Annotated in this window: 51 protein-coding genes (1 of these 51 running past the window's edge); 24 read left to right on the top strand and 27 right to left on the bottom strand. The window is 54.5% G+C overall.

The features are described 5' to 3' along the window. Window positions 1–52, bottom strand: the beginning of a protein-coding gene (locus GOX21_RS20330; protein ID WP_170379654.1) for a LysR substrate-binding domain-containing protein. It extends 857 nt beyond the left edge of the window; only the first 52 of its 909 coding nucleotides appear in the window; its start codon is at window positions 50–52; its stop codon lies off the left edge, out of view. Between the two features lie 95 nt (window positions 53–147). Between GOX21_RS20330 and GOX21_RS20325 the strand changes: the two genes are divergently transcribed. Together GOX21_RS20325 and GOX21_RS20320 are read left to right on the top strand one after the other, a co-directional pair. Beyond that, window positions 148–1,668 carry a trimethylamine methyltransferase family protein gene (locus GOX21_RS20325; RefSeq protein ID WP_170379656.1) on the top strand — a complete coding sequence of 507 codons (1,521 nt, stop codon included), beginning with the start codon at window positions 148–150 and terminating at the stop codon, window positions 1,666–1,668. 45 nt (window positions 1,669–1,713) lie between these two features. Further along, window positions 1,714–4,182, top strand: a complete 2,469-nt coding sequence (locus tag GOX21_RS20320) for a GcvT family protein (RefSeq protein WP_170379658.1) — start codon at window positions 1,714–1,716, stop codon at window positions 4,180–4,182. Between the two features lie 127 nt (window positions 4,183–4,309). Here the strand turns inward: GOX21_RS20320 and GOX21_RS20315 are convergent, their stop codons facing one another. Beyond that, a complete protein-coding gene (locus GOX21_RS20315; RefSeq protein ID WP_170379660.1) occupies window positions 4,310–4,507 on the bottom strand; it encodes a hypothetical protein in 198 nt (65 codons plus the stop codon). A gap of 291 nt (window positions 4,508–4,798) precedes the next feature. On the opposite strand from GOX21_RS20315, the gene GOX21_RS20310 reads away from it, so the two are divergent. Further along, entirely contained in the window at window positions 4,799–6,856 is a 2,058-nt protein-coding gene (locus GOX21_RS20310; protein WP_368040049.1) for an adenylate/guanylate cyclase domain-containing protein, read from the top strand. Window positions 6,857–7,027: 171 nt separating this feature from the next. Then, window positions 7,028–8,911 carry an SLC13 family permease gene (locus GOX21_RS20305; RefSeq protein WP_437436691.1) on the top strand — a complete coding sequence of 628 codons (1,884 nt, stop codon included), beginning with the start codon at window positions 7,028–7,030 and terminating at the stop codon, window positions 8,909–8,911. A gap of 198 nt (window positions 8,912–9,109) precedes the next feature. Here the strand turns inward: GOX21_RS20305 and GOX21_RS20300 are convergent, their stop codons facing one another. Both GOX21_RS20300 and GOX21_RS20295 read right to left on the bottom strand, forming a co-directional pair. Next, window positions 9,110–9,658, bottom strand: a complete 549-nt coding sequence (locus GOX21_RS20300; RefSeq protein ID WP_170351230.1) for an isochorismatase family protein — start codon at window positions 9,656–9,658, stop codon at window positions 9,110–9,112. Between the two features lie 12 nt (window positions 9,659–9,670). Beyond that, window positions 9,671–10,531, bottom strand: a complete 861-nt coding sequence (locus GOX21_RS20295) for a HalD/BesD family halogenase (protein WP_170379662.1) — start codon at window positions 10,529–10,531, stop codon at window positions 9,671–9,673. A 129-nt stretch (window positions 10,532–10,660) separates the two neighbouring features. Between GOX21_RS20295 and GOX21_RS20290 the strand changes: the two genes are divergently transcribed. The 7 genes from GOX21_RS20290 (at window position 10,661) to GOX21_RS20260 (ending at window position 19,370) form a co-directional block, all read left to right on the top strand. Continuing rightward, window positions 10,661–11,530: a LysR family transcriptional regulator gene (locus GOX21_RS20290; protein WP_170379665.1), complete on the top strand. Its 870-nt coding sequence runs from the start codon at window positions 10,661–10,663 to the stop codon at window positions 11,528–11,530. A gap of 497 nt (window positions 11,531–12,027) precedes the next feature. After that, entirely contained in the window at window positions 12,028–13,605 is a 1,578-nt protein-coding gene (locus GOX21_RS20285) for a PLP-dependent aminotransferase family protein (RefSeq protein WP_170379667.1), read from the top strand. A gap of 179 nt (window positions 13,606–13,784) precedes the next feature. Further along, window positions 13,785–15,287, top strand: coding sequence for a CoA-acylating methylmalonate-semialdehyde dehydrogenase (locus GOX21_RS20280; RefSeq protein ID WP_170379669.1), 1,503 nt, complete (start codon window positions 13,785–13,787; stop codon window positions 15,285–15,287). A gap of 651 nt (window positions 15,288–15,938) precedes the next feature. Continuing rightward, window positions 15,939–16,367, top strand: a complete 429-nt coding sequence (locus tag GOX21_RS20275; RefSeq protein ID WP_170379671.1) for a TRAP transporter small permease subunit — start codon at window positions 15,939–15,941, stop codon at window positions 16,365–16,367. Window positions 16,368–16,443: 76 nt separating this feature from the next. Next, a complete protein-coding gene (locus GOX21_RS20270; protein WP_170351236.1) occupies window positions 16,444–17,493 on the top strand; it encodes a TRAP transporter substrate-binding protein in 1,050 nt (349 codons plus the stop codon). A gap of 154 nt (window positions 17,494–17,647) precedes the next feature. Further along, window positions 17,648–18,955 (top strand): TRAP transporter large permease, encoded by a 1,308-nt coding sequence (locus GOX21_RS20265; protein WP_170379673.1) that lies wholly within the window; start codon window positions 17,648–17,650, stop codon window positions 18,953–18,955. A gap of 10 nt (window positions 18,956–18,965) precedes the next feature. Beyond that, the gene (locus tag GOX21_RS20260) at window positions 18,966–19,370 is read left to right on the top strand and encodes a universal stress protein (protein ID WP_170379675.1); all 405 of its coding nucleotides are present in this window, start codon (window positions 18,966–18,968) and stop codon (window positions 19,368–19,370) included. Window positions 19,371–19,617: 247 nt separating this feature from the next. Here the strand turns inward: GOX21_RS20260 and GOX21_RS20255 are convergent, their stop codons facing one another. After that, window positions 19,618–20,169 (bottom strand): hypothetical protein, encoded by a 552-nt coding sequence (locus GOX21_RS20255; RefSeq protein ID WP_170379677.1) that lies wholly within the window; start codon window positions 20,167–20,169, stop codon window positions 19,618–19,620. A 666-nt stretch (window positions 20,170–20,835) separates the two neighbouring features. After that, the gene (locus GOX21_RS20250) at window positions 20,836–21,864 is read right to left on the bottom strand and encodes a LacI family DNA-binding transcriptional regulator (protein ID WP_170379679.1); all 1,029 of its coding nucleotides are present in this window, start codon (window positions 21,862–21,864) and stop codon (window positions 20,836–20,838) included. A 113-nt stretch (window positions 21,865–21,977) separates the two neighbouring features. Here GOX21_RS20250 and GOX21_RS20245 point away from each other — a divergent pair, with 113 nt between their 5' ends. From GOX21_RS20245 to GOX21_RS20215, 7 genes are all read left to right on the top strand, one after another. Beyond that, window positions 21,978–23,489 (top strand): tripartite tricarboxylate transporter permease, encoded by a 1,512-nt coding sequence (locus GOX21_RS20245; RefSeq protein ID WP_170379681.1) that lies wholly within the window; start codon window positions 21,978–21,980, stop codon window positions 23,487–23,489. Beyond that, window positions 23,486–23,941, top strand: a complete 456-nt coding sequence (locus GOX21_RS20240) for a tripartite tricarboxylate transporter TctB family protein (protein WP_170379684.1) — start codon at window positions 23,486–23,488, stop codon at window positions 23,939–23,941. The genes GOX21_RS20245 and GOX21_RS20240 overlap by 4 nt, the downstream gene beginning before the upstream one ends. Before the next feature lie 44 nt (window positions 23,942–23,985). Then, window positions 23,986–24,945 carry a Bug family tripartite tricarboxylate transporter substrate binding protein gene (locus tag GOX21_RS20235; RefSeq protein ID WP_170379686.1) on the top strand — a complete coding sequence of 320 codons (960 nt, stop codon included), beginning with the start codon at window positions 23,986–23,988 and terminating at the stop codon, window positions 24,943–24,945. A 58-nt stretch (window positions 24,946–25,003) separates the two neighbouring features. Continuing rightward, a complete protein-coding gene (gene sauS / locus GOX21_RS20230; protein WP_170362686.1) occupies window positions 25,004–26,425 on the top strand; it encodes an acylating sulfoacetaldehyde dehydrogenase in 1,422 nt (473 codons plus the stop codon). Beyond that, window positions 26,422–27,933, top strand: a complete 1,512-nt coding sequence (locus GOX21_RS20225) for an AMP-binding protein (protein ID WP_170379688.1) — start codon at window positions 26,422–26,424, stop codon at window positions 27,931–27,933. The genes sauS and GOX21_RS20225 overlap by 4 nt, the downstream gene beginning before the upstream one ends. Before the next feature lie 587 nt (window positions 27,934–28,520). Then, window positions 28,521–29,231 (top strand): M48 family metalloprotease, encoded by a 711-nt coding sequence (locus GOX21_RS20220; RefSeq protein ID WP_170351246.1) that lies wholly within the window; start codon window positions 28,521–28,523, stop codon window positions 29,229–29,231. A 264-nt stretch (window positions 29,232–29,495) separates the two neighbouring features. Further along, window positions 29,496–30,218, top strand: a complete 723-nt coding sequence (locus GOX21_RS20215) for a glutathione S-transferase N-terminal domain-containing protein (protein ID WP_368040048.1) — start codon at window positions 29,496–29,498, stop codon at window positions 30,216–30,218. On the opposite strand, the gene GOX21_RS20210 is transcribed toward GOX21_RS20215, so the two are convergent. The 3 genes from GOX21_RS20210 to GOX21_RS21805 all read right to left on the bottom strand — a co-directional run bounded on the left by GOX21_RS20210 (window position 30,215) and on the right by GOX21_RS21805 (window position 32,982). Then, the gene (locus GOX21_RS20210; protein ID WP_170379692.1) at window positions 30,215–31,792 is read right to left on the bottom strand and encodes a GMC oxidoreductase; all 1,578 of its coding nucleotides are present in this window, start codon (window positions 31,790–31,792) and stop codon (window positions 30,215–30,217) included. The genes GOX21_RS20215 and GOX21_RS20210 overlap by 4 nt on opposite strands. Before the next feature lie 42 nt (window positions 31,793–31,834). Beyond that, window positions 31,835–32,386: a gluconate 2-dehydrogenase subunit 3 family protein gene (locus GOX21_RS20205; protein ID WP_170379694.1), complete on the bottom strand. Its 552-nt coding sequence runs from the start codon at window positions 32,384–32,386 to the stop codon at window positions 31,835–31,837. Between the two features lie 92 nt (window positions 32,387–32,478). Next, window positions 32,479–32,982 (bottom strand): antibiotic biosynthesis monooxygenase, encoded by a 504-nt coding sequence (locus tag GOX21_RS21805; protein WP_367647973.1) that lies wholly within the window; start codon window positions 32,980–32,982, stop codon window positions 32,479–32,481. Here GOX21_RS21805 and GOX21_RS20195 point away from each other — a divergent pair. After that, on the top strand, window positions 32,977–33,381 hold the full coding sequence (locus GOX21_RS20195) for a PaaI family thioesterase (protein WP_170379696.1): 405 nt from the start codon (window positions 32,977–32,979) through the stop codon (window positions 33,379–33,381). The genes GOX21_RS21805 and GOX21_RS20195 overlap by 6 nt on opposite strands. Window positions 33,382–33,709: 328 nt before the next feature. Here the strand turns inward: GOX21_RS20195 and GOX21_RS20190 are convergent, their stop codons facing one another. Beyond that, entirely contained in the window at window positions 33,710–34,498 is a 789-nt protein-coding gene (locus GOX21_RS20190; protein WP_170379697.1) for a class I SAM-dependent methyltransferase, read from the bottom strand. 141 nt (window positions 34,499–34,639) lie between these two features. Here GOX21_RS20190 and GOX21_RS20185 point away from each other — a divergent pair, with 141 nt between their 5' ends. After that, complete coding sequence (locus tag GOX21_RS20185) at window positions 34,640–35,530, top strand: DMT family transporter (protein ID WP_170379699.1); 891 nt, start codon at window positions 34,640–34,642, stop codon at window positions 35,528–35,530. 29 nt (window positions 35,531–35,559) lie between these two features. Here the strand turns inward: GOX21_RS20185 and GOX21_RS20180 are convergent, their stop codons facing one another. The 6 genes from GOX21_RS20180 to GOX21_RS20155 all read right to left on the bottom strand — a co-directional run bounded on the left by GOX21_RS20180 (window position 35,560) and on the right by GOX21_RS20155 (window position 41,498). Then, the gene (locus tag GOX21_RS20180; protein ID WP_170379701.1) at window positions 35,560–36,729 is read right to left on the bottom strand and encodes a cupin domain-containing protein; all 1,170 of its coding nucleotides are present in this window, start codon (window positions 36,727–36,729) and stop codon (window positions 35,560–35,562) included. A 404-nt stretch (window positions 36,730–37,133) separates the two neighbouring features. Further along, on the bottom strand, window positions 37,134–37,787 hold the full coding sequence (gene fsa, locus GOX21_RS20175) for a fructose-6-phosphate aldolase (RefSeq protein ID WP_170379703.1): 654 nt from the start codon (window positions 37,785–37,787) through the stop codon (window positions 37,134–37,136). A 97-nt stretch (window positions 37,788–37,884) separates the two neighbouring features. Continuing rightward, on the bottom strand, window positions 37,885–38,373 hold the full coding sequence (locus GOX21_RS20170) for a hypothetical protein (RefSeq protein ID WP_170379705.1): 489 nt from the start codon (window positions 38,371–38,373) through the stop codon (window positions 37,885–37,887). A gap of 179 nt (window positions 38,374–38,552) precedes the next feature. Further along, window positions 38,553–39,335, bottom strand: coding sequence for an ATP-binding cassette domain-containing protein (locus tag GOX21_RS20165; RefSeq protein WP_170351257.1), 783 nt, complete (start codon window positions 39,333–39,335; stop codon window positions 38,553–38,555). Further along, complete coding sequence (locus GOX21_RS20160) at window positions 39,335–40,405, bottom strand: ABC transporter permease (protein WP_170351258.1); 1,071 nt, start codon at window positions 40,403–40,405, stop codon at window positions 39,335–39,337. The genes GOX21_RS20165 and GOX21_RS20160 overlap by 1 nt, the downstream gene beginning before the upstream one ends. Window positions 40,406–40,523: 118 nt before the next feature. Further along, window positions 40,524–41,498, bottom strand: a complete 975-nt coding sequence (locus GOX21_RS20155; protein WP_254428641.1) for a sugar ABC transporter substrate-binding protein — start codon at window positions 41,496–41,498, stop codon at window positions 40,524–40,526. A gap of 231 nt (window positions 41,499–41,729) precedes the next feature. Between GOX21_RS20155 and GOX21_RS20150 the strand changes: the two genes are divergently transcribed. Continuing rightward, on the top strand, window positions 41,730–42,929 hold the full coding sequence (locus GOX21_RS20150) for an ROK family transcriptional regulator (protein WP_170351260.1): 1,200 nt from the start codon (window positions 41,730–41,732) through the stop codon (window positions 42,927–42,929). Window positions 42,930–43,244: 315 nt separating this feature from the next. Here the strand turns inward: GOX21_RS20150 and GOX21_RS20145 are convergent, their stop codons facing one another. The 8 genes from GOX21_RS20145 to GOX21_RS20105 form a co-directional block, all read right to left on the bottom strand. After that, the gene (locus GOX21_RS20145; protein WP_170379707.1) at window positions 43,245–44,390 is read right to left on the bottom strand and encodes an ABC transporter permease; all 1,146 of its coding nucleotides are present in this window, start codon (window positions 44,388–44,390) and stop codon (window positions 43,245–43,247) included. Continuing rightward, window positions 44,387–45,313: an ABC transporter ATP-binding protein gene (locus GOX21_RS20140; RefSeq protein WP_170379709.1), complete on the bottom strand. Its 927-nt coding sequence runs from the start codon at window positions 45,311–45,313 to the stop codon at window positions 44,387–44,389. Before GOX21_RS20140 ends, GOX21_RS20145 begins: the two co-directional genes overlap by 4 nt. Further along, window positions 45,310–46,272, bottom strand: a complete 963-nt coding sequence (locus tag GOX21_RS21685; protein WP_302476831.1) for an HlyD family secretion protein — start codon at window positions 46,270–46,272, stop codon at window positions 45,310–45,312. The genes GOX21_RS20140 and GOX21_RS21685 overlap by 4 nt, the downstream gene beginning before the upstream one ends. Before the next feature lie 353 nt (window positions 46,273–46,625). Beyond that, complete coding sequence (locus tag GOX21_RS20130; protein WP_170379712.1) at window positions 46,626–47,501, bottom strand: aminotransferase class IV; 876 nt, start codon at window positions 47,499–47,501, stop codon at window positions 46,626–46,628. An 11-nt stretch (window positions 47,502–47,512) separates the two neighbouring features. Further along, window positions 47,513–48,988: an N-acyl-D-amino-acid deacylase family protein gene (locus GOX21_RS20125; protein WP_170379714.1), complete on the bottom strand. Its 1,476-nt coding sequence runs from the start codon at window positions 48,986–48,988 to the stop codon at window positions 47,513–47,515. 888 nt (window positions 48,989–49,876) lie between these two features. Beyond that, window positions 49,877–50,785: a sigma-70 family RNA polymerase sigma factor gene (locus GOX21_RS20115; RefSeq protein ID WP_170379719.1), complete on the bottom strand. Its 909-nt coding sequence runs from the start codon at window positions 50,783–50,785 to the stop codon at window positions 49,877–49,879. Continuing rightward, window positions 50,782–51,243: a carboxymuconolactone decarboxylase family protein gene (locus GOX21_RS20110; protein WP_170379721.1), complete on the bottom strand. Its 462-nt coding sequence runs from the start codon at window positions 51,241–51,243 to the stop codon at window positions 50,782–50,784. Before GOX21_RS20110 ends, GOX21_RS20115 begins: the two co-directional genes overlap by 4 nt. Window positions 51,244–51,540: 297 nt before the next feature. After that, the gene (locus GOX21_RS20105; RefSeq protein WP_302476832.1) at window positions 51,541–52,326 is read right to left on the bottom strand and encodes a helix-turn-helix domain-containing protein; all 786 of its coding nucleotides are present in this window, start codon (window positions 52,324–52,326) and stop codon (window positions 51,541–51,543) included. 105 nt (window positions 52,327–52,431) lie between these two features. Between GOX21_RS20105 and GOX21_RS20100 the strand changes: the two genes are divergently transcribed. Then, entirely contained in the window at window positions 52,432–52,839 is a 408-nt protein-coding gene (locus tag GOX21_RS20100; RefSeq protein ID WP_170351269.1) for a hypothetical protein, read from the top strand. Between the two features lie 78 nt (window positions 52,840–52,917). Here the strand turns inward: GOX21_RS20100 and GOX21_RS20095 are convergent, their stop codons facing one another. From GOX21_RS20095 to GOX21_RS20085, 3 genes are read right to left on the bottom strand one after another with little or no spacing between them, the layout of a single operon-like run. Then, entirely contained in the window at window positions 52,918–53,295 is a 378-nt protein-coding gene (locus GOX21_RS20095; protein WP_170379725.1) for a nuclear transport factor 2 family protein, read from the bottom strand. Continuing rightward, entirely contained in the window at window positions 53,279–54,271 is a 993-nt protein-coding gene (locus GOX21_RS20090) for a DMT family transporter (protein ID WP_170379726.1), read from the bottom strand. Before GOX21_RS20090 ends, GOX21_RS20095 begins: the two co-directional genes overlap by 17 nt. Then, on the bottom strand, window positions 54,271–55,221 hold the full coding sequence (locus GOX21_RS20085) for a glutathione S-transferase family protein (RefSeq protein ID WP_170379728.1): 951 nt from the start codon (window positions 55,219–55,221) through the stop codon (window positions 54,271–54,273). The genes GOX21_RS20090 and GOX21_RS20085 overlap by 1 nt, the downstream gene beginning before the upstream one ends. A 112-nt stretch (window positions 55,222–55,333) precedes the next feature. Between GOX21_RS20085 and GOX21_RS20080 the strand changes: the two genes are divergently transcribed. Further along, window positions 55,334–56,257, top strand: coding sequence for a LysR family transcriptional regulator (locus GOX21_RS20080; protein WP_170379730.1), 924 nt, complete (start codon window positions 55,334–55,336; stop codon window positions 56,255–56,257). Window positions 56,258–56,623: 366 nt separating this feature from the next. Further along, window positions 56,624–57,379 (top strand): SDR family oxidoreductase, encoded by a 756-nt coding sequence (locus tag GOX21_RS20075; RefSeq protein ID WP_170351281.1) that lies wholly within the window; start codon window positions 56,624–56,626, stop codon window positions 57,377–57,379. Window positions 57,380–57,671 lie beyond the last annotated feature (292 nt).

The raw sequence follows: 57,671 nt of genomic DNA, 5'->3' as shown, positions 1-57,671 counted from the left end.
CGAAGACGACCAGATGGCGAGGAGAGGAGAGAAGGGACCAGCGTTTTTGCATAACTTCAGATTATGCTAAACATCAATATTTTCAACCGTCACAGAGATGTGGTTGAGCGCTATGGTTCTTGAAGAAACATGGCGATGAGGGTTTCAATGGCACGGCGCGCTCGGACATCCAGAAAACGGCAGGACACACATATCGCTGTGCCCGCCTCACCCTTTATTCAGCGCCAGGCCCCGTTTTACGATCTGCTTGACGAGGAGCAGGTCGTTCGTCTGGAACGTCAGGTGGATTGGTTTTTGCAGGACGTCGGCATCGCCTTTCGTGACGACCCCGAGGCGCTTGCGCTATGGAAGTGCGAAGGGGCACAGGTCGACGGTGATATCGTGCGCGCCCCTGCAGATTGGATTCGCGCCCTTTGTGCCAAGGCACCGCGTGAGTTTACTCAGTTGGCCCGCAATCGGGATCGATCGGTTGTCATCGGCGGCCGAAATCAGGTTTTCGCTCCGGTCTATGGCGCCCCTTTTGTGCGTGATCTGAAAGGTGGGCGGCGTTATGGCGATCTGAACTCCTTTGAAGACCTGGTGCGCCTTACCTACCTGCACCCAAACTTGCATCACGGGGGTTTTGTGACCTGCGAGCCGTGTGATGTTCCAGTCAGCAAGCGGCATCTGGATATGTTGCTGGCCCACATGACGCTAAGCGACAAACCGCATCTGGGCGCAATTACCGAGATGAGCCGCGCTCAGGACAGTGTCGACATGGCCGAGATCGTATTTGGCGCGGATGTGATGGCGGAAAACTGTGTCATCATGGGCAACGTGAACACCAATTCACCGCTGCTGGTGGATCGGGTGGTGACGGAATCCGCGCGGGTCTACAGCAGCCGGGGGCAAGGTATGATGGTGGTGCCGTTCATCCTGTCCGGGGCGATGGGGCCGGTGTCGACCGCCGCCTCGGTGGCCCAGGCATTGGCCGAGGCGATGATGGTCTGTGCATATATTCAGCTTATCCGTCCCGGTGCGCCTTTTGTACTGGGGAACTTCCTGTCTTCGATGTCGCTGAAATCCGGCGCGCCGACTTTTGGCATGCCCGAGCCGGTGATCTCGAATTATGCGATCGGGCAACTCGCGCGACGCGTGGGCCTGCCTCTGCGCTGTGGCGGATCGCTGACAGCGTCCAAGATCGAGGATGCGCAAGCCGCGTATGAAAGCGCGGATTCGATGCATTCGACCATGTTGGCCGGGGCGAATTTCGTGCTGCAATCGGCGGGTTGGCTGGAAGGTGGACTGTGCGCCGGATTCGAAAAACTGATCATGGATGCGGACCGGCTTGGGTCTTATCAAAAGGTTCTGGACCTGGGGCTGGACACATCAGACGAAGCGCTGGCCAGTGACGCCTATGAGGAGGTTGGTCCCGGCGGCCATTTCCTGGGCTGCGGTCACACCATTCGTAATTATCAGGATGCGTTCTATGAACCCGCGCTCAGCCACAGTGAAAACGTCGAAAGCTGGGAGGATGAAGGGGCCAAGGACATGCGCACGCGGGCTTATGAACGTTGGAACCAGATGCTGAAAGATTATGAGGCGCCTCCCATCGACGTGGCGTTGAAAGAAGAGTTGGAGGCTTTCGTTGCCAAACGCAAAGAAAGCTTGCCCGACGCCTGGTACTAAGTTCCCCGACCTTTCACCTATGCCGGTCAACCAAGGAAAACACGTATGCCCGAGATTCAAAAAGACGAAACAGCCACCGGCAAACCGTTGCCGTCCCACGCCAAGGTCGTTGTAATTGGTGGCGGTGTCGTTGGCTGCTCGATCCTGTTTCATCTGGCCAAATTCGGCTGGAAGGACGTGGTGCTTCTGGAACGAGATGAGCTGACCTCGGGTTCAAGCTGGCACGCGGCGGGGCAGATTCACACGATCAGCTCGGACCCGAATATCAGCCGTCTGCAAAGCTATACCATTGATCTGTATAAAGAGATTGAAGAGACCTCGGGCCATTCGGTTGGATTGCATATCACTGGAGGTTTCTACGCGGCCTCGACCAAGGAGTGGTACGACTATCTGAAACGCGAGCGGTCGAAGGCGCGCTATATGGGCCTGCATCAGGAGTTCATTTCTCCGTCCGAGTTGGCCGAACGGCACCCGCTGGTCGATCCGAAACATTACTATGCAGCGCTGTGGGATGATCAGGACGGCGATCTGGACCCGTCGGGAGCGACCTATGCATTTGCCAAATCTGCGCGCGTTCATGGTGCGCAGTATTTCACCCATTGCGGTGTTACCGCGATGTCGCAGCGACCCGACGGCTCGTGGGATTTGACCACGCCCAAAGGTCAGATCAATGCCGAACACGTGGTGAATTGTGGAGGGCTGTGGGCGCGCGAGGTCGGGCATATGTCTGGCATTCACCTGCCGGTTCAGCCAATGGAACACCATTATCTGATCACCGAGAAAATCCCTCAGATTGCTGAGCGGATGGAGATCATGGGAGAGGCGGGGCGCCTGCCCGCCGGGATCGACTATGAGGCCAACATCTATTTCCGGCAGGAACGGCAGGGGATGCTGCTGGGCACGTATGAACCGAAATCGACCCCTTGGAAGGTGAACGGCACGCCGTGGGATTTTGGGCATGAGCTGCTGCAACCTGACCTTGACCGCATTGCCGATCGGCTGGAGATGTCGTTTGAACGCATTCCTACCATTGGCGAGGCTGGGATCAAGGACATGATCAACGGTCCCTTCACCTTTGGTCCTGATGGCAACCCGATGATCGGCCCGGTGCCGGGGATGAAAAACTATTGGGTCGCAGTGGGCGTCATGGCGGGCTTTTGCCAAGGCGGCGGTGTGGGGCTGACCATGGCTGAATGGATGATCGACGGAGAGCCTTCGATCGACGTCTGGGCCATGGATGTGGCGCGGTTTGGCGAGTTCGCAACGCCAGACTGGGGCACAATCAAATCCTCGGAAAACTACGAACGCCGTTTCGTGATGACGTTTCCGAACGAAACGCTACCCAAGGGACGGATGCAGAAAACCACCGCGCTTTATGATCGTTTGGTCGCAAAAGGCGCGCGGATGGGGCAGGGCTTTGGGTTGGAAAACGCGCTGTGGTTCGCCGATGGCCCTGAGGACGCGCATGAAGACCCGACTTTTGAGCGCAATCGCAGTCACGACTATGTCGCGCGTGAGGTGAAAGCGGTGCAAGAGGCTGTTGGTGGGATCGAGATTGCCAATTTCGCCAAACATGAATTCAAAGGCGCGGGTGCGCGGGCCTATCTGGATTACGTGCTGGCCGGGTATGTGCCCAAACCGGGGCGCCTGACGCTGACACCGATGTTGACGCCCAAGGGTAAGCTCTTTGGTGATTTGACCGTGGCCTGCTTGGCCGACGATCACTTTATCCTGTTTGGTTCAGGCGCCATGCAAGAGGCGCATCGCCGCTGGTTCGAAAAGGACCTGCCGGATGATGTGAGCTATGCCAACGTGTCGGACGATTGGCACGGAATCGCATTGTCTGGCCCCAAATCCCGCGAGTTGTTGGCGCGGCTGACGCGAGAGGATGTCTCGGCCGAGGACTTCAAGTTCCGCGATCTTCGCCAGACCTTTGTGGCCGGTGTACCGGTGATCCTGAATCGCATCTCGTTCAGCGGGGAACTGGGCTATGAGATTTATTGCAAGCCGCAATACCTGTTGCGTCTGGCCGAAGCGATTGAAGAGGCCGGGGCCGATCTGGGCTATCGCTGGTATGGGGCCCGCGCGTTGATGTCGATGCGGCTGGAGAAAGGGTGGGGTGTCTGGACGCTTGAATTCCGTCCGGATTTCAATGCAGTCGAAAGCGGCATGGAAGCCTTCATCAATTGGAACAAAGAGTTTGTCGGCAAGACGGCGACCGAGGCGGCCCGCGCCGAAGGCGTCAAACAGAAGCTAGTGACCATGACAATCGACGTCGACGGAATTGATGTGTCGAATGATGAGGCGATCGTGAAAGACGGCACTGCCGTCGGTTATGTCTCGTCCGGTGGCTATGCGCATCGGGTCGGGGAGTCGATGGCCATGGGGTATGTTGCCGCGGACCATGCCGCGCCGGGAACGATCCTACAGGTGGAAATCCTTGGCGCGTTCTATGACGCCACGGTTCTGGGTGCACCAATTTACGATGCCAATGGAGCCAATATGCGCACCTGAGTAGTTGGTCGAAAAGCCATCCGCGCACAGGTTGCAAGACCGTCATCATTTTGTTGGCTTGTAACCTGGCCTGCCATCAGCGTTCGTCAAAAGCGTTGTTCACGGTCTGATGCACCGGCTTCAGCATTTAGGCGAGCAGAGTATTCTCGCCTGTGGTCATCTCTGCCACCACGGTCATTCCGGCCTGAAGAGGACGTTCATACGCGCCGCTGCCAATAGATTTTTCGGCCAACTGTATCGAAGCCCGGAAATTGGTTTCGCCTGTCATCTTATCGACAAGCGACACCGAATCCAGCCCGCCTGAGCAGATTACGATCGTTTTCATATTTTGAACCCTTGTTTTGTTACCCGGGTAGGCTGCGACCGGGATGCACCCTGTTACACACGGGGGCTAGGCGTGCCAACCCTCCATTCCCGCAATCACGCGCTTGTGGTAGATGACCCGTGGGTCGTACGGCGTGACCAGATATTCACTTGCTGTGTTCAACACCGGGTAAACTAATCGGCATGATCCTTGAAACTATCTGGAAACAAGAAATTGCACCCTCTAATCTTCCACTGACATTTGGCCGATCAACCCCAGATTTAAGCCACCAACAGCCGTTTTGGACCACAAGTGCGAGTCAGCGTAGGAATTGCCGTATCAATACTTGTCGCGCTTTCAATCGGCGCGTCGACTTTTGTGGTGCATTCGCTGTGGTGGACGACCGCGAGGGAAAACAGTCGGATGTTGGCGGCCGAGATCAACAGTCAAATCGCCAACACGGTGCGGATTGAAGTTGGATTGACCCTAAGATCCGCCGAAGCGGCCTGGGCCGCGGTCCGGACAATCTTTGTCCAGAATGTGATTCAGACACAGCAAGCCGACAAGCGAGAGTTTGTGTTCCTGTCGCAATTGCAGGCGCAGCCCAACATATCGTGGATTACCTTCGGCTGGCCTGACGGGGACTTTTTCGCCGCCCACCGTTTAGGCGACAGTGGGCTGGAGATGATCGAAATCAACGACGAGATCCGGGATCGGAGCCTGCGCAAGGACCGCTACATTTTTATTCCCGGGGACATCCAATTCGAAGACCGCTCGTTTTCGCCAACCCAATATGATCCGCGCGATCACGCCTGGTACGGTAATTTCATTGATCGCGATACGCCGGACTGGATCGAGGTGCGCGACCTGCCGGGTAGCGACAAAACGGTCTATGCCTTTGCCGGGGCAATCGACGTGAACCGCAGACGCCAAGGCGTGTTGACAGTGGCCATTGAAACGGATCGCCTGTCGCGCTTTTTGGGATCATTGCGACCGGGTGAGTTTGGCGCGGCCTATATTCTGAGCGCGGATGGCAAGGTGATCGCCGTACCGGACCCGGATGCAGATGAGGTCACCCCGGCGCGGATGGGTGAAGGTGAGCTGTACGAAGTTGCCAAGATGTCTGGGGAAACCCTTTTGGCGACCTCTGGTCCGAATGTCGCCGGCAGTTTGACGACCCGTGTGGTGTATGACGACGTGCCCTATGCCGTGGCACTGACCCCGCTTGGATTTTACGGGTGGCGCGTGGCCACGGTCATCCCCGAAGCCGCCTTCCTGTCAGGTATCGACCGGACGCTTGTCAATCTGATTTATGCGCTGCTTGGGGTGGTTGTTGTGGCGACCGGTCTTGCCATTTGGTTAATGCGCAAGGTTGTGGCAAACCCTTTGTCGCGCGTTGCCGAAGACCTCAGCCGAATTGAGCGTTTCGATGTCGAGCAGGTCTCGCGGCGTCCCTCGCGCCTGAAAGAGCTCAATAACCTGTCCGCGGCGACGGCCAACATGGCGGCGGGTCTGTCGGCGTTTCGAAAGTATGTGCCGACCGATCTTGTGCGAATGCTGGTGGCGGCAGGTATCAAGACGCAGCCCGGAGGGGAAACAAAAACGATATCTGTGCTGTTTTGTGATGTGTCGGGTTTCACCGGCCTGACCGAAAAGCATGGCCCGAAGATTGTCGAGTTGATGGCACCATTCTTCAGCGCTGCGTCATCGACCATTGAACGGCATCATGGAACAATCGATAAGTTTATCGGGGATGCGGTGATGGCGTTCTGGGGTGCCCCGCGAGAAAATCTCGACCACGCTGAAGATGCCTGTCGTGCTGCGCTGGAACTCGTGGACGTGGTCGAAAGTGCTGGCCTGCGAAGTGACTCTGACGATTCCCTGCGCGTCAGGGTCGGTCTGAACAGTGGTGAAGCTCTGGTTGGGAATATCGGATCGGAACAGCGGCTGAACTACACGGCAATTGGGGACGTCGTAAACGTAGCAAGCCGTCTGGAGGTGGCCAACAAGGCCTATGGCAGCGCGATCCTCATTGGACCCGAAACACGGCGAGAAGCAGGTGACGCGATCATCGTCCGGGAACTGGATACGCTTGAAATTGCCGGCCGGTCCGGAGAACTGGTCGTTTTCGAACTGATTGCCATGACTGACAGTGTCGCTGAGACCCCACCGTGGATCGAGGCTTATGAAACAGGTCTTGCCCATTACCGGGCCAGACGCATGTCCGAGGCGGTCGCGTCCTTTGAGACCGCAGATAATTTGCGCGGGGGCGATCCTGCGTCCGTTTTGATGATCAAGCGAGCAAAAGCGTTGCTGGCGGACCCTCCGCCAGGCGATTGGACGGGCGTTGCATTCATGGATGATAAGTAGTGTTTCCTTAGGATGTTTGAGGCGTGAGGCGCTCGTCACTGTGTTTTCTGGCGTCATCGCCTTGAAATTTTGTTTCGTTTTGCCGGTAAATACTGAAACATCATGACAGCGCGAGCTTGATAGTTTAGTTGTTCAATTTAAAGCAAAATTGACAATGTCTCGGTGAATATAGTGGAACACGTAACCTTCACGTTCGAGATGGGAGTGGTGTGCGCTTTGTTGGCCTTCACCGTTTTCCTTTTCGTATCGGAAATTGTCAGAATAGACCTTTCTGCGATACTGGTTTTGGTTCTGGTCGGCCTTCTTAGCTACGCTCCGGGGCTTGAGAACCTTGCCAATGTTTCGCAACTGTTCGACGGATTTGCGTCCAATGCGGTGATATCCATCATCGCGGTTATGATCGTGGGGGCGGGTCTGGATAAAACCGGCATCATGAACAAAGTTGCGGCGGTCATATTGAAATATGGGGGCACCGCCGAGAACCGGGTGCTGCCAATTGTTTCGGGCACGGTCGGCGTTATTTCATCCTTTATGCAGAACGTCGGTGCGGCCGCATTGTTCTTGCCCGTGGTCAGCCGAATTTCCTCTAGGTCCGGAATTCCGCTGTCCCGCTTGCTGATGCCCATGGGGTTTTGCGCCATTTTGGGCGGCACGATGACAATGGTGGGCTCATCACCGCTGATTTTGCTTAACGATCTCGTCATCACTGCAAACAAGGGTCTGCCCGCTGATCAGCAGATTGAACCATTTGGTCTTTTTTCGGTTACACCAATCGGAGCGGTCCTGATCTTAACTGGGATCGCGTATTTTCTGCTGCTTGGGCGGTGGGTATTACCGGGCGATACCGGATCTGACAGTACCGGCACAGGGCAGGGTACGCAGGAATATTTGCAACGGGTGTACGGGCTGCAGGCAGATGTTTTCGAGGTGATCGTGCCCGAAGATAGCCCGCTGGTGGGGCGCATTCTGGCTGATATCAACCACGAAGAACACCTATACATAATCTCTACGTTTTATCGTGGCAAAACGTCGATGGTTCAAGTCCTGACCGCCGAGATTGCAGCACCTTGCAGATTGGCCATCATCGGAAACCGCTGGGATGTAGAACAATTTGCACTGAAATTCGGTCTAACGGTTCTGCCGGATTTGGATATCTTCGTTGAAGAATTTGCGCCGACCAATGCCGGCATAGCCGAAGTCGTTGTGACGCCCGATAGCAAACTGATCGGAAAATGCCCGCGCGAGCTTTTGTTTCGCAAGACCTATGGCATGTCGTTGCTTGCAATTCACCGCGGTGAAGAAACGCTTAGCCATGTTGAAACCGACACGCACGAATCCACTCAGATCGGGCTCGAGGAATTTCACGCAGGGGACATGCTTGTTGCACATACCCGATGGGACAACCTGATGCGCATTAAGCGTGATCCTGATTTTGTCGTCGTGACAACGGATTTTCCGCAGGATGAATTGCGGCCGCAGAAGGTCGGTTGGGCCTTGGCCTTTTTCGCAATTTCCCTGTCGCTGATTTTGTTCACCGACGTTCGTTTGTCGTTGTGCCTGCTTACCGGAGCCGCGGGAATGATGCTCACACGTGTACTGAGTGTGGATGAGGCCTATCGCGCAGTCGGATGGAACACCGTATTCCTGCTGGCCTGTCTCATACCGCTTGGGCAGGCGGTGCAAAACACCGGAACGGCGGCATGGATTGCCCAGCAAATCATGATCATTCTAAACGGCTGGCCGATATGGGCGCTGCAGGCTGGTGTCGCGATATTGGCCACAGCCTTTTCGTTGGTCATGTCGAATGTCGGGGCCACTGTCTTGCTTGTGCCGCTTGCCATTTCGATTGCGGTGGCGGCAGGAGGCAACCCAGCTGTCTTTGCACTGACCGTAGCAATCTCGACCTCGAACAGCTTTATTATTCCAACCCATCAGGTCAACGCGCTGATTATGGGCCCTGCAGGTTACAAGGTTATGGATTTTGTGCGCTCGGGTGGAGTTATGACAATTCTGTTCCTGGTTGTTTCCTTGTTGATGCTTAACGTCATCTACTGAACTGCCCGGGCGCGCAGCCCGATCAGAGGTGCTTGTTTCTGAAAAAGGCGCTAGTTGACTAGGTAATTTGTCGGCGGACGTTTCGGTTCAGTCTGCTAATTCTTTCACGACGGAAAAAACGAAAAAGTGTTGAGAAATCATGCTTTTGAATTCTGACTTATCATTAATCAACGCAGCGCTTCTTTTTGATCGCCAGTGTTATTGGGCCAGAATGTCGTTTGTGGATTTCACATCCGCGATTTCACCGTCAAGCGTTGCCATGCTAACCGAATGAACTTGAGTGGCATTGTGGGATTTTCCGTCCGGGCCGGTAAGCCCATAAGTCCAAACAGCATCGGCTGCATAGATTGGCTGAAAGCCAAGATCAGCTGCACTGCGCGTGGTCGATTCTACACAATGATTGGCGGTCGCACCGCACAGGATAACACGCTCGACGCCAGCGTCTTGCAGAATTGCCTGCAATGGTGTTCCCACAAAACCGCTGCTGCCGGTCTTGACGACGATAGGCTCATCGGTCGCCGGGGCCGCGAATGGTTGAACTGCACACCCCGGGGCGTCGGGGTGAAACGGGTCCTCGGGATCCGTACCATGGTGGTGAATATGGACGACCGTGCTGCCGTCGCGGCGGAATTTTTCCAGCAGCTGGGTAATATTGCTTTCTGCCTCGGGACATGACCGTTCCGTGCCCAAAGCATCCTCGTGCGCCAGGGCCATTTGAACATCAATCACCAAAAGTGCGGTTTTCATTCTTTTCCGTCCTTAGCCCGTGGTTTCAGCCTTGCGGCTGGCCAGTATGTTCTCCACCCGCTTGCCGTATATGCGAATGTTGATCTCATCCCCGATTTCGCGGTCGGGCTGTTCGTCATAAGTCATCGTGGCCGTAATACGGGGGCGGTCTCCTTCAACCTTGGTCACGCCATGTAACGAGTACCCGCCACGGAACAACGTCAGCGTTCCCGCCCCGCGCGCGAAGGTCTGGGCATGAGACAAGTCCCCATCCAACAAGCGGTCCACCGCCTCTCGGTCTTCATCCGAGTCTGTCCGGGAATTTGGAATAAAGGTGAACTCACCACCTTTTTCGGCAGCCTGCAACAACAGCGTGACAGTGCATTCGGTCGTATCATAGTGCCAGGCATGTCCGCTTCCGGGTTGCAGGGCGACGACGTTGAGCGCCTGAAACTCATCCGCGCATCGATACAGTTGGTCTTTCATCTGCACCCGCCGCACAAACTCGGTCAAAATTTCTGACTGGTACAGCTGCTTGAGGCCGGACTCTGCCGGTATTTGATCATCTGCAAGCTGCACGGCGCTATGGATGAATTCTTTTCGGCGCGGATCATCGTCAGGCAGCGAAGGGTCAATCGCCCCCTGATAGATGTTTCGCTTCACGTGCAAAATCTCCGCCGTCGGAAGCAGGGTGTTTGCCTCTGAATTCATTTGTTTCAAAGCCTTGGAATGCAGAAAGCCATCCAGATTGCACCAGCCGTTGGTGTCGATGCTGAGCTGACATTGGGCTAATAATTCTGCACCCGGGCCATTGTCCAGATCGGCAATCGGGTAGCGGTCGAGGTCTACAAAATCCAGAGCGACATCCCGTTTGGATTGGCTGGTGTCAGTCATGATGATCTCCTTCAGGAAAACTCAACCGGTCAGTGCGCGGTCGCACATCCCGATACTATGCAGAGCAGTCTTGATCAGATAAAACGAAACAAAACGCGCCCATGAACATAAATTTTTTATGGAAAGCTGATGCGCCACAATCTGAACCTCAACTGGTTGCGGAGTTTCGAAGCCGCAGCGCGATTGCTGAGCTTCACATCTGCGAGTCAAGAAATCGGCCTGACACAGACTGCCGTAAGCCAGCATATCAAAGCCCTTGAGGCACAGCTGGGCGATAAGCTGTTCGTGCGCCGCCCCAAAAGTCTGCAATTGACCGATGTGGGCAAAGCTTACTTACTGCCTGTCCGCGAAGCACTGGGCACGATTGAGATGTCGACGACCGGCCTATTTGGTCCCCGCGGGGCTGCAACGATCACTATACGTGCCTCGATGGCCTTCATCATGTGGTTGTCTCCAAGGTTGGATGGCTTTCTGCGCGACCATCCCGACACCAGCGTCAAACTTTTAACCTCGATCTGGAAGGATTCCTCGGAACAACACCCGGTCGATGTTGATATCGTCTTAGCGTCCAAAGACTATGCAGGCCCTAATTTGGAGCCGCTTTCGGACGAGGCGATTGTCCCGATTGTCAGTGCCGTGTCCCATGAAATGATAAAAGGGCCCAAGGACTTACTGCAGCACCCATCAATTCATATCTTGGGTTTTGACGATCATTGGGCGCGCTACCTTTCCGCCTTTTCGCTGGAATCAACGCGCCCTAGTGCGCGGCTGGTGACCGACACCTCAACCGCCGCGATCGAAATGGTTGGTGCTGGTTTGGGGTGTGCCGTGGTCATTGAACGTTTTGCGGCACGGGCGATGGCGGCCGGACAGAACATTCGTATCGCTGGCGAAGCGGTAGCATTGGAGCAATCTCATTACCTCATTAGAACAGATCACCGCGCTGCTGTTCGCCCACAAATCGAAGCGTTCAATTCTTGGCTTCGGCAGCAGTTCTGAGTTCAGCACCTTGATGTTGCCAGATGAGGTGAACTAAGCCACAGCTGACGAAGAATGAGGCCCCGCACCTTTTTTCTTAAGAAACATGGGGAAAACCCCCATGTTAACCCGCGAATCTTCACGTGAACGAATCTTGCGTAGTCAGTGATAGGGTGAGACCATCGCAGTACAGTCCGAGCAAACATGCGATAAAAGGGGTGTTTATGGAACCAGGCAATCTCAGGCTATTGCCAGTCTACAACGGGAATACACTGGCCGACCTGTTTCAGGCTTGTTCAAGCCCTTCTTTATCGTCGGCGATTTGCGGTTTGTGGGGCAATTCTGACTTCAAGCTGGGCAATCACATCATTGATCAGCCTGAACAGAGCTCGATTGACCTTTCACAATGCTTTGGCAAGGCGCTACCCTTTGTCGGATGTCGGTTTTGAGAATGGGAAGCCCAGAGGCTTTCTATATTCCGGGATACGTACACAATTCGCGTAGCCCCCAAAACTCGGATGCAGGATCACAATAATCATGCGTCTTGTGTTTTATCAAATGGCCAGTTCACGATGAGCAAAAATCTCTCTTGCAAAAATCAACCAGAGGCATCCGATGCACAGCGTTCGGCGTCAAATCTGGTCAATGTGATGAACATCGACCGCGATGACGCATTAGGTATACGCGATCAGATACGCGCAGAGTTGGCTTATTTGATTTCAAGCGGCGTACTGCAAAATGGAGCGAAATTGCCCTCCTGCAGAGCACTTGCGCGCGATCTCAAGGTGTCTGTGAACTCGGTGTTGGGTGCATATTCCAGGCTTGTTGACGAAGGTACGATCATTTCGAAGCCAAAATCTGGCTACTATGTCTCTCTCAATCTGAACCGGACGCAGGCCAAGGCAGATCAAGAGATCAACGCGAATTTCCCGAACATCGTCGAAAGAATAACCAGAAGGCGTTTGCCATCCAAAGCAGGCTGTATCACGCGGCCTGCGGATTGGCCGGACTATCAGTTCCCGTTCGTGTGCAACCAGGCGGCCTCGAACAGGTTTCCTTTGGCTGAATGGCGTGAATGTTCCCGACTGGCGTTGAACATGCGCGACCTCAGCAATTGGACAGGTGACAACCAGTATCGTGATTCCGACACCTTTGTTGAACAAATCTGTAGCCGGTTGTTGCCGCATAGAGGCATCGTCGCCAAGCCTGAAAACGTGCTGATTACCATGGGTGCGCAGCAGGCCATCTATATAGTGGCGGCTTTGCTGCGTGGCTTTGGCCGCGTCGTTGCAATTGAGGATCCAGGATATGCCGACGCGCGTAACATATTCGAGCAGACCTTTGATGAGGTCCGGTTCATCCCCGTCGACAGTGAGGGTCTTGTTGTCGATGAAAGACTGGCCGGATGCGATCTGGTCTATGTGACGCCAAACCGTCAGATGCCAACAGTTCTGTCTATGTCGCAGACCCGAAAACGTCAGCTACTGGACATGGCAAAGAAGGAAGATTTCCTGATTATCGAAGACGATTATGAAGGTGACATGGACTTTGATGAGAACAGTCTGCTTCCTTTGTATAGTGGGCATTCTCAGGGGCGGGTGATCTATACTGGCAGCCTTTCAAAAAGCTTGGCTCCGGGTCTGCGGCTGGGCTATCTGGTCGCCCAGGAATCTTTGGTGCAAGAAGCGCGCGCCCTACGCGGAATGATGATCCGCCATCCACCGCACGTCATTCAACACACCGCATCTCTGTTCCTGCGTTTTGGTCATCATGAGACGCACCGGGCCAAGATGCACCAGATTTTCAACGAACGCTGGCACGTCGCATCGCAGGTCATCCAAGAGCTGTTTCCCGATTTCGAGTTGCAATACGAATATGGCAGCACGAACTTTTTCTTCCGCAGCACCCAAGGTCACAGCGCCTATCAAATCGCGGAAGCTGCACGTCAAAGGGGCGTGATTATCGAGCCGTCAAGCGTCTGTTTTTCTGATGAAAAAAAGGGTGAAAAAACCTTCAGGCTTGGCATTTCCGCCGTTCCGGCAGGCAATATCGAACAGGGTCTTCGCACCTTGCGCAGCGCCATTGATGCGCTCTAGCTGTGCCCACACTTAAACTCATCTGTGTCTATCCAACAGGCCAACAAACTTACCTTTATTGATGGGCAAGGCCAATCGGGCTGGTCTGATCGAGTCACTTGCCCACGCGAAAGCAAGTTATTTTATTATTGATTTACCGCGCCCATAGGTCCGTCAGGTCGAATGTAGCGAGGTGAGAGATGAATATTCTGGGGCACTTTGTATCCAACGAATTTTGGCCAGGTGCGAGCAACAGGATTTCTGAAATTGTAAACCCGGCCACCGGGGCAGTGACCGGAAAGGCAACGCTGGCCTCTGTCGAAGACGTAGACACCATCGTTAGAACAGCGGCTGAGGCGGCGCCGGGCTGGGCGGCAACACCGCCTGCCAAACGCGCGATGGTCATGTTCGAGTTTCGCGATCTTCTCAAAAAACATACCAATGAACTGGCTGAACTGCTGTCGTCAGAACATGGAAAAACTCTGCCGGACGCAAAAGGCGAGATTGCGCGCGGTATCGAGGTTGTCGAATTCGCGTGTGGGATTCCTCAGCTTCTTAAAGGCGAGTATTCAGAGGCCGTTGCAGCAAACGTAGATTGTTTTTCTGTCAGACAGCCTTTGGGCGTTGTTGCAGGTGTAACACCCTTCAATTTTCCCGCCATGGTCCCGCTTTGGATGTATCCGGTGGCCATTGCCTGTGGAAATACCTTCGTGCTGAAGCCTTCCGAAAAAGACCCCTCGGTCGTGATGCGCATCGCGGAATTACTGGCGCAGGCCGGGTTGCCACCGGGCGTTTTCAACGTCGTGAATGGGGATAAAGTGGCCGTGGATGCGCTTTTGGATCATCCATTGGTTGAAGCGGTCAGCTTTGTCGGCTCAACGGCAATTGGGCGTTACATATACTCGCGTGGCTCTGCGAACGGGAAACGCGTGCAGGCGTTGTGTGGCGCAAAAAATCATCTGGTCGTTATGCCGGATGCGGATTTGGAACAGGTTTCGGACGCGCTCATTGGGTCGGCCTATGGCTCTGCGGGTGAGCAATGTATGGCCATTTCCGTTGCCGTACCCGTTGGTGAAGACACTGCAGATCGGCTGATCGACGTACTGGCACCCAGGGTGCGGGCTTTGAAAGTTGCGCCATTTACCGACCCGTCCTCAGAACTTGGTCCCGTGATCAGCAAGCAAAGCTACGACCACATCCACTCCTATATTGAACAGGGCCTTGAAAAGGGTGCCGAGCTTGTTGTCGACGGGCGCGAAATCTCGTTACAGGGGTACGAAGACGGCTATTTCATCGGCGGGTGCCTGTTTGATCGAGTGACGCCTGATATGCCCATCTACAAGGATGAAATCTTTGGGCCGGTCCTTTCCGTGGTGCGAGCCGCCAGTTACGAAGACGCAGTTGGTCTGATAAACGATCATGAATATGGAAACGGGACGGCGATCTTCACCCGTGACGGTGACGCTGCGCGTGATTTCTGGGCGCGCGTGCGCATAGGTATGGTCGGAGTAAATGTGCCAATCCCGGTTCCGGTCGCTTATCACTCTTTCGGAGGGTGGAAGCGGTCCCTGTTCGGCGACCATCATATCCACGGCATGGAAGGGGTGCGATTCAATACCCGACTCAAAACCATGACAACCAGATGGCCATCCGGAATTTGTACGGGGGCTGAATTCAATATTAACGGTGGAAAAGTTGTCTGAGTCTAGGCTGGGAGTGAGCAGCCATTCTTAAAATTCTCGCATTGAGACATTGAGACATTGAGGCGCCACATCATATCCCGGCGAGGTTCTATTATTTGAAGTTGATCCCAAAGGCCTCGTGAAAACACTAACACGTGCCTACGCAAAATCTGTGTAGCATCCTAGTGCTTTTCTGAATCTCATCTTTGGAATGCATCAGGACGACGAAGAACCACCGTCTGATCGATCCATTGAAGCAATGTGCGTTGGACGGGCGCTAACTGTTCCCATCGACATTGAAATTATCCGCTTAATTTCAAGTCGATATCCAATAATATTGTTATTTTACAATGTGATAAGCGTTAGATTGATCTGTGCCCATATTTTCATCGATCTGTGCCTTTCGCTTATTAGCCTGCATAATCTTAACTTGACCCGAGGAGGACGATGCAAGCCTTCTGCGAAATGAGGGGTTGCGCCTGCTCGCGTATGGAACGCATCATATTCTTCTAGGGAAGACAGAGCTGGGTCTGCAAAGTCATTGCAACGCCTTGTTCAAAATAGGCATTTTCACGGGGAGGACAAAGCGTGCTGATGCGAGGACTTGAAGCTCTTACAGGGGCCATATCCGAATTCGCAGGTTGGATCGGATGGTTTCTGATTTTGTACTGCATGGCGTTTGGTGTTTCCGACGTTTTCATGCGTTACCTACTCAACAACCCATCGCAATGGATCGGCACCACCTTGCAGGCCGCAATGGTGCTTTTGGCATGTGTGGGTGGTATCTATTCGCTGCAGCATGATAGCTTTGTGAAGCTTGATCTTTTCTACGCGAATGCGACAACGCGAAAGAAGGCGATCCTAGATGTGTTGACCGCGCCCATCGCGATCCTCTTTCTGGTGACTCTGATCTGGAAAGGATACGAAGCGGGTTCGCTTTCACTGATGCTCAACCAGTGGACGCCGACATCGGTGCCGATTCCGATCTACCCAATCAAATTTGCAATCCCACTCGCCGGGTTCTTTGTTCTGCTGATCGTCATCAAGAAGCTTCTTGTGGATTTGCAAACAATCTTCGGCGGCGAACCTGATGAGGCGTAAGCCGAAACCCGGCGACGTCCTAATCTGAACAAGATCAAAACGAAAAAAATCATCTCTACAAACAAGGAGGATACAAATGAAACTTGAAAAATCCATAAAGACAGCCTTTTGGGCCGGTGCTCTTGCCACCAGCGCAAGCGTTGCTTTCGCTGCAGACGGCCCGCCGGATGAGGTAACAGAATGGGTTTTCCAGCCGGCATTTGACCAAACTGACGCTGGTTGGGACAACGGCCTGATCCCTTGGGTTGAAGCCGTTGAGGAAGCAACACAAGGTACCGTAAAAATCCGTGTCGAGCCTGCTGGCGCACTGGTAAGCGGCGCCGAGGCCTTCTCTGCAGCCGCAGCCGGTCAAACAGACGGCTATGCCGGCTGGGGATCCGTCTATGGTGGTGACATGCCGGAAGGCATGCTGGCTTTCGGTATGGCAATGGGCGCCAACAACACCGAAGAAGCATGGGAAGTGATGTGGGGAAATCCTGATTATCGCGTTGGCGATATCGTTCAGGAAGCTGCACACGCGCGTAACCTGCACTGGGCTGGTTGGACCAACCAGGGTCCAAACGCGATGTTCACCAAATTCCGGGTTGAAAAAATGGAAGACCTGGAAGGCCACAAAATGCGCGCAGGTGGTCCTCAGGCGATCTTCCACTCGACCATGGGCGGTGCACCCGTTTCCATGAACGGTGGCGAAATCTATACTGCCATCAAGCTGGGAACGATCGAAGGCACCTACTGGGATACCGGTGGGATCGACGACATGTCCTTCCAGGAAGTGATCGACTACGCGATCATGCCGGGTTGGAACCCCGCACAGCACCAGGAAATCTTCATCAACCTGCAAAGCTGGAATGCCCTGACGGACTGGCAGCGTGAGCAAATCGACGGTATTTTCGAAGAAACCTACTTTGAAACCAGCCGTATGCACGCGGAAGGTGTTGAAGAAGCGCTGCAAATCCTGCGCGATGCCGGTGGCGAAGTGATCATGCTGAGCGACGAAGAAGTGGCAAGAATGCGTGAAAAATCCATCGCAGAAGTTTGGCCCCAAGTTGCTGCAGCATCTAAAGGAAACGCCAAAGGCGTCGAAATCTACAAAAAGTTCCTCGAAGATAAAGCTGCAGGGAACTAATCCACCGAAAATTCGTCATACGTGACGCACAAAATGACCGCTGGCTTGTTAAACGAGCCAGCGGTGCCTCGGAAAATGCCGCCAACAATACGGCATTTGGAACCGCGCATTAGCCGACGTTCCTAGGCTGCCACGTGCTAAGGAAAGACAAAAAATGAGCCTTGAACTTATCACAGCGCTGTACTTCATAGTGCTATTCGCCATTCTTTTCATGGGTTTGCCGGTCTCATTTGGCCTTGGCGGTACAGCCGTACTGTTCGCGATGATCATAGAACCGCGAGCGCTCTTGTCGGTGCCAAGTGCCTTTTATTCGACTCCGTGGAGTTCGATTCTGGTGACCGTGCCGCTCTTCCTGTTCATGGGATCCTTGATACGATTTTCCGGAATAGCCGAGGCCGCCTATGACGCTGTCTATAAACTGATTGGACATGTTCATGGCGGACTGGCGATGGGAACGGTTCAGGTCTGTACCGTTTTCGCAGCTATCACTGGCATCACGCCACCTGCGACGACAACCATGGGGCAGATCGCATACCCCTCGATGATGCGATACAATTATGACCGTAGGATCGCCATCGGATGTATCGCGGCAGGTGGCGCTCTGGGCGCGCTGATCCCGCCGAGCGTTCCGTTCATCTTCTATGGTCTTTTGGCAAAAGTATCCATTGGTGACCTGTTTATGGCCGGTCTGATGCCGGGCCTGATGCTTGCCATGTTCTATACCATCTACATCGGTGTCCGTTGCCGCATTCAGCCGGAACTTGGGCCCGCTCTGCCGGCAGATCAGAAATTCACGGTGAGTGAAAAACTCAGCGCCGTGCTCAGCATCTGGCCCTTTGCCCTTTTGATCGTGATCGTTTTGGGCGTTATCTGGGGCGGCATCGCAACGCCTGCCGAGGCTGCTGCGTTTGGTGCTGCGGGCGCATTCGTCATCAACTTCATCTATGGCAAACTGACCAAGGAAGTTCTGGTTGAATCGCTGGTGTCGACAGTAAAGCTCAGCGGTATGGGCCTGTGGATCCTGATTGGCGCAACTGTCTATCTCAACGTGTTCAATACCTTGGGCAGCCAGGACCTTCTGACCAATCTGGTTCTATCCATGCCAGGCGGAAGCACAGGCATCCTGTTGATGATGATGCTGATCATCTTGATCCTGGGTATGGTCATGGATGACTGGGCCATCATTCTGCTTTGTACCCCACTGTTCATCCCGATCATTGATGAACTGGGGATCGACAAACTGTGGTTCGGCGCTTTGTTCATCGTAAACATTCAGATCGCCTATCTGACCCCTCCATTCGGCTTCGTTCTGTTCTGGATCAAGGGCGTTTTGCCCAAGGACGTGAGTATGGGCGATGTTTACAACTCGGTTGGACCCTTTGTTGTGCTTCAATTCGTTGGCCTCACGTTGATTTTCATCTTCCCGGAAATCGCCACCTGGCTGCCCAACGCGCTGAAATAGAGGATATCAGATGTTCAAACATATACTTGTCCCCGTAGCTCCCGGACATGAGAAAGAGTATACGGCATCCATAGAAGCAGCGAAAAAACTATTGGCGGACGGTGGTCGGATTTCAGTCTTGTCCATTATGGAAGAGCTGCCATCCTACATGGCGTCATATTTTCCGAAGGATCAGCTTAAGAAAGCAATCGATGAGCTTGCGGATACTTTGACGGCAGAGCTGGGATCGGACGTGATCGATGTTCATGTTGTGTCAGGACATTCGACCAATGCAATCCTCAGTTGGCAGGAAAAGCACAAGGCGGATTGTGTCGTCGTGTCCTCACACCGACCCGGTCTTTCTGACCTACTACTGGGATCTACGGCCGCCAGGGTTGTACGGCATTCCAATTGCAGCGTGGTGGTCCTTAGATAAGGTCAAGCAAAATCAATTGGTTGCAAAAAGATGGGGTTTCCGGTTCCTCTTGGGGAGGGGCCGGAAACTTTTTTCATTCAAAGTACTGTATTGAAAAATGTAAAACTCTCAGGCGCTTGGTTTCATTTTATTGAAAGCCAACAGTTCTTGTCGGATCGCTTAATTACTGAGACTGCGCATGCAACAGATTCAGTTACTTAGGTTTTCGAGTCTTTGAGACTCGGAAACGGGCCAAAATTTCCAAAACTTAAGAACGCGACTTTCGGTTGACAGGTAGGGAATGCTTGGAAAGAGACCAAGAGAGCTTCCTTTGCGCCACTAAGACCCACTCAACTGGCCAGGCAGTGGCTTCTGCCAATTGTCCTGCCAGTGGCGTCACTACACCTGGCGCAGTCGGAACCGTCGTACACACCGCCACCAGTGATCCGATGGCGGCCAGAGAGGCAAATATTGACGTATTGCTGGAAAGGTTTGCTTCATGGAACATGGTCACCAGATACACTCCGGCCCAGGCATTTATTCCGGAGTGAAAAACCACAGCTCCGAAGCCAATGACCCCGGACACAAAGAAGATTGGCGCAATGTTTACTTTCTGAGGAAGATCGCTAAAGGGGATGACACCGACTACAGGTAATGCACAGATCAGAGCGGCCCCAAGTCCGACCCACGCAGGTGCGATTCTATGCCAGCTGTCTGTAACCCAAAGTAAAATGGTAACTCCGAGTATGCCGGATATGGCGACTGGGCCGAACGCGACATCCGCCATCTGGGGCATCAATTTGCCGAAATCGATTGCCATCCAAGCCTAGCCGACTCGCTCAGTCGCAACCTGTGCCTGGAAAAACTGGCCGAACGGGCTGTCCAGATCATCGGCTCAGAGGCGGACTGGGATCAGATGGCGGGGAATGCTGGCATAGAGTTGCCGGACCACACTGCCATGAAGGTGGGTTCTTCACTGATTGCCTTGCAGATCGTTTCCCGCGGCCAAGGCGCGGCGACTATCTCGGAGGATTTTTTGCGCAGCTACATCAAATAAGGACTGCTGGTCTCTCAACTCGATGATCGGCTGCCTACGCCCGCAGTGTTTTTTGGTCGTTCAGGTCACCTCGGAAAAACGAAACGAGGTGAACCAGTTCTGCAGGTGGCTTCAAGACTACTACAAAGCAGCGCAAAGTTTAGGACTGAGGCTAACAGTTGGAGCGTAACCCCGCCGCATGGCGTCCAAGAGGTGCAACTACTCGGCTAATGAATTGCTACAGTCTGTGTGAATCATAACTTTTCTACTGCGCGGAAGCGAACTATCCGGCGCTCTTGCAGCAGTTTTCACACCGCAAGCACTTAAAGCGAGAAACTTGCCAATCTGCTATCAGTTCATCGCGACCAGCAGGGGCGTTCACACCTTCACAACCGTAAACGCTCAATACGAGAATTTTCCGGGGGCAAAAAATATTTCCTTGAATAGCCGCTAAATCGTCACTGGACCCGTTGTTCCTCTGACGATGCACTCCAATTCGCAGCAGACTCTGAATGGCTCCGGATCGTCTGAGGTAATGTAGTCGGTGAACTTTTCCCCCGCCAGCGTTCCGATGGTTTCTGCCGGAATACGAATGGTCGTTAGACCCGGCTCGACGTCTGACGACCCTTTGAAATCGCCGATGCCGATAATCGACAGGTCTTCGGGAACGGTCAGGCCCAGTCTCTGCGCGGCAAACAAGGCACCCTGTGCAATAACATCGTTTCCGCACAACAATGCCGTGGGGCGCGGATGTTCCGTCAAAAGGTAAATGGCAGCCTGCTTTGCCTGCGAGACACTGTAGGGCGCTTCGGAAACTCGCTTGTCCGGAAGGCAAATATCCCTTTCCGCGAGCGTATCATGTACGGCTGTGAACCGGTGCTGCGCTCGATCATTGCCATTGGTTTTGGGAAAAATCAGTCCGATGTCCCGATGCCCCAAGGCCAGAAGATGCTCGGTCGCAAGTCGCCCGGCCAGAAGATTGTCTGCCCCGACACAGGGCAAGTCTGAATCTTCGGAGTAGTTCCATATCGCCAGCCCCGGAATTTTCTGCTGTTCGATCAGGCGGGCGGTTGCCTCGGCGTGTTCCAACCCGACAAGCGCAACCCCGTCCACACGATGCTCGAGCAACTTGCGAACCATCGCGTATTCCCGGTCAAGATCGTATCCGTGCGACGCCAGCAACAGGCTGAAGCCGGCCTTGTCGATCGAATCCGAGAATGCCTGAATGACCTCAGCAAAAATGGCATGGTTGATTGTGGGCACAACTAGGCCGATGGTCCCGGACCGTTTGCCATGCATCGTCTGTGCAGCACGGTTGCGGATATACCCCAGTCTCTGAACCGCTCGGTTGATCTTTTTGCGAGTCGCTGGGTTCACCAAATTCGGGTGATTAAAGGTACGTGACACCGTGGACGGAGAGACTTTTGCAGCCTTTGCAACTGCCACAATATCCACCTTACCCTTTTGAAAAATTGACATAATTTTCTTCCATTTGGTCGATTTTATGAAAACATTTGCAAAACTATTTTCATTGCCTAACCTGATTTGTCAACAAAAGTAAAAACATGAACCGACGGGTTGGGAGGCCCTGAATGGAATTCATTTATTACTTCGGAGACGTGTTTACCCCGCTGTCATTCATGCTGCTGCTCGGCGGTACAATTGGGGGCCTGATTCTGGGTGCCACGCCCGGGCTTTCACCGACCATGGCTGTCGCGCTGTTGATCCCGTTTACCTTTCAGCTTGAGGCAGCGCAGGGTCTGATCTTGCTGGGAGCCGCCTATACATCGACCGTGGCCGGAGGGGCAGTCAGCGCAATTCTCCTCAAGATCCCCGGCGCGCCTGCCAATATCGCCACAACACTGGACGGGCATACGATGGCCAAACAAGGCCAAGGTGCGCGCGCTTTGCAGCTTTCGTTTCTGGCTTCGGCGGTGGGGGGAATATTCGGGGTTCTGCTTTTGATCTTCCTAACCCCCGTTTTGGCCAAATGGGCTCTGGCGTTCGGTCCTTCGCATTTATTTTGGTTGGCCATTCTGGGCGTGACGGTGATCGGGACTCTGGACTCCGCGTCGGTGGTAAAGGGGCTACTGTCAGGCTGCATCGGCTTGTGGCTGGCCACTATCGGCTTTGATGACATCATGGGGGCGCAGCGTTTCATCTTTCACCCCGCTTTGGGTGGTGGAATCAACATCATTGCCGCGCTGATCGGCCTGTTTGCAATCCCACAGGTGCTGACGATGTTCGCCAAGGGGCGCCATAACGCAGGGGCCGAGGTCATTGAAGTGCAGCGCCATTCGATCGTCGCGGCATTCCGAGAGTTGTTCAGCCGCACCCGTGCGCTGGGTATCGGAACGATGACAGGCTCAATCATCGGCCTAATCCCGGGTGTCGGCGGACAAATAGCGGGTCTTGTTGCCTATGATCAGACCAAAAAGTTCTCGGCTGAAAAAGACAAGTTCGGCACGGGTCATTCCGAAGGAGTGATCGCTGCGGAATCCGCCAACAATGCCATGGTCGGCCCATCTCTGGTACCTTTGCTGACGCTGTCCATTCCCGGCAGCCCCACCGCCGCTGTTCTGTTGGGCGGCTTGCTGATTCACGGTATTTTCCCTGGCTCAGACCTGTTCGACAATCACCCCGATGTCGCCTGGACCTTCATCAACTCGATGCTGATCGGGCAGATACTGATGTGCATCTTTGGCCTTTATGTCGCAGGGCTAGCAGCCCGCGTGGCGCAGGTGCCGCAATCGGTCATGGCCGCCATCGTGCTGGCGCTGTCGGTCTTTGGGGCCTATTCGGTGCAGGGATCGATGGGCGACGTCTATGTCATGGCCTGTCTTGGCATCGGCATGTTCTTTCTGGAACGTTTCGGATTCTCTGCCGCACCCCTGGTGCTGGGGCTGATCCTTGGACCCATCGCCGAGGCCAACTTCATTCAGGGCGGAATGATCGCCGACGCCACCGTTGGCAAGGCTTCGTATTTCCTGACCGGCGGTTTGAACCTGTTGCTGATCGTCATTGTGCTGGCCTCGATCGCCTATTCGGTCTGGATGGAACTGCGCAGCCGTCGCTACACCACCAAAGAGGAGGCGCAGGCATGAACCGCTCGCAGCACATATTCGGGTCGGGTCTGGTTTTTGCAGTTGGTCTCTGGGTGACGTGGGTCAGCTATACCCAGCAACCGGCCGAAGCCTTTCTGTTCCCGCGCCTTATCGCGTCTGTTTTCGTGGTTCTGGCCGGCTGGACATTTGGCAAAGCCCTGATGGGCTTGTCCAAAGTCGGAAACGGCGTGACGCGCGCCATGTTCATCAACATGCTGCCCGGCCTGATCATCACGCTGATCTACGTGTTCTGGGCGGCAAAAACGCTTGGGTTCTATACCGCTACGACCATCACCTTTTTTGTCCTGCTGTCGATCTACGATCCCGCGCCTCATGCCGAAGCAAAAAGCTGGATCAAACGCGGTGTCATCACAGTGGTGTTTGTGACGGTGATGTACGGGCTCTTCGCCATGCTTCTGAACGTCTACACCCCAAGGGAAATTCTGTTCTGACCGCACCAATTTGCGGGTGAACCAAATCAGGGAGGAAACGCAAAATGAAACGATTGATCGCAGGGGCCGCACTGGTTCTGACTGGCCTGACAGGCCAGGCAATGGCCGAAGAATACCCGGAACGACCACTGATGATGATGGTCAGCTATGGGGCCGGAGGTGCAACCGACTTTCAGGCGCGGATCGTCACCATGACGGCCGGGAACGAGGATGCGCTGGGAATGCCCATTGCCATCATCAACAAACCCGGCGCAGGTGGTCGCGTTGGCTGGAACTGGTTTGCCACGCAGGCCGACCCGGACGGTTATACTTTGGCCGCCTACAACGTTCCCCACTTCATCGCCCAATCGATCAAGGGCGGCGTCGAATACTCGACCGACAGCTTTGAGCCCATCGCCAATTGGGGGGCCGATCCTGCTGTGTTCGTGGTTGGTGCGGACAGTGAACTCAATTCAATGCAGGATGTTGTCGCCTTTGCGAAGGAAAACCCCGGCAAACTGACCGTTTCGGGTGCAGGATTGTTTGTAGGCCACCACATTGCTGCACTGCAACTCGACAAGGCCGCCGGGACCAAAATGGCCTATATCCCGACCAAAGGTGGCGGGGCCGCAGCAATGAAAGCGGTGATCGCGGGCGAAGTCATGGGCGGCATCAACAACCTGTCTGACGCGTTCCGCGCCCAAGAGGCGGGTAACGTCAAAATCCTGGGCGTCGCCGATCTGGAACGCAACGCCTTCCTGCCGGATGTTCCGACGATGATGGAACAGGGGCTCGAGGTCGACAATTCGTCGGTCAACTTCCGGGGTGTGATGGTGCCCAAAGGAACTCCGCCGGAGGTGATCGAGAAACTGGCCGCCACCGTGCCCGAGATGTTCGCCAATTCCCGCGTCGCCAAAAAGATGGAGGCAGGCGGTTCGCCAATGCACATCATGACACGGGACGAAGTGATCGAAATGTGGGCTCAACGCCAACAGACACTGAACGAATTGCTGGCCGGCCTCTGATCCGGCGATCATAGCGGGGCGGAACGGGTCCGCCCCGAACAACCATTCGAGGACCAAGATGAACGCTCAGGACGGGATTTCCCCCGAAATTGCTGAAATAGATCGTATTGTCGCACGCGCGCGAAAAGCTCAGGCGGCTTTTGAAGCCGGTGCTAGCCAGTCGCTTTACGACAAAGCGGCACTGGCGGCGGGCTGGGCCATCATGGAACCGACGCGAAATCGGGCGCTTGCCGAGGTAGCCGTCGAAACCACCGGACTGGGCAATGTGCCCGACAAGATCACAAAGAACCACCGCAAGACACTTGGCCTGTTGCGGGATATCGCGAGCGTTAAAACCCAGGGCATTATCAGCGACGATCCGGCCACCGGAATTACCGAGATTGCCCGGCCGATCGGGGTCATTGGCGCGGTCGTCCCTTCGACCAACCCTGCCGCCACGCCCGCGAACAACATCATCAATGCGCTCAAGGGTGGCAATTCCATCGTGGTGGCACCGTCGCCCAAGGGCGTGGCCTCTTGTGAGCTGCTGGTGGGTTACATCCACGCTGAGTTTGACAAACTGGGGCTGGATTGTGATCTGGTCCAGATGATCGCAGCGCCCGGGTCAAAGGCGAAAACCCAGCGGTTGATGGAGACCGTTGATCGGGTGATCTGCACTGGCAGTCAAAACAACGTCCAGCGCGCGCAGTCCTGCGGCACGCCTGCGGTGGCGGTTGGCGCTGGCAACGTAACTGTGATTGTCGACGAAACCGCCGACCTGCAAGATGCCGCAGCCAAGATCGCGGCGTCTAAATGTTTCGACAATGCAACGTCCTGCTCTTCCGAGAATGCTTTGGTCGTGGTGGATGCGGTTTATGACGCATTCGTCGCCGCGATGGCGACCGAAGGCGGCGTTCTGGTACCGTCTTCGGAAACAGACGGTATCATCGCGCGGCTCTGGCCTGACGGTCACCTCAACCGGTCCGTTATCGCGCAGGACGCCGACAAGATGCTAGACGCCTTGGGGATGGCAGGCAAAGTCCCTGAAGGAACCAAGTTTCTTGCGGTTGAGACCGACGGTATCGGTGCGGATCATCCATTGTCGGGCGAAAAGCTCAGCCGGGTTCTGGCACTCTATCGCGCGGCGGATTTCGACGACGCTAGGGAAATTGCAACCCGAATTCTGGCGCATCAAGGGGCAGGGCATTCGGTTGGCATTCATACGAATGACGATGCGCGTGCCATCGGTATGGGGCGTGATCTGCCCACCTGCCGGGTGATCGTTAATCAAGCACATACCTTTGCCACTGGCGGCAGCTTTACCAACGGGATGCCTTTTTCGCTGTCGATGGGCTGCGGCAGCTGGGGCGAGAACTCAATCGACACCAATCTGCACTGGCGTCACTTCGTCCAGACCACGAAAATTGTGCGTGAAACGCCGCCGCGCGAACCCGGGCTTGATGAGATTTTCGGCGCCTACTGGTCGGAGGTCGGACAATGACCAACCCGCCCGAAGGCACCATCCGTGATTGGCTGGACTACCGTGCGATCCAAGGTGGGACCGGCTTCGTCTTCCCGGACGGCGCGGCGGACCTGACTTGGAGCGAGTTGCGCGAAACCGCGCGTCGTGTTGCCGTCATGTTGACCGATCTGGGCGTAGAAAAAGGCGAAAGTGTCGCCATCCTTTACCCAAATTGTCGCGAAGCGTTGGAGGTTCTGTTCGGTGTTCTCTATGGCGGATTTCGGGCAACGATGATCAACCTCGTCGCCGGAGACAGCGCCGTTACCTATGCTCTGGAGCACAGCGATGCACGTTATGGGTTCGTGCATTCCGACCAAACGGGCCTGTTTGCGCGAACAGCCGATCCGGCAGCGATTACAGCGCTGCATGTATCGGACGCCAAAGACACCGGCAGCAACCTGCATGGCATCTCATCAAGCAGTCATGCGCTGTTGATGTACACTTCGGGGACGACCGGGCGTCCTAAGGGGGTAGTTCACACTCACGCCAGCTTGTTGGCGGGCGGTTGGACAACTGCGGTCGCGCACCAATTGACTGACGCTGACCGTGGGTTTTGCGTCTTACCGATCTACCACATAAACGGGCTGTGCGTGACGGTCATGGGAACATTGGTATCGGGCGGTTCGCTGGCCATGTGCGAAAAGTTTTCGGCCAGCAGATTCTGGGACAATCTTGGCAAGGTCGGCGCAACTTGGTTCTCGGTGGTACCAACCATCATTTCTCATCTGCTGCACTCGGACACCAGTCCGGATGCCAATACCCGACAGCGCGTACGCTTCGGACGATCCGCATCTTCAGCATTGGCGCCGGACGTTCAGCGCAGTTTTGAAAACCGCTTCGAAATTCCGATCATAGAAACGATGGGCCTGACTGAGACGGCGGCGCAGATTCTGTCGAACCCGCTGCCTCCGGGTGTTCGTAAGATCGGGTCGCCCGGGGTTGCCTTTGGAAACGAAGCGGCAATCCTGGACGCCAGTCTTCAACCTGTGCCGCGCGGAACCGAAGGCGAATTGGTCATTCGTGGTCCCAATGTGATGCTGGAATACCTCAAGGACTCCCGCGCGACGTCGGGAACGTTTACGGTTGATGGCTGGTTGCGCACCGGCGACCTCGCGCGCATGGACAAGGACGGATATGTTTTTGTAACAGGACGCTTGAAAGAGTTGATCATCAAAGGCGGTGAGAACATCGCGCCGCGTGAGATCGATGAAGCGCTTTATTCCCACCCAGACGTTGTCGAAGCGGCAGCTTTCGCACGCCCCTGCGCCAGCTATGGTGAAACCGTAGAAGCCGCTGTTGCAATTCGCGAGGGGTCTCAAGTGACCTCTATGGATCTATCGAAAATTTGCGAAGCGCAGGTCGGCCGGTTCAAATCGCCCGATCGCGTTCATTTTCTGCTGGAACTGCCAAAAGGGCCATCTGGGAAAATCCAACGAAACCGTATACTTGAGATCGTTAACGAGAGAGCTGGTGACCCAACTACCTGAACATCCGCGACATCGTTAATTAGATTACCCAGTGTTCGCGCTGGCGAAGCCGCGCTGCAGCACCAACAGAGTTGTCACTTGACCACATTGAACCTCAGTCCCAGCTTGTAATCAGTTACTTCGTTTCGATTGGCTGATACCGAAGATGGCAACTTATTTTATTTTTCGCGTAAGAATGTGTAAATTGTTTCTGTGGCTTCGAAAGGGGACCTGATCCAGAAACTTCTCAAGGGCATCGAAACCGGTGATGCGGCAGCTGCGGCTGTCGCAAACGAGGTAAGCAACATGACCCGAGGCTGCGGCCGACAAGTCGCTGTAGAAACATTCAAAAAGCGCAATAATCTTAAGGTGTCGATCAACAAGGTTTAGGTCGTTAGCGAGGAGGCCGTGGGCTAGTTGGCTGTTCGTTTCAACGCCATTTACGGTGCTCACCATTCTGGCGACAGCTGAATCGGCCTGCGACTACAGACAATCTCCGCTGTTATTGAATAACAATTCACACAAACTCTATTATCGGATTTGGATGTTGGCTTATCGAAGACTATGGCCTCAATTTCTGTGTTTTGAATTGCTAGAAAGATGCTTTTATGAAGCGAGCTGTATTGGCAATATCTATTTTGATGTTGGCGGGATGCGTATCAACCAACCCTCCTCCATCTGCACCTATCCCAAACCCCGGTCGCGCGAGCGCCCCCGTCAGTTCACAGCAGGCACAAGTAAGGTTTCGGCAGGTCGCCGCACGAATAGAACCCGTGGCAGAGCGAGAATGCCGCCGCCGTACTCGGGGAGTGAATTGCGATTTCTTGATCCGCATTGATCCAAACAAAAAAGCACCCTCAAACGCATATCAGAGCTTAAGCAAGTCGGGACGCCCGGTGATCACAATGACCCAAGCGCTGACACGAAGTGTGAACAATACCGATGAACTTGCATTTGTAATGGCGCATGAAGCCGCTCACCACATTCAAGGGCATTTGGCGCGTCGCGCTCAAAATGCGGCGGCTGGTGCAGTAATTTTGGCTGGTCTGGCAACAATAGCCGGGACCGGGCCGAATGATATTGCCGCTGCACAAGATCTTGGAGCGTTTGTCGGCGGGCGCAGCTATTCAAAGAACTTTGAATTGGAAGCTGATCAACTAGGCACGGTAATAGCCCATAAAGCGGGCTATGATCCACTCAAAGGTGCGCTTTACTTCGCGCGAGTTCCTGATCCTGGTGATCGTTTTCTGGGCACACATCCTCCCAACGCACAAAGGTATCATGCGGTTCAAGCTACGATGACTCAGATTGGCGGCTGATTCATTAGGTCAACAGGTAGTCGCAGAGTCACAATGCTAAAGTTCGTGCAAGCCTTGATAACGCAGTTTCAGTGAATGGCCGCTTCGACGGGGTGCGCCGCAGTACCAGTGGGCAAAGCCAATGTCGGCTCAGAGCCGAATGATGGCGTGGCGGCTGCTCATCTGCGGTTGCGGACAGCCATTAACCAGGACTCCCTTGCGCGAACATAACGCAAAAGCGGCCTCAGTCGTTCCTGGCAATGTGCTAGACTGCCGTGAAACAGAATGGGCCCCAACATGATATCGCACGAGAACAAGCGCAGGCTCTTTGAAGTTGTTGGTGAAAATCCAAAAGCCCATTTGAGTCCGTACTGCTGGCGCAGTCGCATGGCGCTGGCGCATAAACAACTAAGTTTTGATTCAGAGCCATGGCGCATAACCGAAAAGCAACGGATCGCAAGATCCGGGGGTGTGACGGCGCCGGTTCTGGTGGATGGCAATCAGTGGGTCCGGGACAGTTGGTGCATTGCGTCTTATCTGGATGACACCTATCCGGGCCATCCACTGTTTGCCAGCCCATCCGACAAGGCAAAGTCGCTATTCGTCAATCACTGGGCAGACAACACGCTGCACCCTCTGATCTTTCGTGCTGTCATAGCGGAGCAATTTCCCCTGACGGCGAAGTGCGACAAGGATTACTATCGTGAACGAACCCTGCGCAAATTCGGCCAGACCGTCGAAGAAATCGGAGCTGACCCTGAATCCGCACGTCACGCGATCAAACAAGCACTGAGCCCGCTTGAGGTAACGCTCGCCGAAACGCCGTTCCTGGGCGGCGTAGCACCAGATTATTCGGACTATATATTGTTCGGTACATTCCAGTGGCCCCGGGTTGTCAGTCTGACGACATTCTGGCCACCAGAGAGTGCTCTGCACCGTTGGTTCGAAGAACTGCTCGGCGCATTCGATGGAATGGGGCGGGCACAACTGCCGCGCAGCGCTCTTTAAGGCAGTAACTCTGATCGATGGGTGCGAATATAATCTGCCGTGCGAAACACTAACGCAGCCAGCGTAGCCGTCGGGTTGATGGCGCCGGGCGTCGGAAACAGGCTTGCGCCGGCGACAAACAGATTGTCGATCTCATGCACCTGCCCATATGAATTCGTGACCGATGCCGATGCATCGTCGCCCATGATTGTTCCGCCCATCATGTGCATAGGATTTCGCGGGCCCGCCCAGGCATCAGTAACCCCCACCGCATTGAAGATACGGAGACCCTCGGCCCTCGCCAGATCTGATCTGGAGGCATTTGCCTGTGGAAGAGAGTTTTGCACATGGGCTTGCGGTAACCCATATCGATCTTTTTTTGATGGATCGAGCGTGACGCGGTTTTCCGGAATACTATCTTCCTCGCACAACACAGTCATATTGCCATAATGCAAACTGGCTTGACGCAAATATGCGTCCAGAGCCTCGCCGCGCAATTCGGGTTTGGCCAGAGCAATTCCCAACAAATCGTTGGGTTTTGCAGCTTGTCCAACAAGCCACGCGCGGCTGCCAAAGGTATCCTTTGCCGGTTGTTTGTCGTCATAGCCATCCAGGCAGAGCGTATTCGCACCGGACACACCCAAATGGGGCTCAGTTTCCTGAGAAAAAAGCCCGTGGATGGTCGTTAGCGCGTGAGACGTAAAATAGCGTCCCAGGGTTTTGCTGCCATTGCCAAGCCCATTAGGATGCTTGTCGCTGGCGGACAGCATCAGCAACCGTGTATTCCAGATTGTGTGGCACGCCGAGATAACAATTTCGGCAGGTTGCAGGTTTTCCCGGCCCTGCTCATCGACATATAAGACCGCGGTTGCCTTAGACCCCGCAGGGTCAGTTTCAATTCGTGCAACATAGGCGTTGTGGCGTAGATCAACCCCAGCTTTTCGGGCCCGTGGCCATTGCAGGACTAGTGGATTTGCCAACGCCCCGATTGGGCAGCCCGCGTCGCACCAGCCGTCAAGCAGGCATCCTAACCGGCCATCATAGGGAACGGAGTTTACTGCCAATGTGTTTGTTGTGAGTTTCAGCCCCTCTGCTTCAAACCCGGGCTTGATGGCCTGTGACTGTTTGGAAATTGAAATGGCAGGCATGGGATAGGCCTCGCCGGGCGGCGCATTAGTATCTTCATCGCCAGAAACGCCAAAATAAAACTGCGCACGGTCATACCATGGCCGCAGGTCTTCATAATCAATGGGCCAGTCTAGACTGCGCCCGTACAAGGATTTGACGTGAAAGTCGTCCGGATGCAGCCGGTACCAATTTGCGTACCAATGCAAACCGGCCCCGCCGGTCCCCCAACCCATGGCGAAGTTTGCGGCCCCCACAAGATCGCCTGACTCCCGGACCTCCGGCCCTGCCCATCTGAGCCGCCGGGACCAGATCTGCGAGCTGATCATATCCGAAAGCTGGCGCTCCGGCCCGGCTTCCAGGACCAGCACGGCGAACCCCGCCTCACCCAACTCCGCCGCCATCGTGCTGCCGGCGATGCCAGAGCCGATGATCACGACTTCGACCTTATCATGTGATATTTTGGTCATTGGTTCTCTGTGTTTTGGGTTTCTCCTAGGTTAGCAGAATTGCTACCAAGGCCGGGGTGGCGGAATATGCGCGAGATAAGGAATATTCAGATCCGCAAATCCCGCCTGCGTGCCATAAACAACATCCACCGCGTCGCTGCGTGAAATGAAATAAAAGAAACTCGGATCTGGATCGGTCCAAACTTGCATCTTCGAGGCTATCGCAGCCTCAACCAATTCCAGTTGCTTACCGGCATCCGCCCGTGCAAAGGACAAACCAAACCGGTGCATGCATTCTTTTTCAATGCCCAAGATCCCATTGCGGTAAAATCCTGCCATGTCGCTGGCATCGAGGTATCTGAGAAGTAACAAGGACGTGGCCTGATCTCCTGCGAGGTTTTCGTCGACAAACCTAGCGACCCCGGCCTGGTCTGCGCCGGACACGATCGCCGCACACCAGGCAGCCAGAGTCTCTACTTCGGCTGCCGTGAGTACCTTGTAGCTTGTGTTTTCGACGGTCTTTGCCTCCGCGTTTATGGAAAGGCTGCGCATTACGATGTTTGCCCAGAACGTTGTCGGGATCACACGAGTCAAAAAGCGTCGTCTTCCCATCATTCGACCTGTCTCCACCTATTGCAAACAGATGCCCTGATCACCTGGCTGGGCCCACCTTATCAGTTTCCGTTCAATCAGTCATACACGTCTAACTACCGGCGAAATCCAAACTCGGTGTCAAAGATTGCGGGAGACATCCCATTGAACAGATCGCCCAGCTTTTCAAGCTCCGCTTGCGGGCCATGTAATTCGACCCCGGTGATCTCGACCAGCTGTTGCGTGAGCTCAAAGATGTGGTTGCCCAATTCCATATGGCGGATCACTGCATCGGCGTTGTCATAGTCTTCGCGGGATACAACTTTTCCACCGGCACCGAAACTGTAGGCTGACGCCAAATGGCCGGGTTCTAGCCTACGCAGTTCAATCATTTTGGAACAATTTTCTCTAAATGCCGCTGCATGTGATTCTAGGATCGTCATATAGCCAACGACAGTTACAATCTGCGGGACGGACACGGTAACTTCTCCTACAATTCGATTTTGAATACACCACGAGAATAAGTGTATTCCGCCCGCAGGTAAAATGGTGGTGGGTACTCTAGTTCGGACACCAAGGAACACAGATGTATTCGCCCATGAGTAAAATCGTACATGCATAACAAAAACATCCAGCACTGGTTACCACCTTACTCCCAATCTCTGGGCCTCGAACTGGTGTCCGTTTCAGTGGAGGAGGTGGTGGCGAAACTGCTCGTCCGAGAAGACATGGGCAACCGAAACGGGGTGATGCATGGTGGTGCGATCATGGGGGCGGCAGACTCCATAGGAGGAGTAGCTGCGGCAGTGAACCTTGACAAAGATGCCAGTACAACAACCCTGGAGAGCAAGACGAACTTCATCCGATCTGTGCGGATTGGCGACGAGATCACTTTGACCTGTATTCCCCTGCATCGCGGTCGAAAAACAATGATTTGGCAGACCACGATTTCCCGACCCGATGGCCGTACTGCGGCGATCGTGACCCAAACGCAACTCACTCTGGATTGGAAAGGTTAAACCACCAGGTCATAGCTGGCTGAGTTTGCAATCGGAAGCCATAACCAAGATTTGTCCGTGATCTGTGAGTTTGGTGCTTTCATAATTCGCACGTGCAGTGAAAGTCAGCAAAGCGGGCTGCGCGCGCAGCAACTATGCACCTCACTGAGTGACCGGATTGGGCCGTCCGTACGGCCTGTGTGATGTGGGGCAGGGGGCAATGCTGCACTGGCTCTGATGGCCGCCCTGAGCCCTAAGTACCACATTCTGCATATTGCACGAATGGCGCTTGCTTCAAAATAGCAGACATCCACAAGTGTTTCTTGCCGAGGATAAGTTGCCCCTCGGGTTAGGTCATCGGTCGCCGCGCACTGGTGACCATGAAGCCTGGTCCGGCCGTCCAAGCTTCGGGGTTACGGATGATCGAAAGTGCTTCGGTCAGCATGCCTTCGGTCATAAAACCGCCACCGATCAATTTAGGCGCCAATGTTGCCAATGTTAGTGACCAGGTCTGCGCTTCAGCCGCTCCTGCGGTATTTCCGGAGAGATTTAAAATGGGCTGGATGTGCCGTGCATCAATTTCCGTAAAGCCCGTATTGGCAAGAAAGCCCGGCAACGTTGCACCAAATTCTAAATTCCACCCTTGAGATGCGGTGAATTCGAGATACGCGGTCCAGAACGTAGCCCAAAAACGGCTCGGACCGGAAGCAACTCGCCTGAAATCCATTTCAGTAACAACAAATGCGCCGCCGGGTTTGAGCGACTTCAGGATCGCTGACAAAACCTCTGTTCGGGTCGGTAAAAAGCACAACACCGCGCGACAGTGAACCAGATCATACAATTCTGAACCAAGCTCATCGGCTCGCAGATCGATCTCCTCTAGGGCTATGTTGGGTAAGGTGTTTTCTTTCACGGACGACACGTCCAGATCGCTGGCGATGACTTTTGCGTGGGGCAATGTCTCGGCCAGCCAGATCGCGACGCTTCCGCGCCCGGCACCTATATCCAGACAATGCGCATTCTCTGGAAGGTTCAGTCTTTCAATTGTTGCAAAGGTATCGGGGTCGTGCGCATGTGACATGCGATCAAGCCGCTCGGCCTCAGTCGGCAATGTGTGAGGTAATAGATCTTCGTACATCTGGTGCCTCCCATTTCTATCCAGAAAATACACTGTATTCACGCATGTTAATACCCGGGCGCACGGTCTACCTGCTTGTGGTAGGATTGATTGACTTCATGTTTTTGTGGTGAGTCACGTGTTCGAAAAAGCGCATTCGTCATGAACAGGCCTGTTGCCCTCGACTATCTGTTATTGGTCGGGATCAGTCTGATTTGGGGGTCCCAGTTTGTTCTGAACGAACTGGCCATTCAGAGTTTTTCGCCGTTGGTCGTGGCGACCGGGCGGGTGCTGATCGGATTTGTCACCCTGACGATCATCGCCGCTGTGACGTACGGACGTTCAGCGGGATCTTCGATAAAAGTCGGCAGACAGCCTTGGTCGCTTTACTGTGCAATCGCGGTAGCTGAAGCAATCTTGCCGTGCTTTCTGATCCCCTGGGGGCAGCAACACGTCGACAGCAGTATTGCTGCCATCCTCCTTGCCACAGTGCCAATCTTTACCCTGATACTGGCCCCGTTTTTCGTGAAAGACGAGCATTGGAGTTTGATCGCAGCGCTGAGTGTCGCTGTCGGCTTTGTAGGGATTCTGGTTCTGATCGTTCCAAGTATCAAAGGCAGCTGGCTGGCGGACATAATCGGCGAACTGGCGATCCTGGGCGGCGCACTGAGTTTCTCGGCAAGCCTGATCATGATGAAACATCTGTCAAACGTGCCACCTGTTCTTGCGATGCGAAACGTCTTTATGATCGCGTCCGCAGTACTGGTGATTTTGACGTTGATCCTCAGTTCCGCGTGGAAGCCGGACCCGTCGTGGCAAAGTGTAACAGCGCTGGCAGGCCTAGGCGTCTTTTGTGGCGGCATAGCCTATGTTCTGTTCATCTATATGGTTGGTCGAACCGGCCCGACCTTTACTGCCCTTTCCGGTTATCTGATCACGCTGGTAGGCGTTTTCATCGGCATTGCGTTTCTTGGAGAGCGACTACAGGCGAATGACATCCTTGCGCTTATTCTGATCGTCGCGGCGCTGATCATTGGCAAGTTCAAGTCTTAGTATGCCGCCATTGTACGTTTGCCTTGTACCTACCTTGGAGCGATGAAGACGTCCTGCTTCGGGAGCTTTTTGACAACATCCAGTTTCTGATCAAAATGCGCGGCAAGTAGGTAGTTGGGATTACCTGCAATCCATTCTGAAAGGTCGATTGCCTGATACTCACCGGTGTTAAACGCGATCAGTATTCGGGCTTTTCCCTCACCAGCATTTTCAATCGAATGCCCATAACCCTGAGGAATATATCCCACATCCCCCTTGTTCAGAGATTCTGTGGCGAAGCGGCCGTTTGCACCAAATATGGTAATTCCGATGCTACCGCTCATTACGTATTGCCATTCATCCGCGTTCGGGTGCCAGTGGAACTCCCTCATCCCCTTAGGCTCAAGTTCCAAAACCACGCCCGTAACCGTGGTTGAGATGGGGAATTCCGATTGGCTGACCAGCCATTCTCGACCGCCTGCGAAAGAAGAATTCGGCTCTTGGTCGAGCAGCCTGTATTTATGCGTATTCCGAGGTGTTGCCAGATGCCCCTGATGAGGCAAAGCAGGTTCTTCCGGCGGCGGGTCGCCGTGAACGAAATAAACTTCGCTCTTGGGAAAAGAGTCAAACGCTGCTGCGGGCAAGCCAAGGGATTTTGACAACAGGTCTTTCGGCGCGTGGCCAATCCAGTCCGTGATGCTGAATGTACCGAATTCAGAGAAATACCCATTGTCGAATATCAGAATGAAGTGGCAAGGCTGGTTGCCCAGACACTGTATGGAATGCCCGTAACCACGCGGGAAATACCATACGTCACCTGGTTCAAAATCGTTCGTTTCGGATTTTCCAGCCGGGTTGATGACTGTCGTCCGGCATCGCCCCTCCATGACAAATGCCCATTCCGCAGCAGTGGCGTGCCAGTGCAATTCACGGGCGACACCGGGTTCCAGTTTCATTGAGACACCGGCGATTCCCGTTGAAACCGGAAGTTGGCGCACGGTGGCTTCTTTTCCGAAACTGCCACCGTCTTCACGCCCTTTGGATTTTTCCAGTTCAAACTTGAAGTTTGGAAGCTCTTGCTTGGAAAGTTCTGGATCAGGAACATTGTTCCAAAATGGGCCCGATGGAAACTCTGCGGCTGAAACTTGCATCGCAGCAGTTCCCCCGAGACCCGTTGCTGCGGCTGCTTTAAAGAATTCTCGCCTGGATGAACTAACCATATTGGCCTCCTAATTCTCGGGGAGTAGTCTCAAAAGTGTAACACAGGATATTTGGCTCTCTAAACTTGCTACAAATTGTTTGGCACGGTCGAACAGCGAGACACCCGTGCCATCTCATGTTCTTTGTGTAACCACCTGTGTAGCTATGCTTTAGATGGCGCAAAGCACGGGAAGTGGACCTTTGCTGCGGTCGCACCACAATCTCCCGTCACTTCAGAAAGCGGACGTTGAAGATTTAGATCGTTGCCGTTGTGTTTATGCCACCACTGAAGCGTAGTGCCGGTAATTTTCCGAACAACTCGACTTTCTAATCACTTAAGGTAACCTGTCATTGAGGTTTTAGTCCCCCGACACACAGCCGTTCAGTGTTCGGTGCCTTCTGTCTCAGGCAAAATGACCCTCCATTACAGAATCGATTGCCCGGTCGACTTCCAATCATTGAGAAACTGCTCAATGCCGGTGTCGGTTAGCGGATGCCTGACTAATTTGCGGATAACGGACGGGGGGATCGTGGCTATGTCTGATCCGGCCAAGGCCGCCTCTGTAATATGATTGGGGCTTCTGATGGATGCTGCAATGATTTCAGTTTCAATACAATAGGTGTCGAAGATGCTTCGGATATCACGGATTAGATCGGCTCCGTCTAGATTGATGTCATCCAATCTGCCAACGAAAGGTGATACATAGGTCGCGCCCGCCTTTGCCGCCAAAAGAGCCTGATTGGGTGTGAAGCAAAGCGTGACGTTTGTTCTAATACCCTGCCTCTTGAAATGAGCACTGGCTCTCAGGCCATCCAAGGTCAGCGGCAGTTTGACAACCACGTTGTCTGCGATCGCCGAGAGGTACTCTCCCTCCGCAATCATTCCTGCGGCATCTAAAGCTGCGACTTCTGCCGATACGGGCGTATCTGTCAGAGTGCAAATTTCAGCAATGACCTCTTTGAAATCGCGGCCAGACTTGGCGACCAGGCTTGGATTCGTGGTAACACCGTCCAGTAGCCCAAAGTCTATCAGGTCTTTGATGTCGTTTACTTCTGCGGTGTCCACGAAGAACTTCATAAGCTTCCCTCATCGTGTATGGGATGATGTTAATTGCACTGAAAAACGCCAGGACGAGTTAGTATCAACGGATCGCTTCTGCGTCGGATGAGCCGGATCAAAACGCGCAACGCATACCGAATTCGGTGTAATTCTGGTTCAATGTCAGATCGGCTTTCCTGCTCTCTCTGATGACAAGTTCAGCATTGGGCAGATCATTCGTTGTGGCGCGTTGCAGCGCGGATTTTGGGTCAAAGCCATGCTTGATCCAGCGGCTTTGCAGCCTGCATTTAAGCTCCTCTAAAGTTGGGCTGACAAATACTGTTGCGGCATAGACATCTGCCAATGTTCTCCACGGGTCGCTATCAATCAGAAGGTAGTTTCCCTCAACGACGATAGTCGGAGTTTCTGGGTGAACAGCAATCGCGCCTGCAATGGCCAGATCCATTTGGCGGTCGAATTTGGGGTGAAAGGACTCATGTCGCGCCGACTGCAGTCCTCTGATTGCCTTGCAAAACCCAATTCCGTCGAAGGTTTCTGGTGTCCCTTTTTTTTCCAACAAACTACGCGTCTCAAGTACCCGATTGTCCAGATGATAGCCGTCCATGGGTACCAGCGTGGCTAACGGAACCGCAGAACTCTGATGTGCGTTCAGTGATTGCACAACGTTATCTGCCAGCGTCGACTTGCCGGATGCAGGGGGGCCGGCGATTGCGACAATCGTCCGAACCCCAACTTGCCTCCGGGACGAGATCAGGTCGCAAACGCGTATTATGTCCTGCCCGATCACGCGGCGTCCTCTTTCGGGGGCTCTTTGGCACCAGTCATGAAGGCCACGGCATCGGACATTGTGTAGTCCTTGGGATCGATTGTGCAGAGCCTTTTGCCCAGCCGGTGCACATGGATGCGATCGGCGACTTCGAAGACATGCGGCATGTTGTGGCTGATAAGTATGATCGGAATGCCACGCGCGCGCACATCCTGGATGAGTTCGAGAACTTTCCGACTCTCTTTCACCCCCAGTGCAGCCGTTGGTTCGTCCATGATGATGAACTTGGTCGCAAAGGCTGCGGCGCGCGCAACGGCAACACCTTGGCGCTGACCGCCCGACAGTGTCTCAACCGCTTGATTGATCGACTGAACGGTCATGAGGCCAAGCTCGGTCAGTTTTTCACGGGCGAACTTTTCCATGGCGGGTCGATCAAGTTGACGCAGATATTGCCCCATGAAGCCCTGTTTGCGGATCTCACGACCCATGAACATATTGTCCGCGATTGACAGAGCGGGCGACATGGCAAGTTGTTGATAGACGATCTCGATCCCCATGTTCCGGGCGTCGATCGGAGAGGTAAAGTTAACCTTCTTGCCTTCGATGAGGATTTCGCCCTCATCCGGGATCGTGGCTCCGCAGATCGCTTTGACGATGGATGATTTTCCGGCGCCGTTGTCCCCAATGACCGCAAGGATTTCTCCCTGACGCAATTCAAAATCGGAATGGTCGATGGCGGTGACGTGGCCATAGCGCTTCACGATTCCGCGGCCTTGGACGATTGGTGTTGTGTCTGACATTAGCCCGAAACCTTTCTAATCCACTGGTCGACTGCGACCGCTGCGATGATGAGGAGACCGATGAGCAGGAAGGTCCACTGCGCATCTGCGCCCAAGAGCCTCAGCCCAAGAGTAAACACGCCAACGATCAGTGCTCCGAACAACGATCCCAGAATGGATCCCCGCCCGCCGAACAGTGAGATGCCACCGATCACAACCGCGGTGATACTTTCGATGTTGGCCAGTTGGCCAGAAGTTGGAGAGACTGAGCCGATGCGGCCGATCAGAGCCCAGCCGGCGAAGGCGCAGATCAGTCCGGAGAGCATATAAACTGACATCAAGGTCTTGTGGACATTGACACCGGACAGTTCGGCCGCTTCTGGATCGTCGCCCACCGCATAGACATGACGGCCCCAAGCTGTGTGTTTGAGTGCATAGGCCAGCACAAAAATCAAGACGAGCATGAATATGACGCCAACTGTAAAAGTCGCTCCACCGATGCTAAATTTTGTGCCGAAAAACTGAAGGAAGGGGGCGTTTGCCTCTATGTCCTGACTACGAATGGTCTCGTTTGCGGAATACAGGAAATTGGTTGCCAGAACGATCTGCCACATTCCAAGTGTGACAATAAAAGGGGGGAGTTTAACGCGGCTGACAAGCCAACCGTTGAGGGCTCCGATCATCGTTCCGACAGCCAGACCGCACATGACGGCTAATGGCACAGGAATGCCATATCGGAAGGTGAACTGACCCATGATAACTGAAGAAAAAACCATGATCGCACCGACACTCAGATCGATGCCAGCGGTCAGAATAACAAGGCTCTGTGCTGCTGCCACGATGCCGACGATCTGAACCTGTTGAAGGATCAAGGTCATAGCGAAAGGCGAGAAAAATTTTGAACCCAATAGCAGCCCAAAAACCAACATCGCTCCGACTAAGACAATAAGTGGCACAAAGGACGGATTGACATGGAGAAGGTGCTGCAACTTCCCCAGTGCGCCGCGCCGGTGATCCTCAAACTCCGCGACGGTTTCCGCCCTGCTTGCTGCGGCTTCAAATTCCGGGGTGCCTTGGTTTGTTTCAGACATATCTCACCCTTTCGTGGCTTGCATTGGGGTCACGAGATCAGTTTACAGGAAGTATCGGATTGCTGGTTAAAGCAATGGTGAGGCGCTCATATGAGCGCCTCACCAAATGGGCTTGTACTTAGCCCCAGCAGAGTTCCAGGCCCTCTGCGACTGAAATCGATTCAACACCATCGGCGGGTTGATCAGTAATCAGCGCCACACCGGTATCATAGAAGTCTTTTCCAGGTGTGTTTTCAGGCTTCACGCCTTCGTCTGCCCATTTCTTTACGGCTTCAACACCAAGCGAAGCCATCAGCAAGGGGTATTGCTGGCTTGTGGCGCCGATTACACCGGCCTGAACGTTTTGTACGCCGGGACAGCCGCCATCGACTGAAACGATCAGAACATCGTTTTCACGTCCAATGGATTTCAGGGCCTCGTAAGCGCCCGCCGCTGCCGGTTCATTGATCGTATGCACAACGTTGATCGTCGAGTCCTTGGCCAGAAGATTTTCCATGGCGCGGCGCCCGCCTTCTTCGTTGCCGTCGGTCACGTCACTACCAACCAGCCGCGCGTCCGTTTCGTCGCCAATGACATTGGGATCAGCCAAGTCCACTCCGAATCCGTCAAGGAAGCCCTGATTGCGCAGAACGTCTACTGTTGGCTGGCTTACATTCAGATCAAGCGTCGCGATTTTTGCGTCCGCTGCAGCGTCACCCATTTTGGCCTTTGCCCATTGCCCGATCAACAGTCCGGCCTTGTAGTTATCCGTTGCGAAAGTTGCATCAGCTGAATCGATCGGGCTGAGCGGTGTGTCCAGCGCAATAACCAAAAGTCCTGCATCCCGCGCTTGTTGGACCGCTGGAACAATCGAGCTCGTGTCCGATGCCGTTAGTAGAATTCCCTTTGCACCGTCGAGGATGCAAGTTTCAATGGCCTGAACCTGAGTTTCGTGGTCGCCGTCAATTTTACCAGCAAAGGCTTTCAACGTCATGCCAAGCTCTTCAGCCTTGGCCGTCGCGCCTTCTTTCATTTTTACAAAGAAGGGATTGGTGTCAGTCTTCGTGATCAGGCAGACGGTTTCTCCGGCTGCCTGAGCAGAGGCCGCTGCCATCGTGAGCACAGTCGCAGATGCGGCAATCTTGAATAGATTTCTCATATTTGTCCTCCCAGAAATATTTGTTGCCCCGAGCGGCGTACCAACGAGGCCTACCTCCATCCTCGAATGAAGGTCTCATTCAAGAAACTGTGATTCTGGTCTCTCTGTCAATAAATAAATAAAGTTTATTTATTAATTTGATCGACCGCCTTTCCATAGTAAAACAAGGTGGTTATGTTTTGAGTTATGGAGAAAGACGCGCTGAGAATGCTGACAGGAGGCGTAAGTCAAAGCGGTGTTCGAGACCACAACGAACGTCTGATTTTGACAGTTTTACAACGGCATGGGCCTACGGCGGGTGCTGACGTTGCGCGGTTGACAGGTCTGTCTCCACAGACCGTTTCAATCATTTTGCGCAAGCTCGAAAAAGACCAGATTCTCAAACGCGGAGCCCCGTTGCGAGGAAAAGTTGGGAAGCCCTCGATCCCAATGGAGTTAAACCCGGAAGGCATCTTGTCAGTCGGGATGAAGATAGGGCGACGCAGTGCCGATCTGCTTTTGATCGACTTTACAGGCAGGCCGCGCCGCCAACTTTCCACAACCTATGATTATCCGTTGCCAGAGGCCGTTTTCGGGTTTTTGGATTCTGGCTTAGAAACGCTACTGGCTCACGAACCGCAAAGGCTTCGTGATCGCGTATGCGGGATTGGAATCGGCACACCGTTCGAACTTTGGAAATGGCACGACCTGTCTGGGCTTGCCGCCAAGAAGTTTAGTTCCTGGAAAAACGTTAACTTCTTCTCGGAGGTCGCCAAGTTCAGCGACTTGCCGGTTTTTGTAGTCAACGACGCGACCGCAGCGTGTCACGCGGAGCATCTATATGGTCGTGGGGCTGAGTATCGCGATTATTTTTATTTCTTCATTGGGTCAATGATCGGCGGCGGAGTCGCGTTGAACGGCACCGTGTTTGAGGGCAACCAAGGCAATGCTGGTGCCTTGGGCGCGATGCGCACGACGGGCCCATTGGGTGAAAGCCAGCAACTGATCGACACCGCCTCACTGTTTCTGCTTGAGGACAGGCTGATCGAAGGGGGCGTCGATCCCGCGATTCTCTGGAAGAAGCCGCAGGACTGGACCAGCATCACACGGTATGTCGAGCCGTGGATTGGAGCGACTGCGCAGGAGTTGGCCAAGGCTTCTCTTTCAATTTGTGCCGTCATCGACTTCGAGGCCATTTTCATCGACGGGGCGTTTCCGCCGGACGTAAGAGAAGAGTTGGTGGCAAGGGTTCGGCGCTATCTGGTCAACCAGGACAAACGCGGTCTTATCCCTCCGGTCGTGGAAGCCGCAGCAGTCGGAGAAAACGCCCGTGGCATTGGGGCGGCAAGCAGCCCAATTTTTCGCCAGTTCCTACTAAACACCAATGCAGGCCTTTCTGGGATGTAGCAGCAGTTCGTCGTCAAATTTCCTAATCAGGAAAGAGTCGCGGATTTCGGAGGGGCGGGGGACTCGCCTTTCTGGCCGGGGCCAGCCGTAGGTTTTCCTTTCTGGAGTTTGTTTTGGCGGCAGCGATTGCCGTTGCGCATTTTTTCATGATTTTTATCTTCTTTAGCTAACCGTCGTGTGCCCGAATGGGTGCGCTGCGTTTTTCTGCTGAGCCGATAGACCTCTTGCAATACCTTCGGCGTGTGCACCGTCCGCTATCGGGAGGCTGCAATGCTGCAACGTCAAAATCGACGAATGTTCGAAACGGGCCGCAATTCAATCCAACTGTTTCTTGAATCTCAGAGTTGCCGCCAACAATCCGAATACTGCAAACCCGATCATCCAGAGAATCCCCCATCGCAACTCATAAAGCGAAGCATCTCGCAGGACCACGCCGCGGATCATGTCCATAAAATGCGTGGCCGGCAGGACTTGTGCGATGGTTTGGACAGGTCGCGGCATGCCGTCGAAGGGGAACATGAACCCGGACATCAGGATCGAGGGCAGCAGGACAAAAATGGTCATCTGCATCGATTGAAGCTGGTTCTGTGCAAGTGTTGAAATGACTAACCCTAGCGACAGGCTGGCAATTATAAAAAGCAGTGTCACCACAAGAAGAACGCCCAACCCACCATTGATCGGGACATCGAACAACATGTGCCCGATGCCAAGGATGATTGCGACCTGCAGCAGTCCCAGGAAGATATAGGGTATGATCTTGCCAATCATCAGCTCGATGGACTTGATCGGTGTGTTGATCAACATCTCCATATTTCCCCGCTCGCGTTCACGGACGATAGCGGCCGAGGTGAACAGGATCATTGTCATGGTTAGGATAACCCCAACCAAACCGGGTACGATGTTCACCGCCGACCGCTGTTCGGGGTTGAAGTAGAGCGTGACTTCAAACGTAGGCACCTGTCGGTTGGGCGGTTGCTTGAGCAACTCGGTCAGTGGCATCGTGCGCAGGGACTTGATCGCGCTGGCGACCATCGTGTCCGAGCCGTCCACGATCCAATGGGCAACAGGCCGACTGCTGGTCTGGTTGGTTGCGTCGGGCAATCCCAATCCGACGGAAGGGCTTCGGGCGAGGCGGTGGCTCACATCCTGAGGAATAATTAAAGCGGCGCGTACGCGAGATTCGGTGATCGCGCGTTCGGCCTCTTGCGGGCTGGTCAACTCCTCGGTGATTGTTACGACCTGCGTGGCCTGAACAATCTGCGCCAGCGTGCGCGACAGTTCAGTTCGGGATTGATCCACCAGTGCGACGGGCACGTGACGCAGATTTGTGTTTATCGCATAGCCGAACAGCAGCAGTTGGATCAGTGGTATCATGACAACCATGGCAAAGGTCATTCGATCTCGCCTCAGCTGAAGCAGCTCTTTCTTCAAAACGGCTGTGATACGACGCGGCGAGATCATTGTCCCGGCCCCCGCGTTGCGCTGACAAAGACGTCTTCAAGGTTTGGACGTTGAGACGTCAGGGACAGGTCCGCAAACGCATCAAGCCGGGCGCGTAGCATATCAACTGGCCGAGGTTCGGATTTGTCGACCAGCACGCGCAGCCGCGAGCCGACCTGAGCCGTTGAGAGTATTTTGGATTTGCCATCCAGCTCGTGTTTGACTTTTCTCAGGTCCGGCCCTTCCACCTCTACAACATCGGCGTCCAGATCATCCATCAATTGACGGGGGGACCCATCCGCCTTTTTTACGCCGTGCTGCAGGATCGCCAGCCTGTGACAACGCTCTGCCTCGTCCATGAAATGGGTCGACACAATCATCGTCGCACCCTGATCGACCAGATCGAACAGCTGCTCCCAGAACGTGCGGCGGGTTTCGGGATCAACGGCCGACGTTGGTTCGTCGAGAAACAGAAGTTTTGGCTGGTGCATGACGGTTGCTGCCAGCGCCAGTTTCTGTCGTTGTCCGCCGCTCATGCTGCCGCTTAGCTGATGCACGTTCGTTGTCAGGTCATAGGTGTGCAGCAACTCGTCAATCCGGTCCGCGGCTGATTTAGCCGGAACGCCGTAAATTTCCGCCGCGAACCGGAGATTCTCAAGAACGGTCAAATCGCGATAATACGAGAAGATCTGGGTCATATACCCAATCTCGTTCTTCAACGGTTCCGCCGCTTCGGGCATGGACTGCCCCAAAACCGAGATCGTTCCACTGCTGGGGATCAGCAAGCCGGTCAACATGCGCATGGTAGTGGTCTTGCCACAGCCATTGGGGCCAAGAAACCCGTAGATCTGGCCCGTTCTGATCTCAAGGTCCAGATTGTTGACCGCTGTGTTTTCCCCAAACCGGCGGGTCAGGCCTTTCGTCGAGACAACGATGTCGCTCATGGTAAGGGAACCTGCACAGGCACTCCGGCGGGTAAGTCCGGCGATGCGGTTGGCAGGTCAATTTCGGCGAGATAGACAAGCCGCGTACGGTCATCCTTGTTCAGCCCGTAATATGGCGTGAACGACGCATCGTCGCTGATCCAGCGGATCACGCCGTCCAATGGATTGGAGAGTCCGTCAATGCGCACTCTCAGTTTATCGCCGGGCTTTAGTGTGACGCGATGCGGTTCGGGTACATAGACACGCGCATAGGGTGTTTGACCGGTGACCATAACGGCAACCGGGCTGCCGGATGTTACCCGCTCGCCCAGATTCCAGGGCAGTGAATCCAGTACACCGTCGCGGGTCGCAACAACTGTCAGGTCATCTAACACGGTCTGTTCGGCGGCAACCGTGGCTTCTGCTGCACGTACGTTGGCCTCGGCGACAGCAAGATCTTCGGGACGGGTGCCGTTTTGCAGCTCTTTCAAAGATTCCTGAGCGCTGGCCAACTCGGCACGCGCAGAATCGCGTAAGGCCAGATCATTTGCCACCTGTGCTTCGGTGACGACCGAGTTTTCGACCAGTCTGGCGTTTCTTTCGTAGATGGCTTCGGCGTCAACCAGTCGCGCAACAGCACCTGCGACCTTGGCTTCGGCAATTGCAATCTCTTCTTCCCGCGGTCCGACCTGCAGCTTCAACAGCGTGGCCTGCGCCTTTTGAAGCTCGGCCTGTGCCAGGCTGAGCTTGGCAGTCTGTAATGTTGGATCGAGTTGAACCAGAATATCTCCTGCTTTGACGACAGTTCCTTCGGCGATCGGTAAATCGACAACGATTTCACTGGCCGTCGCAGTCAAAGCCACCCGGTCGCGGGCCAGTACGCCCAGGGCCACGCTCGTGTCTGAACCAGAGCACCGATCCAGAACGGCGGGCAAAACGGCGACCAATATCAGGGGTATGGGAATCGTCAAATTCAGCAAGGCTACCTTCCGGTTTCTGGCCGCTATTCAGGTGGGCCGGTTATTGAATCATACAATCAGGAAATTCGATTTGTATATATCGTCCTGCAGCAGCGTCACTCAAGCAGGCACCCCAGCCAATCTTCGAGGTTTTGGATGTTCTGGCGGCAGCATTCGACTTCATTCGGGCCAATGACACCGCTGGGCGTGACGTGAGCAACGTATCTAAAGCTCACTTTGTCCCGCGTACTGTGTGTTTATACGCATCGATATTTTGTGCACGCAGCGAACGGTGGGCTTTATGGCTGCGACTGCAGCACCACGGCATTAGGTTGAATGTCGACTCTGGGCCGCGAACGCCTATCTGTTGCTATCTATTGAAGACTGGCGCGGTTGTTTCGGAAGGAGGCGCGCACGGCTTTGAGATATTCGCGGCGCAGCAAGGTTGTAACAGTGCCCGTCTCACCGTCACCTATTTGTCGGCCATCGACTTCGGGCACCGGCTGAACATAGCTGGAAGCGCCAGTGGCAAAAGCTTCATCCGCCTTGAAGACGTCGTCTAGCGTATAGGTGGCATCGACCACTTTCAGCCCCAGGTCGTCGGCAACGCGCAGCATGGTCTGGCGGGTGATCCCTGGCAGAATATCACGGCTGAGGGGGCGGGCGTGGATGCAGCCATTTCTTACGATGAAAAACGACATTGCCCCGCATTCTGTCACTGTGCCATCGGGCGCAATCATTAGCGCCTCATCCGCACCGGCCTTGCGGGCAATTTCTTTCGCCAGAACCTGACCTAACAAGTTGCTGGTCTTGATATCTCGTCGTGCCCAGCGAATATCCGGTGCGCTGGCCAGTCGCAGAGGTTGCGGCGGATCGGCGGCCAGCCCCCCGTGCAGCGGCTGGGTGAAGGCAAAAACGTTGGGTGACAGGCCGCCGGGGTAAAGATAATCGCGATCATGCGCGCCACGGGTGACGTGCAGATAGAGAAACGCTTCCTCCACCCCGTTGCGCGCAATCAGCCCCATCAGCCCGTCATATAACGCACCCTCGCTCATCGGTGGTCGCATTTCCAACTCGGCCAGCGACCGGTTCAGACGCTGCATATGGTAATGGAAATCGATGATCTGCCCGTCCAGAATGCCAAAGCCTTCATATACAGCGTCAGCAAACAGCAGGCCCCGATCAAAGATTGGCAATTGCGCTTTTTCCTCGGGCATATATGTCCCGTTCAGCCAGACTGTTCTGCTCATGTTTTTCCCCGTTATTGTTTGTGGTTGTTCAGGAAGCGACCTGCGCGCGTGTGGGTCTGGTGCCCCTGAGAAAGGGTGACCTGCCCGTTTACAAAAACGTAATGAATGCCTTTGGCGGGCTGCTCTGGAGCGTCGAAAACAGCCAGATCCGAGATTGTCTCTGCATCAAACAGTACAAGGTCGGCCTTTTTCCCGACTGCAATTTCTCCGCGATTGGTCAGGCCAAACTTTGCTGCGGTCAGGCCGGTCATCTTGTGCACTGCCTGTGCCAGCGAGAACAATTTCAGATCCCGGGTGTAATGCCCTAAGACCCGTGGAAACGTGCCCCAGAGCCGAGGATGCGGTTTTTCGGTGCCAGGCAGCCCGTCCGATCCGATCATCGACGCCGGGTGTTGTAGGATCCGCTGTACATCCTCTTCGTCCATGTCGAAATAGATAGCGCCAGCGGGTTTCAACTTTGTACAGGCTTCTTCCCGCGACACGCCCCATTCTGCAGCAATGTCATCAAGCATCCGCCCTCCAACCTCCGGGTACGGGGCGGACCAGATGACAATCACATCTTTAACGGCATCAATGAATCGCTCCATCAGTGCAGAAGACGAAGCGGTATAGGGGTAGACATCCATGGCGACCTCTGCTTTCGCGCGGGCCGCGTCAATCATGGCGAGCGTCGTTTTGCTTTTGCCGAAGTTGCGAAAACCTGCGCATTTGTGGTGAGACAGGATCAGGGGAACATCGGCGCGTTGTCCAGTGGACAGGGCTTCTTTGATGGCTTCGATCACGCCGTCACCTTCATCCCGAACATGGGTTGTGTAAACGGTGTTCGGGTGGTGACGTAGCACCCGTGCCAACATCACAACTTCTTCCCTAGGAGCCGCCATCGCGGCGGGATAGTCCAATCCACTGGAAAGCCCGGCCGCGCCCTCGGACAGCGCCTTATCAAGCAATTCTGCCATTCGGTTGATTTCTGCACTGGTCGCGGCACGCTCCAAATCCGGCCCCATTACGGTGGCACGTAGTGATGAATGCCCGGCCAGCAGTCGCACATTGACGGCGGGCGCTTCATCCTTGATCGCGCGTCGATACTCGGTGACAGTTTCAAAGCTGATTGACTGCACGTCCGGAGTGACATTGAACGGGTCTGGCAGATCTTCCTGCACCCTGAATGGAGCGGCGCTGATCCCGCAATTCCCAGCCACAACCGTGGTCACCCCCTGTGTCACCTTAAACGACATATCCGGGGTGCGTAGAAGCGCCCAGTCGTCATGAGTATGTGCGTCAATGAAACCTGGGGCGAGGCACAGGCCTGTCGAGTCAATTTCCGCCTGCGCACGAATACCGTCCAGTGGCCCGACACCGACAATTTCGTCTCCTGATACTGCCACATCTGCATTGCGGATGGAGCCACCGGTACCGTCAATTACCGAGGCATTGCGGATCAGAAGGTCACATTCTTCCAACGTAGTTTTTCGAGTACTTCCTGGCATGGCGACCCGTCCCAGTTTTCCCCAGACTATTGCCAATCGCGCCGCAAAGGTGGTTTCAAATGAACAATTTATGGTCGCAAATGAGCAAATACCTCTGACAATACACCATCCAACCTCGACAATTTTTGAGAGGTTGTAAGTATTTCTGGTTCTGATCCAAGGATTTACTATAGCCAATCCGACGTTGCACTGGGTGTGGTTGCGAAGAATACGATCGACAAGCTGTGGTAAGATTCCTCTATGTTTTGGCGCATGACTAAAGCGGTACTTATCCTTCCGGGTACAGCACTGATCTACATCCCGATTTTGGTCCAATGTTTCAGCGACCAATGGCCATTTGGTGCAAGTGTGGGAACGCGTCTGCATTGGGCTGTGGCAGCGATGTTGGCTGTCCCCGCGCTTGCCTTGGCCGCGAACACGATGAAACTGTTTGTTCTTGAGGGATACGGAACTCCTGCACCGTGGGATCCACCTCAAAGATTTGTGGTCAGTGGACCTTACCGCTACGTGCGCAACCCCATGCTTTCATCGTTTATTATTAATGATACTAGCGGAAGCAGTGGCAATGAGCAGCCCACTCCTGTTGGGTTGGGCGATAGTGTTCTTTCTCCTCAACACACTTTACTTCAAATTCGTAGAGGAGCCGGGGCTGGAACGACGCTTTGGCGAGGACTACCTGCGGTACAAGGCGAAGGTGCCGCGATGGGTTCCTATGTTTCGGCCGTATGAGTCCTCAGGCGCGAACGACAATTGAATAGCAGGCTTTCCGCGGCGTGTGAGTTTGCTTATGACTTGATTTCGCTGTTTCCGCGAATGACTGCAACGACGAGCCGCACCGCGGCATCACGACACCTGAGAGCGTGACCGCTTTGGGCCGATGTAGTCATCCTAGTCAGATAGGCCGCCATTGATGGGAGCGTGTCCGTCGAAAGACAGATGACGAGTCTTTTCTGGATTACGCACGACGTAGATCGCTGTGATCATCCCACTTTCTATCTCCAACGACGTGGTTTGCAAAATGTCGCCCGTTTCGTGGCTGAGGATCGAAGGCAGATTGTTCAGGTGGCAGAATTGCCATTGCTGGGCAGGTTGATCAGTGTATTTACGCGCCAGTCCAGACAATAGCCGCATCACCTTGTCTCGGCCCAAAATCGGATTGAGTGTAGCCAATACTTTGCCGCCGCCATCCGAAACAAATCTTACGTCTTGCGCAAGCAATTTGGCGAGAACGTCGGTGTCGCCGCTTTTGGCGGCCATGAAAAATGCCTTCGCGATGGCTTCGCCTTGTTGCGGCTCAACCTGCGTTCGAGGTTTGCTGCGCTGCACATGTTTCCGAGCTCGGCTAATAAGCTGGCGGCAGGATTCAGGTGTGCGTTCCAATGCCTGTGCCAATTCGTCATATGATTGCTCGAATACATCGTGGAGCAGAAAGGCTGCCCGCTCGAGAGGTGTCAGCCGCTCCAGCGCCAGTAGGAGTGCCACTGAGACGTCACGATCCAGTCGCTCGGTGGCATCATCTGTGATCAGTGGTTCCGGCAACCATTCACCGGGATATGTTTCGCGTCGAGTATGCGCGGCCCGCATGTGATCCAAACATAACCGCGTGACCGTTCGGATCAGAAACCCAGTCGCGTCCCGCACGCTAGCATGATCAACCTTCTGCCAACGCAAAAATGCATCCTGTACTACATCTTCTGCGTCACTAACGGTGCCCAGCATTCGATAGGCGACCGCGAACAAGCGCGGTCGCAGATCGACAAATGTTTGGTCGTATTCGAGTGAAGTTATATGACTCATTCGGCCGTGGCCTCCTTGGCGGCAGGATGTGGCGTTGCAAACCCAATAGCAATGCGGTTCCAGGCGTTGATCGTTGTCACTACCAGCGTCAGGGCGATTTTTTCCTGATCTGAAAACTGAGCGGCCATCTCATCATAGGTGTGATCCGGTGCACCATTCTGCTCGATGCGGGTCAGCGTTTCGGCCCAGGCAAGAGCGGCGCGTTCACGCTCGGAATAAAGAGACGACTCTCGCCACGCATTCAGCAAGTGAAGCCTGTCTTCACTCTCGTCCTGCGCACGCGCGTCATTGGTGTGCATATGAATGCAGAAAGCGCAGCCATTGATCTGCGACACGCGCAACTTTACTAATTCGATGAGACTGTGCTCAAGGCCCGCTGTTTTGAGGCATTCCTCCATGTCGAGCATTGGCTGCATCAGTTGCGGGGCAACGGCGAAATGGTTGAGACGAGATTGCATGAGGTGCTCCTGTATTTGGGTGTATAGAAACAGGACGCGGCAGGCGTGGAGTTTGTGACATGGGTGCTCAACAAATCAGTTTGCATTGCGTGGCAAGGACAGCTGAATCTCAATCGAGTTGCGCAATTTTCACCGGCATTTCGCGAAAGTTTTTCTCGAGAGGTTACGCAGGCCGATGAGATCAACCAACAAAACCGGCAAATGCAGAGGTAACCGCATGGAAGAGGTAGCAAGTATCGAGACAACTTCAAACTGTTAGGCCAACTAGGCAAATTCCGACCGTTTGGAGACACAAAGTCAGCTTGATATCGGCAGTTGGAGATCCTGTGGCTGACTGGTGAGCGCCGTCAGCAAGACAGCGCTCTGTTCATCAGACGGGAAGAACAATTCAATTTTTAGATCGTCGAGCGTTTCGTCGGCTACAGTGCTGAACTGCGCTATCGTTCCGAACATCGAAAGGCGATGTCCTGCAAATCGATAGACCGTGGGAATGGATGGTCCCACTATTGCGTCACTTGGTGCATGCGCGTGCGCCGCCAGTTCTCTTATCGCAATCTCCAAATCAGGTATGCCACCTGCCGCTGCACTTTCCGCGCGAAGGCGAAGCATGGTGTAATGCGCCACTTCAGGCCAGTTTTCAACAACCTGTGCCATCGTAGGGCCAGTCAGCAATTCGAGGAGGCTATTGCCTGCTGCCAATCCGAGAGGTGCAAACAGCACCGCAGCGGGACCGTTTAATTCTACAACCCGCCAAAGACGATCAAGCACCAGACCCGGGTAGGGGGCATGTCTTTCCAACGTCCATGTGACAGCGTTCCGAATGGGTTCCATCGCCGCATTGTCAAGCGGCGTCGCCGCATATCTCGGCGCGAAACCAACGGCCTTCATCATCTGATTCTTGGCGTCAACGGGTACTTCCATAACCTCTGAAAGATGAACGATCATCTCAGGGCTGGGTCGGGAACGACCGGTCTCCAGAAACGATATGTGTCGCGCACTGACGTCGGCTTCAACAGCTAGATCGAGCTGGCTCATCCGACGGCGCTTGCGCCATTCCTTCAATAGAACTGAGTAAGAAGTCATAAGGTATTCTTAAACAATCAATTGTCAGAGATCACTTACCTCTGAGGTAATTGCTTTGAATACTCCTGACCGCGCATGACAGATCAAGTGAATTAGGAGGAAAACATGACATCACAACAATCTGCCATGCGTTGTTCAGGATGGATTCTGATTGGAGCGGGAGCGCTTTTTGCTTTGGCAGGGTTATCGATACTGCATCCCGTCGCCTACCTTTTCCTTAAGGTTGCCTATTGGCCGATGCAGGAGGTTGCGCCCGACATGGCGATACCGTCGCCATTGCTATTGGCCATCACCGGTGGGCTGACCGTCGGGCTCGGAGGAATGTCATGGGCATTAGGTACATATGTTGCGCCAATTTCCCCGGATGCGGCTCAAAGAGTAACCTGGGTTGCAACATGGTCCTGGTTTTGCACCGATAGCACTTTCTCAATCCTGGTTGGTGCGCCGTTCAATGCGGTGCTTAACCTGACATTTCTGGTCCTACTTCTGGCTTCTTGTCGAAACCGTCGTTGATTGAACTGAATACGGTATGGTGGTTTGTAGCGGCTTTGAGGGAGTCGAAGCCGCTTATCTGTACCACCATCAATCCCTCTAGAGCCCTGAAATATCCACGTAGACTACGTAGTCAGCCACTTTTCCCTCTTGCAGGCCAAGTCGTGTGGCGAAGGGGACTTCATGCTCGCTGCTGTCCTTGCGTGTATAGTGGACCGTGCCGTCGCAAAACACAGTGCTACCACTGGACCAGATGCCGGTTATCGTATGACGCATGGCGGCGATGGTCTGAAAGAAACTTTCGTTGGCATGCTCAACAGGCCCGCGCCCGTTGATCGGGTCGAAATTCCCGAGGCGAAATGTAACGTCCTCTGTCAAATAGCTAACGACGTCGCTGGCGTTCATTGCGTCGACGGCCGCATAGAGTCCGGCAACCAGTGGTGCTTGGGGCGAATTGTGTTCATTGGCAATCTGCATCTTTGTTCTCCTTGGCGGGTGATTGAAAACTTGTGACGTTCAGCGGCGCTTCTGCCTGCGTTTTGGACGGAAGGCGCAGGAAGTGGGCGAGGCGGATGTGCCCATTGGTTATGGCCAACCCAAGAAACAGCACCGCGAGCGCCGCGACCAATGTGAGGTGTATTGGTTCGTCAAAGGCCAGAGCCCCGAAGCCAATGCCGAAAAGAGTGGCGAAATATCCGACCTGAGCAAATCCGACGCCATCGGTGCGCCGCTGGACTTCGAAAGTCAGCACATAGCTGAGTGCGGTGATCAGTCCGATCCCGGTTAACGCGGCAATCTGTCCAGGACCTGGCATCGAACCGGGCGCGATCTGACCACTTACAATGATCGGAAGACCGATCAGCAACAGTTGAAGCCCCAGTGTTCCGGCCGCAAGCGCTATGGGATCAGCACCCTGCGGGTAGGCCCGACTGCGAAAGACATTGCCCATTGCCAGCAGGAGAGGACCCGCCAGCGCAGCGGTGATCCAGCGCGGCGCAACGCCCGACAGGTCAAAGCCGCTATGGGTGGCAAAGTTGATGCCGACCAACCCGATCAGGATTCCGATCAGCCGGTATGACGGTAACATTCTCTTTTCGACCAAGGCCGTGATCGCGAAAGTGAAAAGCGGCGACAGTGTAACCAGCGCAGAGTAGAAGCCGGTCGAGACGTAGCCTAGTACTGTAAAGCCGATCAATGCAGGACCGCTGATGCCCAAAATCCCCGCCCCCAAGTAGTAGAACAGGTACTTGCGATGCAGTGGCGGGCGGTTACCGGTGATCGCAACGATGGTGAATAGAACAACGCTCGCGACCAGAAGTTGCCCGAACAAAGCTTGCTGTGGCGCGCTACCTGCTATGGCCACATATTTGGACAATGTAAAACTGACCCCAACCAGCGCACCGATCGCGATGATCAGGGCAGTCGGCGGAAGGCCTGTGGCAAAGCGGGGCATCACGCGGCACCCTTTGTCAGATCTGCAATGAAATTCGCCGACTCCGGCCCGATCGGGATGATGCCACTCGGGTTGATGTGGCGGTGGCTGAGAAAATAGTGGGCGCGGATATGCTGCAAATCGATGGTTTCAGCGACGCCCGATATACTTGATACGTCCGTCAGATAACGCGAAAGGGCCGGATAATCCGAGATCCGTTTCAAGTCGATCTTGAAATGAGTCACATAGACAGGATCGAACCGCAGAAGCGTCGGAAAGAGCTTCAGGTCAACCTCAGTCGGCACCGCTCCAGCCAGGTATCGCCGCGTCATCAGCACTGCTTCTACGGTATCCAGCCCTGCATAAAGCTGATGGATCGCCTCGTCATATGCTTCCTGCGTGGTGGCAAAACCGACGCGATAGACACCGTTGCAAATGGGGGCCTGGATCATTTCAGCCAGCCGATCGATCTCAGCGGCGAATTCGGTTGGATAGAGGTCCAGAATGGCCGCGTCGACGAAGGCAGTGTCGATCATCCGCATGATGTCGGCGGATTCGGTGCTGATGATCTGACCGCTTTGCTTGTCTAACAGCACCGGGACCGAAATCGCGCCGGTATAAGAGGGCACAGCGCGTTGGTAGACCTGATAGAGGTAATGATCACGTGGCACACCGGCGGACTCGTCAAAGTCGGATTGGTTGACGACCCAACCGTCCTCAGACATCACCGAGTCCATCCAGGTTATGCCAATTACCTCGCGCAGCCCCTTGAGTGCCAATACCAGGTCGACACCATGACACCATGGGCAGGCCTTGGACAAATAGAGGTGATAGCGGCCAGACGCGGTCGGAAAGTCTGCCTCAGCGTCCGAACTGATCCAGCCACGAAAGGAACTGGGCAACCGGTGAAAGCGCCCGTCGGATTGCGCTGGCTTGTCGCGCAGAATTCCGTTGATGAGCATTTTGGGCATGGCCGTCTCCATCCAACATGTGTTGAGGACGACCTAATGTGTTTCCAATGGCATGATAATTGGCTATCAGGTTTACATTAGGGTGAGAAAAAGTTGACTATACGAGAGAAACATGATCGAAATCGGCGCTATCCCCGTATTTGTCGCTGTGGCTGAATGCGGCGGTTTTGCTGCAGCTGCGCGGCGATTGGGGATCACCAAATCAGCCGTCAGCAAACGGATAGGCGCACTGGAAGCGCATCTTGGCACCCAACTGTTTCATCGCTCGACGCGCAGCATCTCGCTGACCGAAGCCGGTGAAATCTACCTGACGCATGCAATACAGGCGCTTGGATCGGCGCAGGAGGCGGAAGACGCGGTTGCGGCCGTTCAGGGTCACCCGGTCGGACACCTGAAGATCAGTGCGCCCATGTCCTTTGGACGGCTGCATATTGCACCGATGCTCACCGAGTTTCTGACCACTTTTCCTGATATCACACTGGACCTGACTATGGATGACCGGGTCGTTGATCTGGTCGATGCGGGGTTGGACATGGCCGTTCGGGCCGGCACCCTGCCTGACTCTGCCATGATCGCGCGTCGGCTGGCGCCTATCCACAGTGTCCTTGTCGCCGCGCCGGATTATCTATTGCGGCGGGGTAATCCACAGCAACCTGAAGACTTACTGACGCACAACTGCCTTCACTATGCCTATTCACGCGATCCGATGGAGTGGGTGTTGCATGGACCACATGGTGAACTGCGGGTACGCACCAAAGGCACTCTGCGCATCAACAATAGCGAGACGCTTTGCGCTGCCTTGCTTGACGGACTTGGTATTGGGCGGTTGCCGACCTTTGTGGCGGGTGCTCATTTGGCCACCAGCGATCTGGTCCGGGTCTTGCCGGATTACGCATTTCCGGAACAGGCGCTTTATGCCGTATTCCCCGAGCGACGCCATATGCCAATGAAAGTTCGCGCCTTTGTGGACTTCCTCGCCGAACGGATCGGGAAGGACAGACCGTTCTGGGATGCCGAAGCGAGGCTTGATGCCTAAAGTTGCCGTCATTGATTATCGCGATCGTTACGCTTGGCGCAAAAAGCGACTTAGCACGCGCGGTAATTTACTTCTATTGCGGTCCAGGAGGCATCGGCCCGTGAGCCTGATCAAAAAATGATAGGCGCGTGTTATTGGCCAACACTGATGAGGCCAGAGATCGCACGGGAAGGGGGGATTGGCATCGTTGAGAGCAAAATACCGAGTGCTGCGGGACCCGCAAATGACGGTTTCCGTTTGAAGGTTGTCTGCCGACCCGGTTCTTGCTCATTCGATATTGGCCGCCCGACAAGCACAGGAAACGGATCGCTCAGCACGGATGTTTTTTCTTAACTGACTGGCATGCAGAAACTGAAAGGCATGACCATGGAACTGAAAGACAAAACGATCATCATCAGCGGGGCGAGCAGCGGAATCGGTGCAGCCGCAGCGCTTTTGTTTGCATCAGAAGGGGCAAACCTCGTTTTGGGCGCGCGTAGAGAGGCGCGGCTGAAGTCAATTGTTGAGCAGATAGAGCAAAGCAATGGGCGCGCCGTTTATCTGGCAGGTGATGTTCGCGATGAGGCATTTGCCAAGGGCCTGGTTGACTTGGCAGAACAACGGTTTGGTGGCCTCGATGGCGCATTCAACAATGCAGGCATTGTGGGTGATATGAGTCCAATTCCGGAAATGGAACTAAGCAACTGGCAGTCTGTCCTTGCAACCAACCTTACCAGTGCATTCCTTGCGGCCAATGCCCAGCTTCCCGCTTTGCAAAGACGTGGCCGTGGGTCAATCGTCTTTACGGGAACATTTGTTGGCTTCAGCAACGGCGGCATGCCGGGCATGGCGGCGTATGCTGCATCGAAAGCAGGACTGATAGGATTTACACAGTCGCTGGCATCGGATCATGCGGCGCAAGGCATTCGCGTCAATACAGTTCTGCCGGGCGGAACAAAGACTGACATGGCGGGTGACGACCCGGCGACGCACGACATAATCGCGGGTTTACATCCCGTTAAGCGCATGGCTGAACCGACCGAGATCGCTCAATCAGCCTTGTTCTTGTTGTCGGACCGAGCAAGCTTCGTGACTGGCTCTCCGTTAGCTGTTGATGGTGGTATGGCGACACGCCTGCTTTGAATACCTGCTGTTGGTCGCTTCATGGTCAACGGCAGCTGTGTCCACGTTTCCGGCGGGGCGGATCAAATGTCTGCCACCGCATGTTCACTCCGAACCCACATGTTCAATTAGCCAAATCGCAGCAAGAGATTGGCCTATTGCTTGGTGGTTGCAATCAGTCTGAGCAGGCGCTTTCATCGCTTTTGAGCGGCGACGGAACGCGACGCAAACTCCATGAGGCGCCTGAACTTTGGGCAATCCATATGGGTCTCTGCCGGACAATCCGCCACGTGACGCAACGCATCGCGTAGCC

This window comes from Ruegeria atlantica (assembly GCF_013032005.1).
GTDB classification, from domain to species: Bacteria; Pseudomonadota; Alphaproteobacteria; order Rhodobacterales; family Rhodobacteraceae; genus Ruegeria; species Ruegeria atlantica_A.
The sequence above is the reverse complement of the archived record's forward strand: the minus strand, read 5'-3'. Positions and strand labels throughout refer to the sequence as shown.

Coding starts and splice junctions, on each gene's coding strand:
- GOX21_RS20325 (WP_170379656.1), top strand. CDS start 148: ATGGCACGGCGCGCTCGGACATCCAGAAAACGGCAGGACACACATATC.
- GOX21_RS20320 (WP_170379658.1), top strand. CDS start 1,714: ATGCCCGAGATTCAAAAAGACGAAACAGCCACCGGCAAACCGTTGCCG.
- GOX21_RS20315 (WP_170379660.1), bottom strand. CDS start 4,507: ATGAAAACGATCGTAATCTGCTCAGGCGGGCTGGATTCGGTGTCGCTT.
- GOX21_RS20300 (WP_170351230.1), bottom strand. CDS start 9,658: ATGAAAACCGCACTTTTGGTGATTGATGTTCAAATGGCCCTGGCGCAC.
- GOX21_RS20295 (WP_170379662.1), bottom strand. CDS start 10,531: ATGACTGACACCAGCCAATCCAAACGGGATGTCGCTCTGGATTTTGTA.
- GOX21_RS20290 (WP_170379665.1), top strand. CDS start 10,661: ATGCGCCACAATCTGAACCTCAACTGGTTGCGGAGTTTCGAAGCCGCA.
- GOX21_RS20285 (WP_170379667.1), top strand. CDS start 12,028: ATGCAGGATCACAATAATCATGCGTCTTGTGTTTTATCAAATGGCCAG.
- GOX21_RS20280 (WP_170379669.1), top strand. CDS start 13,785: ATGAATATTCTGGGGCACTTTGTATCCAACGAATTTTGGCCAGGTGCG.
- GOX21_RS20275 (WP_170379671.1), top strand. CDS start 15,939: ATGGCGTTTGGTGTTTCCGACGTTTTCATGCGTTACCTACTCAACAAC.
- GOX21_RS20270 (WP_170351236.1), top strand. CDS start 16,444: ATGAAACTTGAAAAATCCATAAAGACAGCCTTTTGGGCCGGTGCTCTT.
- GOX21_RS20265 (WP_170379673.1), top strand. CDS start 17,648: ATGAGCCTTGAACTTATCACAGCGCTGTACTTCATAGTGCTATTCGCC.
- GOX21_RS20260 (WP_170379675.1), top strand. CDS start 18,966: ATGTTCAAACATATACTTGTCCCCGTAGCTCCCGGACATGAGAAAGAG.
- GOX21_RS20255 (WP_170379677.1), bottom strand. CDS start 20,169: ATGGCAATCGATTTCGGCAAATTGATGCCCCAGATGGCGGATGTCGCG.
- GOX21_RS20250 (WP_170379679.1), bottom strand. CDS start 21,864: ATGTCAATTTTTCAAAAGGGTAAGGTGGATATTGTGGCAGTTGCAAAG.
- GOX21_RS20245 (WP_170379681.1), top strand. CDS start 21,978: ATGGAATTCATTTATTACTTCGGAGACGTGTTTACCCCGCTGTCATTC.
- GOX21_RS20240 (WP_170379684.1), top strand. CDS start 23,486: ATGAACCGCTCGCAGCACATATTCGGGTCGGGTCTGGTTTTTGCAGTT.
- GOX21_RS20235 (WP_170379686.1), top strand. CDS start 23,986: ATGAAACGATTGATCGCAGGGGCCGCACTGGTTCTGACTGGCCTGACA.
- sauS (WP_170362686.1), top strand. CDS start 25,004: ATGAACGCTCAGGACGGGATTTCCCCCGAAATTGCTGAAATAGATCGT.
- GOX21_RS20225 (WP_170379688.1), top strand. CDS start 26,422: ATGACCAACCCGCCCGAAGGCACCATCCGTGATTGGCTGGACTACCGT.
- GOX21_RS20220 (WP_170351246.1), top strand. CDS start 28,521: ATGAAGCGAGCTGTATTGGCAATATCTATTTTGATGTTGGCGGGATGC.
- GOX21_RS20215 (WP_368040048.1), top strand. CDS start 29,496: ATGGGCCCCAACATGATATCGCACGAGAACAAGCGCAGGCTCTTTGAA.
- GOX21_RS20210 (WP_170379692.1), bottom strand. CDS start 31,792: ATGACCAAAATATCACATGATAAGGTCGAAGTCGTGATCATCGGCTCT.
- GOX21_RS20205 (WP_170379694.1), bottom strand. CDS start 32,386: ATGATGGGAAGACGACGCTTTTTGACTCGTGTGATCCCGACAACGTTC.
- GOX21_RS20195 (WP_170379696.1), top strand. CDS start 32,977: ATGCATAACAAAAACATCCAGCACTGGTTACCACCTTACTCCCAATCT.
- GOX21_RS21805 (WP_367647973.1), bottom strand. CDS start 32,982: ATGCATGTACGATTTTACTCATGGGCGAATACATCTGTGTTCCTTGGT.
- GOX21_RS20190 (WP_170379697.1), bottom strand. CDS start 34,498: ATGTACGAAGATCTATTACCTCACACATTGCCGACTGAGGCCGAGCGG.
- GOX21_RS20185 (WP_170379699.1), top strand. CDS start 34,640: ATGAACAGGCCTGTTGCCCTCGACTATCTGTTATTGGTCGGGATCAGT.
- GOX21_RS20180 (WP_170379701.1), bottom strand. CDS start 36,729: ATGGTTAGTTCATCCAGGCGAGAATTCTTTAAAGCAGCCGCAGCAACG.
- fsa (WP_170379703.1), bottom strand. CDS start 37,787: ATGAAGTTCTTCGTGGACACCGCAGAAGTAAACGACATCAAAGACCTG.
- GOX21_RS20170 (WP_170379705.1), bottom strand. CDS start 38,373: ATGGACGGCTATCATCTGGACAATCGGGTACTTGAGACGCGTAGTTTG.
- GOX21_RS20165 (WP_170351257.1), bottom strand. CDS start 39,335: ATGTCAGACACAACACCAATCGTCCAAGGCCGCGGAATCGTGAAGCGC.
- GOX21_RS20160 (WP_170351258.1), bottom strand. CDS start 40,405: ATGTCTGAAACAAACCAAGGCACCCCGGAATTTGAAGCCGCAGCAAGC.
- GOX21_RS20155 (WP_254428641.1), bottom strand. CDS start 41,498: ATGGCAGCGGCCTCTGCTCAGGCAGCCGGAGAAACCGTCTGCCTGATC.
- GOX21_RS20150 (WP_170351260.1), top strand. CDS start 41,730: ATGGAGAAAGACGCGCTGAGAATGCTGACAGGAGGCGTAAGTCAAAGC.
- GOX21_RS20145 (WP_170379707.1), bottom strand. CDS start 44,390: ATGATCTCGCCGCGTCGTATCACAGCCGTTTTGAAGAAAGAGCTGCTT.
- GOX21_RS20140 (WP_170379709.1), bottom strand. CDS start 45,313: ATGAGCGACATCGTTGTCTCGACGAAAGGCCTGACCCGCCGGTTTGGG.
- GOX21_RS20130 (WP_170379712.1), bottom strand. CDS start 47,501: ATGAGCAGAACAGTCTGGCTGAACGGGACATATATGCCCGAGGAAAAA.
- GOX21_RS20125 (WP_170379714.1), bottom strand. CDS start 48,988: ATGCCAGGAAGTACTCGAAAAACTACGTTGGAAGAATGTGACCTTCTG.
- GOX21_RS20115 (WP_170379719.1), bottom strand. CDS start 50,785: ATGAGTCATATAACTTCACTCGAATACGACCAAACATTTGTCGATCTG.
- GOX21_RS20110 (WP_170379721.1), bottom strand. CDS start 51,243: ATGCAATCTCGTCTCAACCATTTCGCCGTTGCCCCGCAACTGATGCAG.
- GOX21_RS20105 (WP_302476832.1), bottom strand. CDS start 52,326: ATGACTTCTTACTCAGTTCTATTGAAGGAATGGCGCAAGCGCCGTCGG.
- GOX21_RS20100 (WP_170351269.1), top strand. CDS start 52,432: ATGACATCACAACAATCTGCCATGCGTTGTTCAGGATGGATTCTGATT.
- GOX21_RS20095 (WP_170379725.1), bottom strand. CDS start 53,295: ATGCAGATTGCCAATGAACACAATTCGCCCCAAGCACCACTGGTTGCC.
- GOX21_RS20090 (WP_170379726.1), bottom strand. CDS start 54,271: ATGCCCCGCTTTGCCACAGGCCTTCCGCCGACTGCCCTGATCATCGCG.
- GOX21_RS20085 (WP_170379728.1), bottom strand. CDS start 55,221: ATGCCCAAAATGCTCATCAACGGAATTCTGCGCGACAAGCCAGCGCAA.
- GOX21_RS20080 (WP_170379730.1), top strand. CDS start 55,334: ATGATCGAAATCGGCGCTATCCCCGTATTTGTCGCTGTGGCTGAATGC.
- GOX21_RS20075 (WP_170351281.1), top strand. CDS start 56,624: ATGGAACTGAAAGACAAAACGATCATCATCAGCGGGGCGAGCAGCGGA.